Origin of the sequence: Caulobacter sp. CCUG 60055, from assembly GCF_022750545.1 — a bacterium.
GTDB lineage: Bacteria > Pseudomonadota > Alphaproteobacteria > Caulobacterales > Caulobacteraceae > PUIC01.
On sequence record NZ_PUIC01000004.1, the window covers coordinates 109,950 to 165,805 of the forward strand.

Here is a 55,856-nt window from a genome sequence, read left to right on the forward strand (position 1 = left end):
CCCAGGCGCCCTATCAGGGCCCGGACGAGGTGCGCCACGCCCACGCCTATGCGCCGCAGACCAAGGGCGACCCGGCCCGGATCGCCGAGGCGGTCGAGCTGATCGCCCGCGCCAAGCGGCCGATCTTCTACACCGGCGGCGGGATCATAAACGCCGGGCCGCGCGCCAGCGAGCTGCTGCGCGAGTTCGCCGCCCTGACCGGGGCGCCGGTGACCTCGACCCTGATGGGCCTAGGCGCCTTCCCGGCCGCCGATCCGGCCTGGCTGGGCATGGTCGGCATGCACGGCACGTTCGAAGCCAACAACGCCATGCACGACTGCGACGTCATGGTCTGCCTGGGCGCGCGGTTCGACGACCGCGTCACCGGCCGCCTCGACGCCTTCTCGCCGGGCTCGAAGAAGATCCACGTCGACATCGACCCTTCGTCGATCAACAAGAATGTTCGCGTCGAGGTGGGCATAATCGGCGACTGCGCCTCGGTGCTGGAGGACATGCTGGCGGCCTGGAAGGGACGTGGGCATCAGCCGAACCGCGCGGCCCTATCGGTCTGGTGGGGCCAGATCGACGACTGGCGCGCGCGCCAGTGCCTGCGCTACCGCGCCTCGGACGAGGTCATCAAGCCGCAGCAGGCCATCGAACGGCTGTACGCCCTGAGCAAGGACCGCGACGTCTACGTCACCACCGAGGTCGGCCAGCACCAGATGTGGGCCGCCCAGTTCTTCCGCTTCGAGGAGCCGAACCGCTGGATGACTTCGGGCGGCCTGGGCACCATGGGCTACGGCCTGCCGGCGGCCATCGGCGTGCAGCTCGCCCACCCCGACGCCCTGGTCGTCGACATCGCCGGCGAGGCCTCGATCCAGATGTGCATCCAGGAGCTGTCGACGGCGGTCCAGTACGGCCTGCCGGTCAAGATCTTCATCCTGAACAACGAATGGATGGGCATGGTCCGCCAGTGGCAGCAGCTGCTGCACGGCGAGCGCTACAGCCACTCCTATTCCTCCAGCCTGCCCGACTTCGTGAAGCTGGCCGAGGCCTATGGCTGCAAGGGCCTGCGCGCCGAGCGGCCCGAAGAGCTGGACGCCAGGATCCGCGAAATGCTCGACTACGACGGGCCCGTGGTGTTCGACTGCCGCGTCGAGAAGGCCGAGAACTGCCTGCCGATGATCCCGTCGGGCAAGGCCCACAACGAGATGATCCTGGCCGAGGAGGTCGAGGACATCGGTTCGGTGATTGACGAGGCGGGACGGAAGCTGGTTTGACGTCGCCCATGCCCACAGATCAACCCGGCTCCGCCTACGACCTGTCCCACGCGGACCAGACCGAACATCGCGCCACCTACGCCGTGATCGTCGACAACGAGCCCGGCGTGCTGCACCGCGTGGTCGGCCTGTTCTCGGCGCGCGGCTACAACATCGAGAGCCTGACGGTCGCCGAGACCGACGAGCGCCTGCACGCCAGCCGCATCACCGTGGTCACCTCGGGCACCACCGAGATCCTGGCCCAGATCCGCGCCCAGCTGGAGAAGATGGTCTGCGTGCGCGACGTGCACGACGTCGGCCGCGACCCCCTGGGCGTCGAGCGCGAACTGGCCCTGGTCAAGGTGCGCGGCGCCGGCGCCGACCGCGTCGAGGCCCTGCGCGTGGCCGAGATCTTCCGCGCCAAGGTGATCGACACCACGCTCGAGAGCTTCATCTTCGAGGTTTCGGGGGCGCCGTCCAAGATCGACAAGTTCGTCGACCTGATGGAGCCGCTGGGTCTGGTCGAGGTGGCGCGCACCGGGGTGCTGTCGATCGGCCGGGGCGCCGAGCGCCACGTCAAGGGGCTCTGAAGGGGCTCCGGGGCCGCCCGCGATCGCGCGCCGCGCCGCATGGGCGGCGATTTCGCTCCCCTCCCCGCTCCGGTCGGCGCAGTCTGGCCGGCGGGAGCCTTCAACCGGGGAGCTGAAACCATGAAATCGACGCCGCTGGTCCTGACCGCGCTGGCGGCCGGGACGGTCCTGTCCGGCTGCGTGATGATCGACGCCAAGGGGCCCGACCGCGCCGTGGTCTCAATCGACATCCACGACCGTTCCGCCGCCACCGCCGACGCCGTGCGCGAAGCCGACCTCGCCTTCGCCCGCCGGGCCCAGGAGGCCGGCATGGCCCAGGCCTTCCGTGAATACATGGACGCGGAGGACGGTTTGGTCTTCGGCGGCCCCAAGCCGCTGAAAGGGGCCGAGGCGGTCTACCGGGCGTTCGGCGGCGACGCCCCGCCGAAGGTCAGCCTGGAGTGGGCGACGACCAGCGCCTGGGGTTCGCGCGGCGGCGACATGGGCGTGACCACCGGCGACTGGAAGCGCACTCCCGTCGACAAGACCAAGCCGATCATGACCGGCCGCTACGTCACCGTCTGGCGCAAGGACGCCCAGGGCCGCTGGAAGGGCCTGATCGACATCGGCGAGGTCGACGACAAGCCGCAGGCCAACGCCGTCAACCGGCCGTAGGAACGCTCGCCCCGTCATCCCGGACCGCGGGGCGATCCGGGAAACGGCGGCGCGGCCTCAGTCCTCCAGCAGCTTGAGACGGAAGAACAGAGCGCCGATCACCCCGCCGACGGCGGGGGCGACGATGAACAGCCACAGCTGCTGCAGCGCCAGCCCCTGGGCCAGCACCGCCGGGCCGAAGCTGCGCGCCGGGTTGACCGAAACGCCGGTGACCTGGATGCCGACGATGTGGATCACCGCCAGGGTGATGCCGATGGCCAGCCCCGCGAACGCGCCGTTGGCCTTGGGCCCGGTCGAGCCCAGGATGACGATCACGAACAGGGCCGTGGCCACCACCTCGAAGATCACGGCCGGCGTCAGGCCGAAGCCGCCGGGCGAGCCGGCGCCCCAGCCGTTCTGGCCCAGATGGGCGGTTCCGCCGGCGATGGCCGCCAGGATCGCCGCCCCGGCCAGGGCGCCGAGGAACTGGGCCGCCCAGTAGAGCAGCATCTCGGCGGCGGTCATCCGCCCCGCGACGAAAGCCCCCAGGCTCACCGCCGGATTGACGTGGCATCCCGACACCGGGCCGATCCCGTAGGCCATGGCGACGATGGCGAAGCCGAAGGCCAGGGCGATGCCCAGCTGGCCGACGTGGTCGAAGCCGCCCAAGACCGCCGCGCCGCAGCCGAAAAGCACCAAGGTCAGGGTGCCGATGAATTCGGCGATGAACTTCTTCATGGCGTAGTCCCTCTCTGACGATCCCCCACGCGCCGGCCGCCTGGGCGCCGGGCCAGGAATCAACCGACGGTAACTCAGTTCGTCGAGTCGCGTTATCAAGAAAGGCCCCGCTCTTTATCGCGAACCCGAACCGCCCTATATTGAGTTCGTCCGGTCGCACCGGACTATGGAGATAAACGCGCACGCAATAAGCGGACTGGACCCGGGTGCGATTCCCGGCGGCTCCACCAAACCACTTCCGGGTTATCGCCGGGAAGCATGGGGCCGATCAGCATCGACAGACGTGTAAAGGTGTTGCTTTCTCTCGGCCTGACCCACCGTTCCGGGTCTTAATCTAAATGCGAACGATAACTTCGCTGAAGAGTTCGCCCTGGCCGCGTAATGCGGTCCGAGTGATCTCGACCTTAAAGTCCTAGGGGTTCAGATCCCTAGGCGGGGCTCGGGGGCGCCTGGCAACAGAAGCCCCCACTTTCCCCGTCGCGTCCGCACGCTCGCCCCCCGCACCTTCCGCCGCCGCGAAAAATGATCGCGCCCCGCCTCGCGGCGTCTTTGCGGCGACCGCCCCAGAGGCTAACCTCCGCGGGTTTTCTAATCCCAGTGAAAAAGGTCCCGACACTCCGCATGGCACAAGAACAGCCGCCCGAGGACCTGATGCACTACGAGGCCATGGCGCAGGACGCGCTGCGTGGCGTCGTCAAGGCCGCGCTCAAACGCGCCGCCTCCGAGGGGATTCCCGGCGATCACCACTTCTACATCACCTTCCGCACCGGCGCCCCGGGCGTCTCCGGCCCGCCGGAGCTCCTGTCCAAGTATCCGGACGAGATGACCATCGTCCTGCAGCACCAGTACTGGGACCTGACCCCCGGCGACACCTTCTTCTCGGTGCTGCTCAAGTTCGGCGGCCAGCCCAAGAAGCTGTCGGTTCCCTACGCCGCCCTGACCCGCTTCTACGACCCCAGCGTCCAGTTCCTGCTGCAGTTCGACGCCCCCGAGATCGACCTCGAGGAGATCGACGAGGACGACGCGTCCGACGACGAGGCCGCGGCCGCGGCCGCGCCGGCCTCCGGCGGCGGCGATGACCAGCCCAAGGTGGTCTCGCTCGACCAGTTCCGGAAAAAATAGGTGTCCGACATCGCCTCCGACGACGTCCAGGCGCTGACCGACGAGGCCATCCTCGCGCGGTTCCACGCCTCGAAGAGCGCGCCGTCGGGCTCGCGGACCCTCGGCTTTCACATGGTGCGCGTCAGCCAGGCCGACCGCGAGGTCGAGGTGGCTTTCGACGCCCGCGCCGACCTCCTGTGCAACCCGATGGGCCAGATCCAGGGCGGCTACCTGTGCGCCATGCTCGACGAATGCATGTCGGTGGCCGGCATGGTCGCTTCGGGCATGACCAGCGTCATGCCCACCCTGGAGATGAAGACCAGCTTCCTGCGCCCGGCCCTGCCGGGATCGCTGCGCGGCGTCGGCCGCATCGTCAAGTGGGGCAAGACCGTCGCCTTCGCCGAGGGCGAGCTCTACGACCCGGAAGGGCGGCTGCTGGCCAAGGCCAGCGCCACCGCCCTGCCGACCCCGTTCAAGCGGTACAAGTCCTAGGGGCGGCCGATGCGCTGGGGAGCGGCCCTGCTGCTGGCGTTCGCTCTGGTCCTCGTCGCGGGCCGCCCGCAGCCCGCCCGCGCCGCGCCCGGCCCGTTCTCCGACTGGGCGGCGATCATCGTCGCCGGCGACTGGCGGGCGCATTCGGGCAAGCCGTCCGAAGTGTTCGACAACGGCCGCCGCGACCTGGCGCGCGCCTTCGTCAAGGCCGGCTTCTCGCCAGACAACCTGACGCAGTTCTCGGTGCGGCCGGAACGCTATCCCGACACCCGTCCCCAGCACGCCACGCCCCGCCGGATCGCCGAGCAGCTTTTCGACCTCGCCGGCCGCGCCCGCGGCGGCTGCCTGGTCTATTTCACCTCGCACGGCTCGCCTGACGGCGTGGTGGTGAACGACGGCCTGCTCACCCCGGCCGGCGTGGCGCGGCTGGTCGACGACACCTGCGGCGAACGTCCGACGGTGGTGGTGATATCGGCCTGCTTCTCGGGGGTGTTCGTCGAGCCCCTGGCCCGGCCCGACCGCATGATCCTGACCGCCGCCAGGGCCGACCGCGCCTCGTTCGGCTGCGGCGAGCAGGATCGCTACACCTATTTCGACGCCTGCGTGCTGGAGAGCCTGCCCAAGGTCCAGAACTTCGCCGCCCTGGCGCCGGCGGTGCGGGCCTGCGTGGCCAAGCGCGAACATGACCTGGACGCCGACCCGCCGTCCGAACCTCAGGTCTATGTCGGCGCCGAACTGAGGCCGGTCCTGCCGTTCCTGCTCTTCGCCCGGCCCGACCCGCCGGCCGCCGACCGCCGGGCCGGCGGCTAGGAGGGGCGTTGCGCGTCTTCGTCACGGGCGCTTCGGGCTTCGTCGGGGGCGGCGTGGCCCGCGGCCTGGTCGCCGCCGGCGCCGACGTGCTGGCCATGTCGCGCGGCCACGACGCCGACGCCGCCATCGCCCTCGCCGGGGCCGAGCCGGTGCGCTCGTCGCTGGAGCATGTGGTCCCCGCCGATCTCGGCGGCGCCGAGGCCGTGGTCCACTGCGCCGCCTACGTCCAGCCATGGGGCCCGCCGGAGGCCTATTGGCGGGCCAATGTCGAAGGAACCCGCCACATCCTCGACGCCGCCCGCGCCGCCGGCGTCCGCCGCTTCGTCCATATCGGCGCCGAGGCGGCGCTGTTCCACGGCCAGCCGATGTGCGACGTCGACGAAAGCGCGCCCCTGGCCCTGAACTCGCCCTACCCCTACGCCCGCAGCAAGGCCCACGCCGAGCGAATGGTGCTGCAAGCCGACGACCACGCCTTCTCCACCCTGGCCCTGCGGCCGCGCCTGGTCTGGGGACCGGGCGACCGCACCGTGCTGGCGGCCGTTCGCGACATGGCCGAGCGCGGCGCCTTCGCCTGGGTCGACGGCGGCCGGGCCCTGACCTCGACCTGCCACGTCGAGAACCTGGCGCACGGCGTCGCCCTGGCCCTGGAGCGGGGGGCCGAGGGCGAGGCCTATTTCCTCACCGACGGCCCGCCGGTGCGGATGCGGGATTTCCTGACCGCCTATTTGGCCGCCGCCGGGGTCGACCTGTCGCGCGCGCCGTCCATCCCCGGCTGGGCGGCGCGCGGCGCGGCCCTGGCGCTGGAGACCGCCTGGCGGGCGTTGGACCTCAAGGGCGCGCCGCCAGTCACCCGCCTCGCCGCCGCCATGGCCTCGCGCGAATGCACCGTCTCCGACGCCAAGGCCCGGGCCCGCCTGGGCTATCGCCCGGTGCTCAGCCGCGAGGAGGGCCTCGCCAACCTCGCCGACCGGGAGATGCTGGTCCGCTGAGCCCCCAAAGGCGCCGCAACGGCGCCCTCGCGCGGCGAAATGTCCCGCCGCCGCGCCTTCGCGTCGCATTTTCTTCGCGCGAACGACCTCCCCTTCGCCGGAAAACGCTCTAGAAGCAGAATATCGTTGTTCGGGGGAGCGCCGTCGCCATGCGCCTGTTCGTCAAAGCCGCCCTTCCGGCCGTCGCCCTGACGGCCCTGATCGTCGCGGCGGCGCAGGCCCAGGACACAGCCCCGACGCCGCCCGCCGCGCCGCCGGCCGCCCAGCCCGCCACCCCGCCCGCGCCGGCCCCGGCCGGCGAGGCCAATCCCCGCGGGCCGATCCCCTATTCCGCCCTGCGCCCGCACAGGCCCGCCGCGCCCAAGACTGTGGCTGTCACTCCGCCCAGGCCGGCGATCGCCGTCGCGCCCGCCACGCAGGGCTCCGCGCCGCCGCCGGTGGCGCCGGTCCAGCGCCCCTACGCCCGCCTCGCCCCCGGGACCGCCATCCCCGCCGCCGAGCTGGAGGCGTTCGTCGACGGGGCGGTGCGCGACGCCATGGCCGCCGACCACATCGCCGGCGTCACCGTCTCGGTGGTGCAGAACGGCCAGGTGGTCCTTAAGAAAGGCTACGGCTTCGCCAGCGCCTCGCCGGCCCGGGCGGTCGATCCCGACCGCAGCCTGTTCCGCATCGGCTCGATCTCGAAGACCTTCACCTGGATCGCCCTGATGAAGGAGGTCGAGGCCGGACGCATCCGCCTGGAGGCGCCGCTGAACCTCTATCTGCCCGAGCCGCTGCAGGTGAAGGACCAGGGCTTCAAGCGGCCGGTGCAGGTGCGCGACCTGCCGACCCACTCGGCCGGGTTCGAAGATCGGGCCCTGGGCCAGCTGTTCGAGCAGAACCCCGGCCGCGTCAGGCCGCTGAGCGTCTATCTGCGCCAGGAACGCCCCCGCCGCGTGCGCGAGGCGGGCAGCCTGCCCACCTATTCCAATTATGGCGCGGCCCTGGCCGGCGCCGCCGTCGCTTATGTGACCAACAAGCCGTTCGAAACCATCGTCGAGACCGAGATCACCGGCCCGCTGAACATGGGCCGCACCACCTTCCGCGAGCCCTACACCCGCCGCGAGGGCCTGCCCGATCCGATGGCGTCGGCGCTGCGCCCCGACATCGCCGAGGGCTTCCACTGGACCGGCGCCGTCTTCCAGCCGCGCGCCTACGAATACATCAGCCAGATCGCCCCGGCCGGCGCCGCCTCGTCGACCGCCGCCGACATGGCCCGCTACATGATGATGATCCTGGCCGGCGGAACGCTGGACGGCGCGACCGTCTACGGCCCGCAGACCGCCCACGGCTTCCGCGCCACGCTGCAGCGCGCCGCGCCCGGCGTGAACGGCTGGGACGACGGCTTCATGGAGTTCGCCCTGCCTGGCGGCTTCCGCGGCCAGGGCCATGGCGGCGCCACCCTGTCGTTCATGTCGAACATGGTGACGATCCCGGAGCTGAACCTTGGGGTCTTCATCTCGACCAACACCGACACCGGCGGCAAGCTTGTGCGCCGCCTGCCCGAGCAGATCGTCGGCCGCTTCTACGCCGCCCCGGCCGACCTGCCGGGCGGCGGCTCGCAGAGCCTGGCCCAGAACGCGGCGGCCTACGCCGGGACCTATCTGAGCACGCGCCGCGCCTATCATGGCCTGGAGAAGTTCACCGCCCTGTTCCAAAGCGTGGCCCAGGTCAGCGTCACGCCCGACGGCAAGCTGGTCACCCGGTCCGGCGGCGCGGCCCAGACCTGGCTGCTGGAGACCGCCGACGAGCAGTACGCCCGCTTCCAGCAGGCCGACGGCCCGGGGACCCTGGTGTTCCAGATGCGGGACGGCCGCGCCGTGCGCTGGTTCGCTCCCTGGGGCGGCGAGGCGTTCGAGCGGCTGGGCTGGTGGCGGCTGCCCGTCACCCTGTCGCTGCTGGCGGGCCTGACCGCCCTGGCCTCGTTCGGCGCCCTGGGCGGTCTGTTCTCTCGCGGGCGGCGCGACGCGCGCCAGACCAACGTGCAGGCCCGCACCAACCTGATGCAGGTCTCGTCGGCCGTGCTGTGGCTGGTGTCGATGGGCGGTTTCGCGGCCTGGTCCGGCCAGTCGGCCGACGTCGCGGCGGTGTTCTATTCCTGGCCCGGGCCGCTGGTGCTGCTGTCCTCGGCCTGCGCCCTGGTCGCGGCGCTGCTGACGGCGTTCACCGTGCTGCTGTTGCCGGCCATCTGGCGCGGCGGCCGGCGGCTGGACAGCTGGACGATCGGCCGCAAGCTGGGCTTCACCGCCACCACGGCGATCTACGCCGCCTTCTCCGCGGCCTTGCTGATGTGGGGCGTGCTGGAGCCCTGGAGCTAGTCAGAGCCCGGCGGCGATCCGCAGCTCGCCGGTGCGGCGCACGCGGATCGATATCCGTTCGCGCTCGCCCGGCCGCCGCTCGACCAGCAGGCGCGAGACCTGGGCGTCGTCGTGGAAGGCGTAGCCCTTGATGGCGTCGAGCAGGGCCTTGGCCAGGTTGTCGAGATCGAGCCAAGGCGGGTCGCCGACATAGTCCATGGCGATCTCGACCGAGAACTCGCCCCAGGCCGGGCGCGCGCCGCGCCATTCCTTGCGGAAGAACTCGTAGATCAGCGGCTTGTAGTACTTGGCCTGGGTGGTCAGGCCGTCGACGACGATCTCCAGCACGCCGCCGCCCTCGCGCGCGCGCACCTTGCCATGTCCGGTCCAGCTCGTGTCCATGGCGCTCAAATAACCTGTCGGCGCTTTGCAGTCTCGTCGCGCGCCGCTAAACCCAGCCCCAGTTTTTCCGCCGGGACCCGATCATGACCAAGACGCGCACCGAAACCGACACCTTCGGCCCGATCGAAGTGGACGCCAGCCGCTATTGGGGCGCGCAGTGCCAGCGCAGCCTGGGCAACTTCAAGATCGGCTGGGAGAAGCAGCCCAAGCCGGTGGTGCGCGCCCTGGGGATCGTCAAGAAGGCCGCCGCCCAGACCAACACCGCCCTCGGCCGTCTCGACCCCAAGCTGGCGGAGACCATCGAGGCCGCCGCCCAGGAAGTGATCGACGGCAAGCTGGACGACCACTTCCCGCTGGTGGTCTGGCAGACCGGCTCGGGCACCCAGTCGAACATGAACGCCAACGAAGTGATCTCGAACCGCGCCATCGAGATGCTGGGCGGCGAGATGGGCTCCAAGAAGCCCGTCCACCCCAACGACCACGTCAATATGAGCCAGTCGTCAAACGACACCTATCCGACGGCCATGCACGTGGCCGCCGCCGAACAGGTGGTTCACGACCTGATCCCGGCCCTGCAGCACCTGCACGCCGCCCTCGACGCCAAGGCCAAGGCCTGGGCCCACATCATCAAGATCGGCCGCACCCACACCCAGGACGCCACGCCCCTGACCCTGGGCCAGGAGTTCTCGGGCTACGCCCAGCAGGTCGCCAACGGCCTCAAGCGCATCGAGATGACCCTGCCGATGCTGATGGAGCTGGCCCAGGGCGGCACCGCCGTCGGCACCGGCCTGAACGCCCCGGTCGGCTTCGCCGAGCAGGTGGCCGAGCGCATCGCCACCATCACCGGCCTGCCGTTCACCAGCGCGCCGAACAAGTTCGAGGCCCTGGCCGCCCACGACGCCATGGTCTTCACCCACGGCGCGATCAACACCGTGGCCACCAGCCTGTTCAAGATCGCCAACGACATCCGCTTCCTGGGCTCGGGCCCGCGTTCGGGCCTGGGCGAGCTGTCGCTGCCGGAGAACGAGCCCGGCTCGTCGATCATGCCGGGCAAGGTCAACCCGACCCAGTGCGAAGCCCTGACCATGGTCTGCGCCCAGGTGTTCGGCAACCAGACCACCATGACCGTCGCCGGCGCCTCGGGCCACTTCGAGCTGAACGTGTTCAACCCGGTGATGGCCTACAACTTCCTGCAGTCGGTGCGCCTGCTGGCCGACGCGGCGATCAGCTTCACCGACAACTGCGTCGTCGGCATCGAGCCGCGCGAGGACAACATCAAGGCGGCGCTGGAGCGCTCGCTGATGCTGGTCACGGCCCTGGCCCCCAAGATCGGCTACGACGCCGCCGCCAAGATCGCCAAGACCGCCCACAAGAACGGCACCACCCTGCGCGAGGAAGCCGTCGGCGGCGGCTACGTCACCAACGAGGAGTTCGACGAGGTCGTCCGCCCCGAGAACATGATCTCGCCGGGCTGAGCGATCCGCGCTAGGCTGCCCGTTGGAGACACGCCATGGGCAAGGCCGAGCTGAAGATTGAGATCGACGAAGCGCTGCTGGAGCAAGCTCGAGCGGCGCACATCGATCCGGCGACCGTCTTTGAACGGGCGCTGAGGGAGCGGCTGGCGCAACATGCGCCGGTCCAACGCGCCCGCGAATGGGCGGCCGCCAACGCCGAGGCGATCCGGGACCATCAAGACCGGATCGCCGTCCATGGCGTTTTTGGCGACGATCTGCGGACCTGGTGATTGCGTCAGTTTGACGTCTGCGAGAACCCTTCGCCGCGCTCGCGCGCCTATGCGCCGTTCGTCGTGATCCTGCAGTCGCACCTGCTCGACGCAGCGCCGACCTGCGTCGTCGCTCCGCTGCTGAACGCCGAAGGCCGACGAGCCTATACGGAGGTCAGCGCCGAGGTCGTGTTTCAAGAGAAGGCCTATATCGTATCCATCGCCGAACTCGCCGCCATAGAGCGGCGCCTGCTCGACGGGCCGGTCGGAAGCCTGCTCGCCTTCGAGGACGGGATTCGACGCGCGATGGATCGGTTGTTCACCGGCTTCTGATGATCCAGATCGTCCGCGTCATCGACGACCTGCCCGTCGACTTTCCCCGCCTGCGCGCCGAGGCGGCGGCGGAAGGCGTGCGCAACATGGACCTGCTGGCGCGGCAATGGGCCGACGGCGCCAACCGTTTCGACGGCCAAGGCGAGGCGCTGTTCGCGGCCTTTGTCGACGGCGAGCTGGCCGGGGTCGGCGGCGTCTCGGCCGAGACGGGCCTCGCGGCGATGCGCATGCGCCGCCTCTACGTCCGCCCGTCGTTTCGTCGGCGCGGCGTCGCCAGCGCCCTGGCCGCCGCCATGATCCAGCAAGGCCTGCAGGGCGCGCGCCTGCTGACGGTCAACGCCGCGGCGTCCCTCGCCGCGCCGCCGTTCTGGGAGGCGTTGGGCTTTCGCCGTTCAGGACGCGCCGGCGTCACGCACCAGCTTGAAGGCTAGTGCTTGGCGCCCCACTCGGACTTGGCGTCCGCGGTGCTCTTGTTGAGATGCACGCCCTGCTGGTCGACATGGTCCACCCAGCTCAGCGGAATGAAATGATGCCGCAGGCCGGCGCCGAAATCGAACTTGGTCAATTCGATCTCCGAGCCCTTCACGTGGTCGACCCGGCCGACATGATGGCCGTCCGAGCCGACAACTTCCATGTGTTCGCGGATTTCCGAGGCGTTGATCATTGGTCTGGCTCCCTGGGAAGCGGCGAGGCCGCATCGCAGGGACAACCCGCCGCCGGCGGCGAAGGTTTCCCAGCGCCTATTTGTCGACCACCATCTTGCCCACCGGGGCCAGGGCGACGCCGGCGAGCTGGAAGTCCTTCATGGCGAACGGCAGGCCGATGATCGTCACCGCCTCGCACAGGCCGATGACGACGTGGGCGAGCGCCAGGTACCAGCCGCCGAAGATGAACCAGATCACGTTGAGCAGGCAGCCGACCGAGCCCTGGCCCAGGTCGGCGGGGTCGGCCGGGCGATCGACGATCTCCTTGCCGAACGGCCAGAAGGCGAAACCCGCCACCCGCCAGGCGGCCTTGGCGTAGGGCAGGCCGACGATGGTCACGGCGAGCACCAGTCCGCCGAAGAGCCAGGCGAGGCCGGTGGCGAAGCCCCCGAAAATGAACCAGAGGATGTTGAGCAGCAGTCTCATCGGCTCCCCCAAGGATGCTGAGCGGCCGTGAAGGGAATGCCAATCGGGACCGGTTGTCGAGACGGATTTGGCCCGTTGACGAAGAAAAAAGTTGCCATATTGTTCCGTCGCTTCCAGCCCGAAGGAACGGATATGCTGACGCTCTATCACGCGCCCCGCTCGCGCTCGTCGCGGTTCATCTGGTTGCTGGAGGAGACCGGCGCGCCCTACGAGGTCGCCTATGTCGACATCGCCCGGCCCGGCGGCGCGGGCGCCCCCGACCCGGCCAACGTCCACCCCGACAAGAAGGTGCCGGCCCTGGTTCACGACGGGGTTCTGATCACCGAATCGACCGCCATCGCGCTCTACCTGGCCGACGCCTTCCCCGAAAAGGCCCTGGGACCCAAGATCGGCGATCCGCAGCGAGGGCCGTTCGTGACCTGGCTGGCCTATTACGCCGGCGTGCTGGAGCCGGTGATCATGGCCCACTTCCAGGGGCGGACCCAGACCGATCCCCTCGAGAAGCAGGCCTACGAGGCGCTGGACGCCCGCTTCAGGACGGCCCTGGAGGCCGGTCCCTATCTGCTGGGCGAGCAGTTCTCGGCCGCCGACGTCATGTTCGTCAGCCTGCTGCTGTTCGCCCGCAACGCCCTGCCGCCGCACAAGGTCTATGACGACTATGTCGCCCGCCTGACGGCGCGGCCGGCCTTCCAGCGGGCCATGGCCAAGGACTCGCCGCCGGGTTAACCTTTCCCGATGGCCGACCTCATCAACCTCAACAAGGCGCGCAAGGCCAGGACCAAGGCCGACGCCAGGCAAGCGGCGGCCGAGAACCGCGCGCGCCACGGCCGCACCAAGGCCGACAAGTCGTTGGAGGCCGCGCGGTCCGACAAGGCCGCGCGCCTGCTCGACGACGCCAAGCGCGAACCCTGATCCCGCCCGCCCCCCGGGCGGATCGATCGCCGGCCCAAGTCTTAAACCCGCGTTTACCATCCACTGGGTAAATCCTGCCTAGCCGTGGCGCGTGCTTTTCCGCGGCGTCTGTCGCGTTTGGGGGAAGGACGCCCGGGTGGAACAGTTTCTGAGCGCCCTGCAGCGTTTCGGCGTCGGCCGGTTGGCGGCCATCGTCGGCGTGGCGGCGGGCGTGGCGGCCGCCCTGGCCGCCCTGGTCCTCAACGTCGGCCACCAGCCCAAGGCGCTGCTCTACTCGAACCTCGACCTCAAGGAAGCCGCCTCGGTCACCCAGGCGCTGGACCAGGCCGGGGTCAAGTACGAGGTCAAGGGCGACGGCTCGACCATCATGGTCGACCGCGACAAGGTGGCCTCCACCCGCCTGCTGGTGTCGGGCAAGGGCCTGGTGACCTCGGGGTCGCTCGGCTACGAGCTGTTCGACAACGCCAGCGCCCTGGGCCAGACCGATTTCGTCCAGAAGCTGAACCAGCAGCGCGCCCTGGAAGGCGAGCTGGCGCGCACCATCCGTTCGCTGGACGGCGTCACCTTCACCCGCGTCTCGCTGGTGCTGCCGCGCCGGCAGCTGTTCGAGGACGAGGCCGAGCCGCCGTCGGCCTCGGTGACCATCGGCTTCGCCGGCCGCGAGCCGTCGGCCGACCAGGTGCGCGCGGTGCAGAACCTGGTCGCCGCCGCCGTGCCCAACCTCAAGCCCGACCGCGTCACGGTCATCGACCAGCGCGGCAAGACCCTGGCCGGCGGCGGCGACGACAGCTTCGCCGGCAAGGTGGCCGAGGAGCGCCGCGGCCAGGCAGAGGAAGCCATCCGCAAGAAGATCAAGGAGCTGGTCGAGGGCGTCGTCGGCCCGGGCAAGGCCCGCGTGCAGGTCACCGCCGACCTCGACCTGGCCCGCACCACCACCCAGGAGGAGAAGTTCGACCCGGACGGCCAGGTGGTGCGCTCGACCCAGACCACCGAGGAGAAGGCCAAGGAGAACCAGGCCGACCAGAACGGCCAGGTCAGCGCCGCCAACAACATCCCCGGCGGCGCGGCGGGCTCTCCCCCCGGCTCGACCACCTCGGACAGCGGCAAGACCGAGGAGACCACCAATTACGAGATCTCCAAGAAGACCACGACCACCATCGCCGAGCCCGGGGCGGTCAAGCGCCTGACCGTCGCCGTCGCCGTCGACGGCGTCACGGCGGCCGGCAAGGGCGGCAAGCCCGGCCCCTACACCCCCCGCACGGCCCAGGAGATGCAGCAGATCGAGCAACTGGTCCGCTCGGCGGTGGGCATCGACGCCAACCGCGGCGACCAGATCAGCGTGGTCAACGTCCGCTTCACCCGCGACGAGGCGGCCGAGGGCGGGGTGATCGCCAACTCGCCCCTGGCCGGCTTCGACAAGAACGACATCATGCGCGCCGCCGAACTGGCCGTGCTGGCCGTGGTCGCCGGCCTGATCATCTTCTTCGTGGCGCGGCCGCTGCTGAGCTCGGCCGGCGGCGGCGCGGGCGGGCGGCTGGCCCTGGCCGGCCCCGGCGGCGCCCAGACCACCACGCTGCACGCCGCCGCCGTCCCGCAGGCGGGCGCGCAGGGCGGCCAGATCGCGTATGATCCCCAGACCGGCCAGCCCCTGGCCCTGCCTTCGCCCGAGGGCGAGGAACACCGCATCGACATCGCCCGCATCGAGGGTCAGGTTAAGGCGTCGTCCGTCCGGCAGGTGGCCGAGTTCGTCGAGCGCCACCCCGAAGAGTCCGTCTCCATCCTGCGTAGCTGGCTGCACGAGTCCGCATGACCGCCCGCGCCAAGAAAGCCATCGTCGATCCCAGCCGGCTGAGCGGACCGGAAAAGGCCGCCGTCGTCCTCCTCGCCCTGGGCGAGGAGCAGACCGTGCTGTGGGAGGCGCTGGACGACGAGGAGATCAAGGAGATCTCCCAGGCCATGGCCGGCCTGGGCACGGTGTCGGCCGCCGCCGTCGAGGAGCTGCTGGTCGAGTTCGTCTCCGGCATGTCGGCCACCGGCGCGATCATGGGCTCCTACGAGCAGACCCAGCGCCTGCTGGCGGCGTTCCTGCCGCAGGACAAGGTCGACTCCCTGATGGAGGAGATCCGCGGCCCGGCCGGGCGCACCATGTGGGACAAGCTCGGCAACGTGAACGAGGCCGTGCTCGCCAACTATCTGAAGAACGAATATCCGCAGACGGTCGCGGTGGTGCTGTCCAAGATCAAGTCAGACCACGCCGCCCGCGTGCTGGCCGCCCTGCCCGAGGAGTTCGCCCTCGAATGCGTCGCGCGCATGCTGCGCATGGAGCCGGTGCAGCGCGACATCCTCGACAAGATCGAGCAGACCCTGCGCACCGAGTTCATGTCGAACCTGGCCCGCACCTCCAAGCGCGACAGCCACGAGCTGATGGCCGAGATCTTCAACAACTTCGACCGCCAGACCGAGAGCCGCTTCATCGGGGCCCTGGAGGAGCGCAACCGCGAGTCCGCCGAGCGCATCCGCGCGCTGATGTTCGTGTTCGAGGACCTCGGCAAGCTCGACCCCGGCGGCATGCAGACCCTGCTGCGCGCCGTCGACAAGGACCAGCTGGCCCTGGCGCTCAAGGGCGCCTCGGACGCCCTGCGCGAGCTGTTCTTCTCGAACATGTCCGAGCGCGCCGCCAAGATCATGCGCGAGGACATGGAGACCATGGGTCCGGTCCGCCTGCGCGACGTCGACCAGGCCCAGATGGCCGTGGTGCAGATCGCCAAGGACCTCGCCGCCAAGGGCGAGATCGTCCTGGCCGGCGCCGGCGGCGACGACGAGCTGATCTATTGAGGACCGGGGAGCCGCACAGATGACCGACATCCCCCCGCGCAAGTTCGACTTCGACACCGTGTTCGACGGCGGCGGCGGCGTGGCCTACGCCCCGCCCCGGCCCAAGCGGGCCTTCACGCCCGAAGAGGTCGAGCAGATCCGCCAGCAGGCCTATCGGGACGGCGAACGCTCGGTGACCGCCCTGGCCGAGGCCGAGGCCGCCGCCGCCATCCGCGACGCCGCCCAGGCGGCCCACGCCGCCCTCGGCGCGCTGGCCGCCGTGGCGCACGAGCACCGCGTCGCCTCGGCCGAGCTGGCCCTGACCGCCGCCCGCAAGATCGCCGACGCGGCGCTGGAGCGGTTCCCGGACGCGCCGGCGGCCGCCGCGCTGCAGAGCCTGTCCCGCGAGATCGAGGCGACGCCCCGGCTGCTGGTGCGCGCGCCGGCGGGTCTGGAGGAACGACTGCAGGCGGCGCTGGAGCAGGCCGCCCAGGCGGCGGGCTTCCCCGGCCAGATCGTCGTCAAGGCCGACCCTTCCCTGCCGCCGGCGGCCTTCGTGCTCGATTGGGGCGACGGCCGCGCCGCCTTCGACCCCACTGACGCCGCCGCCCGCATCGGCGAGGCCCTGGCGACGGCGCTCGCCGCCGAGGGCCTGCACGCCGAACCCCTGCTGCCCGCATCGGAGGCCTTCTGACCATGTCCGAGGACACCCCCCTCACCCTCGACGAGTTCGAACCCGGCACGGCGCTGGTCTCGGACCTGGGCGACGCCGACGACAAGACCGCGTCGGACCTCGCGCCCGTGTTCGACGTGCCGGTCAACATCTCGGCCGTGCTCGGCCGGGCCACCCTGTCGGTGGCCCAGCTGCTCCAGCTCGGCCAGGGCAGCGTGCTGGAGCTGGACCGCAAGGTCGGCGAGGCCATCGACATCTACGTCAACAACCGCCTGGTGGCGCGGGGCGAGGTCGTCATCGTCGACGAACGCCTGGGCGTGACCATGACCGAAATCGTCAAGGACGGCGACGCGACCGCGTAACGGGCGCGAGCTTACGAGGAGACTAACCCATGCGGCTTCTGGTCGTCGGACGACTGAGCGGACAGCTCTCCAGCGCCGTGCAGATGGCGATGAAGGCGGGCGCCAAGGTGGCCCACGTCGAGACCTGCGAGGCGGCGACCCACGCCCTGCGCGCGGGCCAGGGCGCGGACCTGCTGATGGTCGATTACGAGCTGGACATCGCCAGCCTGATCGCCGCCAACGAGGCCGAGCGCATCCGGGTGCCGGTGGTGGCCTGCGGCGTCGGCGCCGACCCCAAGCGGGCCGGCGACGCCATCCGCGCGGGAGCCAAGGAATTCATCCCCCTGCCGCCGGAGGCCGACCTGATCGCCGCCGTGCTGTCGGCCGTCAGCGACGACGACCGCCCGCTGGTGACGCGCGATCCGGCCATGCAGGCGGTGATGGGCCTGGCCGACCAGGTGGCGGCGTCGGAGGCCTCGATCCTGATCACCGGCGAAAGCGGCGTCGGCAAGGAAGTCATGGCCCGCTACCTGCACGCCAAGTCGCGGCGGGCGACCCGGCCGTTCATCAGCGTCAACTGCGCCGCCATCCCCGAGAACCTGCTGGAAAGCGAGCTGTTCGGCCACGAGAAGGGCGCCTTCACCGGCGCCCTGGCCCGGCGGATCGGCAAGTTCGAGGAAGCCGACGGCGGCACCCTGCTGCTCGACGAAATCTCCGAGATGGACGCCCGCCTGCAGGCCAAGCTGCTGCGCGCCATCCAGGAACGCGAGATCGACCGCGTCGGCGGCGCGCGGCCGGTGCGGGTCGACATCCGCATCCTGGCCACCTCGAACCGCGACCTGGCCCAGGCCGTGCGCGACGGGACCTTCCGCGAGGACCTGCTCTACCGCCTGAACGTGGTCAATCTGCGCCTGCCGCCGCTGCGCGAGCGGCCGGCCGACATCCTGGCCCTGGCCGACCACTTCGTGAAGAAGTACGCCGCCGCCAACGGCGCGCCGGAACGGCCGCTGGCCGAGACCGCGCGCCGGCGGCTGGTCGAACACCGCTGGCCCGGCAATGTGCGCGAGCTGGAGAACGCCATGCACCGGGCGGTGCTGCTGTCCTCGGGCGCCGAGATCGAGGAGTTCGCCATCCGCCTGCCCGACGGCCAGCCGATGGCCGCCGCGCCCGGCGCCGAGCGGTGGGGGGCCGAGGTCGCCCGCAACGCCTCGATGGCGGCCGAGGCGGCGGCGCGCGGCTTCGTCGGCCAGACCGTGGCCCAGGTCGAGCAGCAGCTGATCCTCGACACCCTCAGCCACTGCCTCGGCAACCGCACCCACGCCGCCAACATCCTGGGCATCTCGATCCGCACCCTGCGCAACAAGCTGAAGGAATATTCCGAGGCCGGCGTGGCGGTGCCCGCGCCGCAGGGGCCGGGCGCCAATGCGGCCTGAGCCTTTCCCGGCCCTCGACCGGCGCGGCCTGATCGCCGGCGCCCTCGCCCTGGCGGTCGCCGGCCGCGCCTGGGCGGCGACCGCGGCGGCCGACCTCGCCGCCGCCGAGAAGGCCTGCGGCGGCCGCCTGGGCGTCCACGTCCGCGACACCGGCTCCGGCGCGACGCTGACCCATCGGGACGGCGAACGCTTCCCGATGTGCAGCACCTTCAAGGCGCTGCTGGTCGGGCGGGTGCTGGCCCGGGTCGACCGGGGCGAGATGTCGCTGGCCGCCCGCGTCGCCTACGGCCGCGCCGACCTGCTGCCGGTCTCGCCGATCACCGGCCGGCACGTGGCCGACGGCGGCCTGCCGCTGGCCGACCTCTGCGCCGCCGCCATCCAGTACAGCGACAACGCCGCCGCCAACCTGCTGCTCCGCGAGACCGGCGGCCCCGCCGCCCTGACCGCATGGCTGCGCGCCCAGGGCGACGCGGTCACCCGCCTGGACCGCAACGAACCCAGCCTGAACAGCGCCATCGCCGGCGATCCCCGCGACACCTCGACGCCGGCGGCTATGGCCGCGACCTTCGGGCGGCTGACCCTGGGCGAGACGCTGAAGCCCGCCTCCCGCGAGCGCCTGCGGACCTGGCTCGACGGCAACACCACCGGCGCCGAACGCCTGCGCGCCGGCCTGCCGAATGACTGGATCGTCGGCGACAAGACCGGCTCGAACGGGACCCACACCGCCAACGACGTCGCCCTGATCCGGCCTCCGGGCCGCGCGCCGCTGACCGCCGCCGTGTTCGTGACCGGCGCGAGGTCGCAGGACGCCGCCGTCGCCGCCGTCGCCGAGGTCGGCCGAATCATAGTCCGTTCCCGCTCCGCCTGATGCGCCCGCTTCCCGCCCCCCTCCGGTTCAGGACCCCCTAAGCCCCGCCGATGGTCGACACCGCCCTCGCCAACGCCCTGAACAACCGGCCCAGCCCCAAGCAGGTCTGGGGCTGGCTGGCGCGTGGCGAGGTGGGCATGGCCCTGGGCGTCGTCAGCATCGTCGTGCTGATGATCCTGCCGGTGCCGCCGGTGCTGCTGGACCTGCTGCTGGCCATCTCGATCACCAGCGCCGTGCTGATCCTGATGACCTCGGTGCTGATCAAGAAGCCGCTGGAGTTCTCGGCCTTCCCGACGGTGCTGCTGGTCGCCACCCTCTACCGGCTGGGCCTCAACATCGCCTCCACCCGCCTGATCCTCGGCCACGGCCAGGAGGGCGTCGGCGGCGCGGGCAACATCATCGAGGCCTTCGGCCACCTGATGATGCAGGGCAACTTCATCATCGGGGTGATCCTGTTCGCCATCCTGGTGATCGTGAACTTCGTGGTCATCACCAAGGGCTCGACCCGCATCGCCGAGGTGGCGGCGCGCTTCACCCTGGACTCCATGCCCGGCAAGCAGATGGCCATCGACGCCGACCTGTCGGCCGGCCTGATCGACCAGGACGAGGCCAAGCGCCGCCGCAAGGAGCTGGAGCAGGAATCGACCTTCTTTGGGGCCATGGACGGCGCCTCGAAGTTCGTGCGCGGCGACGCCGTCGCCGGCCTGATCATCACCGGCATCAACATCATCGGCGGCATCCTGATCGGCGTCGTCCAGCACAAGCTGCCGATCGGCCAGGCGGCGTCGACCTACACCATCATGACCATCGGCGAGGGCCTGGTCAGCCAGATCCCCGCCCTGATCATCTCGATCGCCGCCGGCTTCCTGGTCTCCAAGGCCGGCGTCGAGGGCGCCGCCGACAAGGCCCTGACCGCCCAGCTGGCCATGAACCCGGTCGCGCTGGGCATGGTGTCGGCGTCGGCGGGGGTCATCGCCCTGGTGCCGGGCATGCCGATCATCCCGTTCGCGGCCATCTCGATCGGCGCCGGCGCCCTGGCCTGGCGACGGTCGCGAGAACCCAAGGAAGCCGTCGCCGAGGAGGCGCCCGCCCTGCCGGTCGAACAGGAAGAAGAGCCGATCAGCGCCGCCCTGGCCATCGACGACATCAAGATCGAGCTGGGCTACGGCCTGCTGCCGCTGATCAACGACCTCGAAGGCCGCCGCCTGACCGACCAGATCCGCGCCCTGCGCCGCACCCTGGCGGCCGAGTACGGCTTCGTGATGCCCAGCGTGCGCATCCTCGACAACATGCGCCTGCCCACCCAGGGCTACGCCATCCGCATCAAGGAGATGGAGGCCGGCGCCGGCGAGGTGCGGCTGGGCTCGCTGATGGCCATGGACCCGCGCGGCGGTCAGGTCGAGTTGCCGGGGGAGCACGTGCGCGAGCCGGCCTTCGGCCTGCCGGCCACCTGGATCGACGACAACCTGCGCGAGGAAGCCACCTTCCGCGGCTACACCATCGTCGACCCGGCCACGGTGCTGAGCACGCACCTGACCGAGATCCTCAAGGACAACATGGCCGACCTTCTGTCCTACGCCGAGGTGCAGAAGCTGCTGAAGGACCTGCCGGGCGAACAGAAGAAGCTGGTCGACGATCTGGTCCCCTCGATCGTCACCGCCTCGACCCTGCAACGGGTGCTGCAGCACCTGCTCAAGGAGCGGGTGTCGATCCGCGACCTGCCGACCATCCTGGAAGGCGTCGGCGAGAACGCGCCCCACACCGCCAGCGTCACCTTCCTGGTCGAGGGCGTGCGCGCCAAGCTGGCCAAGCAGCTATGCTGGCAGAACCGCGCCGAGGACGGCACCTTGCCGATCATCACCCTGTCGCCGGAATGGGAGCAGGCCTTCGCCGAGGCCCTGGTCGGGCCGGGCGAGGAGAAGCAGCTGGCCATGGCCCCCTCGCGCCTTCAGGACTTCATCCGCAACGTCCGCGACGCCTTCGAGCGGGCGGCCCTGGGCGGCGACGCCGCCGTGCTGCTGACCAGCCCGGGGGTGCGGCCCTATGTCCGCTCGATCATCGAGCGGTTCCGCGGCCAGACGGTGATCATGAGCCAGAACGAGATTCATCCGAAGGCGCGGTTGAAGACCGTGGGCTCGGTGTGAGCGGGATCGGCGGAGATTGCGTCCGCCGCCTCGCCCTGATAGCCAATTCAGCAACTACGCCGCGTTCCGCCGGCCCAGGGGTGACACAGGTATGCGTCCCAGTGTGAAACCGACCAGACGCGTCTCGGCGCGTGAATTCTTTTGGGACCTGCTGACCTTCGACCGGCTGATGACCGGTCCGCTGGTCCACCTGATCTATTGGGCGGGCCTGGGCATCCTGACCATCATGGCCTTCGGCATCCTCGGCACCACGGTGGGCCTGGCCCTGCGCGGCGAGGACTTCTCCGGCGTCCTGCTGGCCGTCGCGGTCGGCGTGGCCGGTTTCCTGGTCATCGGCGCCCTGGTCCTGATGTGGCGGGCCTTCTGCGAGTTCTACGTCGCCATCGTGCGCATCAGCGACGACCTGCGCGCCCTGCGCCAGGCCGCCGACGCCGAAGCCGCCCACCAGACCCGCCTGCACGGCCAGATCTGACGGGCTTCTCCGGCCGGCCCTCTCCTGAGGCAAGCCGGCCGCCGGACCGCCCTCGGGCCGATTCCACTCTCAAAAGAACGACCGCCGCCCGACCGCCTCCCTGAGGCGGCGCGGACGCGCCGGCTTGACGCCCATATATGCACGATCATATATATTTATGGCCATGCATATTAATGCCTTCGAAATGCTCGCCGACCCGACCCGCCGCCTCATCGTCGAGGCGCTGCGCGACGGCGAGCGGCCGGTCAACGACATCGTCCGTCGGGCCGGCATCCATCAGTCCGGCGTCTCGCGCCACCTGCGCCTGCTGCACGACGCCGGCTTCGTCTCGATACGGCCGGAAGGACGCCGCCGGGTCTACGCCCTGCAGCCGGGGCCTTTCCGCGAACTGGAAGCCTGGATCGCCGGCTACCGGCGCCTGTGGGAAGCCCGCCTCGACCGCTTCGGCGCCGCGCTTGAGGAACGACGCAACGACGGCGCCGCCAAAGAGGAGCCAGGACAATGAGCGACGCCAGCCGACCGACCGCCGCGCCCCAGGCCATCGTCGTCGTCGAACGAGTCTACCGCGCCCCGGTCGAGGACCTGTGGGCGTTGTGGACCACCAAGGCGGGGTTTGAATCGTGGTGGGGCCCCGAGGGCTTCCGCGTCGAGGTCCACGCACTGGAGGCGCGCGCCGACGGCGTGCTGGAGTACGACATGATCGCCGACGCCCCCGAGGCGATCGCCGCGATGAAGAGCATGAACCAGCCGCTGTCGCACAACACCCACGGACGGTTCGCCGAGTTCAGGCCCTATGCGCGGCTGACCCTGGTCCACTTGATCGACTTCGTGCCGGGCTCGGGACCGTATGAGAGCCTCATCGAGGTCGATTTCCAGGCACGGGACGACCAGACGCGGATGGTGGTCACCCTCCACCCCCACCTCGATCCGCACTGGACGAGGATGTCGGTCGAAGGCTTCAACAGCCAGATTAGGAAACTCGACAGGCGCTACGGCCAACCGGAGCGATAGCGGCGCGGCGCCGGCCCTAGGCCCACCCAGGCGGCAGAAGCCGCACGGAGGCCAGGGCCGGACCGCCCCTGGGCGACCGGCTCGGGATTCGCGCCACGAGGCGAGCGCCCGGCGGACGCGCCTCGATCATGTCCCAGCCCAGACCGCCCAGCGGCACCTTGACCCGGCCGCTCCACGGCGAGTCCGCCTGGCCGGCCATGACGCCCACGCACAGATAGACGAACCGCGCGTCGGGCGGCCCCTGGACGCAGGGGCCCAGCAGCCGCGGTCGCCCGTCCGGCAGGCCGCCCTCCACTATCGCCTCCAGGTCGAAGACCACCGCCTCGGCCGAACGGCTCGCGGGCGGGACCAGCTCGGCCGCCCCCGCTCGCCCTCGCTGCAGGGCGAGCGCCAGTCCGGGAATGGGGTCGTCGACCAGGATGCGAAGGGGTAGCTCGAACCGCTCGGGCCGCATGACGCGTTTCCTCTTTCAGTCCGCCCGCGCCCGCCGCCGGCGGGTCGCCGGCCGCGTGGTCAGCTTCGCGAAGCGAGACGACGCAGGCCCAGTTCGTCCAGGGCCGCCGTCTCGCGACGCGCCGTCTCCTTGGCCGCCGCCGTCTTGGCGTTCTCGGCCACCTGCTCGTACTTCTTCAACTCCTCGAAGGCCTGGGCCAGGGCGTCGCGGGCCCCCGCCTCCTCCTGGGCCAGAGCGTCGAGCGCCGCCTGGAACGACGCCACCCGCAGCTTCACGCCCTCGCGGAATCCGGCCAGGTACCAGCCGGCCTCGGCGTCGGTGCGGGCGCGCAGGGCCTCGGCCTCGGCCTCGGCCTCGATCAGCGACATCTTGACCTCGACCTGCACGCGCAGGTCGACGATCTCGGCCAGCCGCTTCTGCAGCGTCTCGACCTCGAAGGTCGAGATGCGGATCAGGGATTGGGCCCACTTCATCCGATCGCTCCTTCAGTCAGGATCGCGTGCAGGCGATCGAAGCTCTCGTCCAGCGTGCTGACCTCATCCTTACCCTGCCTGAGGAATTCCTCCAACGCCGGGTTGAGCCGGATGGCCCTGTCCACCTGCGGATCGGCCCCCATGCGATAGGCGCCGATGCGGATCAGCTCCTCCATGTTGGCGTAGGAGGCCAGGGCCTGCCGGGCGACGGTGACGACCTCGCGCTCGTGCGGCAGCTGGCAGCCGGGCATGGTCCGGCTGATCGACTTCAGCACGTTGATGGCCGGGAAACGGCCGCGCTCAGCGATGGCCCGCTCCATGACGATGTGGCCGTCGAGGATGCCGCGCACGGCGTCGGCGATCGGCTCGTTATGGTCGTCGCCGTCGACCAGCACGGTGAACAGGCCGGTGATCGGCCCCGCCGTGGTGCCGTCGGGCCGGATCGGCCCCGGCCCGGCCCGTTCCAAAAGCTTGGGCAGCTCTGTGAACACGGTCGGGGTGTAGCCCTTGGTGGTCGGCGGCTCGCCGGCGGCGAGGCCGATCTCGCGCTGAGCCATGGCGAAGCGGGTCACCGAGTCCATCAGGCACAGGACCTCCTGGTCCTGGTCGCGCAGGTATTCGGCGATGGCCAGGGTCATGAAAGCGGCCTGGCGGCGCTTGAGCGCCGGCTCGTCCGAGGTGGCCACCACCACCACGGCCCGCTTCAGCCCCTCCTCGCCCAGGGTCTCCTCGATGAACTCGCGCACCTCGCGGCCCCGTTCGCCGATCAGGCCGACGACCACGGCGTCGCAGGCCGCCTCGCGCGCCAGCATCGACAGCAGCACCGACTTGCCGACGCCCGAGCCGGCGAACACGCCCAGGCGCTGGCCGCGACAGCAGGTGGTGAAGACGTTCATCGCCCGCACGCCCAGGTCCAGCCGCTCGCCCACCCGGCCGCGGGCGTGGGCCGGCGGCGGCGGGCTGCGCAGCGGATAGGCGGCCGGCCCCTGGGGCAACGGCCCCTTGCCGTCGATCGGCTCGCCGAAGGCGTCGACGATGCGGCCGCGCCAGGCCAGGGTCGGGCGCACCGAGGCGCCCTCGGGCATGATGCGGATCTCGGCGCCGGGGGCGACGCCCTCGACCGGGCCGAACGGCATCAGCAGGGCCCGCGCCTCGCGAAAGCCGACCACCTCCGCGGCCAGGGGCCCGCCGCCCAGCCGGTCGATCTCGGCGCGCGCGCCCACCGCCAGCCGCGTCAGTCCGCCCCGGGCCTCGATCAGGAGCCCGTTCACCGCCGCCACCCGCCCGGAGACGGTCAGCGGGTCGATGCGCTCGACGGCCGCGATCAGATTGCGCAAGCGCTCCCCCCAATGCCCGCCGACACAATCGCCGGTCGCCGTTAACCATGTGTGAAACGCCGGCCACGGACGATCAGGCCGGATGCGCCGGCGAAAAACGCGTGCAGGAACAAGGCGAAACTTGACTCACGGGTCGAACGGAGTCCTGTCACGGCCTCGCGCGGAGCGTTCACAGCCTGTGGAAGAATCCAACGAATCCAATGCGAAATTTGGTTAACCGGGAGTCTTGTCTGCGATTCGCAAATCACCCTAGATTCGCAAACGAAGCGTTCACGATTAACCAAGTTTAAAGCTCCTCGTCGCCAATGTGGCGGGAAGCCTGTGCGGAGCGGTCTTAATCTCCGCCTTTCGACACCGCCTTCGCGCGGGGAGGGACTGATGCGCGTACTGTTGATCGAGGATGACAGCGCCACAGCGCAAAGCATCGAATTGATGCTGAAGTCCGAGGGCTTTAATGTTTACACCACTGATCTTGGTGAAGAGGGCGTCGACCTCGGTAAGATCTATGATTACGATCTGATCCTGCTCGACCTCAATCTGCCCGACATGTCGGGAATGGACGTGCTGCGCACTCTGCGCGTCGCCAAGATCAATACGCCGATCATGATCCTCTCGGGCACGGCCGAGATCGACACCAAGGTGAAGACCTTCACCGGCGGCGCCGACGACTACATGACCAAGCCGTTCCACAAGGACGAACTGGTCGCCCGCATCCACGCCGTGGTCCGCCGCTCCAAGGGCCACGCCCAGTCGGTGATCAAGACCGGCGACATCACCGTCAATCTGGACGCCAAGACGGTCGAGGTGAACGGCATCCGCGTGCACCTGACCGGCAAGGAATACCAGATGCTGGAGCTGCTCTCCCTGCGCAAGGGCACGACCCTGACCAAGGAGATGTTCCTCAACCATCTCTACGGCGGCATGGACGAGCCCGAGCTGAAGATCATCGACGTCTTCATCTGCAAGCTGCGCAAGAAGCTGGCCGCCGCCACGCACGGCAAGCATCACATCGAAACCGTCTGGGGCCGGGGCTACGTGCTGCGCGACCCGCAGGAAGGCCTGGACGCCGCCGTCGCCTGACGCGGGGCGACGCCGCGACGTTTCGAACGCCCGCCCTCGCCGGCGGGCGTTTCGCTTTTGGACGCCCGCCCTTGCCGCCGTCGCCGTTGTCCCCGACAGTTCGGAAAATGCGGGGGAAGGCGTCATGCGGGGCTTCATCGGACTGATCGTGGTGGTCGCGTTCGGCGGCGCGCTCGCCTGGTCGGCGGCGCGCACGCCGCCCCCCGCGCCGGCCTCGTCGCCGGCCACGGCCTTCTCGGCCGAGCGGGCCATGGCCGACGTGCGGCGGATCGCCGCCGCGCCGCGCCCGAACGGCTCGCCCGCCGCCGCCGAGGTTCGCGACTATCTGACCGGCAGGCTGGCCGGCCTCGGCCTGCAGACCTCGATCCAGCGCGAGGAGATCATGACGCCCGGCCGGCGTGGCGGCCCGCCGCGCGCCGTGACGGTCGAGAACGTCGTCGGCGTGCTGCCCGGGCGCTCGCCGCTGGCGCCGGCCCTGCTGGTCATGAGCCACTACGACAGCGTGCCCGGCTCTCCCGGCGCGGCCGACGACGGGGCCGGCGTGGCCTCGGCCCTCGAGATCGTGCGCGCCATCAAGGCCCAGGGCGTTCCCGAGCGGGACGTCATCGTGCTGATGACCGACGGCGAGGAGAAGGGCCTGTGCGGCGCGGTGGCCTTCTTCGGCCGCAGCCCCCTGGCCCGCCGCGTCGGCTTCGTGGTCAACATGGAGGCGCGCGGCGGCGGCGGCCGCGCCGCCATGTTCGAGACCGGCCGGACGTCCGGCGCGGTGATCGGCGCCTTCGCCGCCAGTGCGATCCATCCGAGCAGCAACTCGCTGGCCAGCTACATCTACAGCGTCATGCCCAACGACACCGATTTCAGCGTGTCCAAGGGCCAGGGCCTGCCCGGCCTGAACTACGCCTTCATCGGACGCCCCGGCCAGTATCACACCCCGTCGGCGACGCCGGACGCGCTGGAGCAGGGCGCCTTGCAGAGCCTCGGCGAGCAGGGGCTGGCCGGCGCGCGCATCGCCGCCTTCGCCGACGCCCTGCCGCCGCCCGCCCCGGACCCGGTGTGGTTCGATCTGTTCGGCGGCCCGGTGATCGCCTATCCGGGCTGGGCCGGGTGGCTGATCCTCGCCGCTTCGGCCGGGCTGATCGTCGTCGCCGGCGTCGCCCTCGGCCGGCGGAGCGCCTGGCGCTGGACCGACGCGGCGCGCGGCGCGGGCCTGGCGCTCTACCTGCTCCTGGTCGGGGCCCTCGCCCTGCAGGCCGCGCCGCGCCTGGCCGGGGGCGGGCGCAGCTACGCCTCGTTGCGCCCCCTGCTCGACCGCTTCGACCGCTACGAGGCCGCCCTCGGCTTGATCCTGTTCGGCGTCGCCCTGGCGACGACCTGGGCGTTGAGGAAGGGCCGCGCCCGCCGGCTCGCCGCCCTCGCCCCCTTGCCGCTGCTCGCGCTCGGCATGATCGCCGGGGTTCAATGGCCGATGATCGTCATCGCCGCCCTCGCCGCCGGGCTCGGCCTGGCGGTCTTCGGCGCGCGGCCCGACCGCGACGGCGCCTGGACCGGCGCGCTGGCGCTGGGCTGGCTGCTCGCGGCGGCCAGCCAGATGGCGGCGCCGCAGACCAGCTTCTTCCTGCAATGGCCGGTCCTTGCCGGCGCGGCGGGCCTCGCCGCGCTGGTCCTGCGGCCCGGCGCTCTCGGCCTCGGGATCGCCGGGATCGCCGCCGTCCTCGTCTTCGCCTGGGCCGCCGGGCTCGGCCACTTCGCCGCCCTCGGCGTCGGCGCCGCCACCCCGCAGGCGGTGGCGATCGGCGGCCTGCTGGCGATTTTCGGGGTCTGGCCCTTCCTGTGGCGGGCGTCGGAGGCTAGACCGGCCCCGGCGCTGAGCGCCGCGGCGGCCGTCGCGGGCGCGGCGGCGCTGATTTCGATCCCGTTGATCTGAGCGACCGGCCATGAGCGACTTTCCCGTCACCATCCACCACAACCCGAACTGCGGCACGTCGCGCAACGTCCTGGCCGCCATCCGCGAGGCCGGTCACGAGCCCCGGGTGGTCGAATACCTCAAGACCGGCTGGACGCGTCCGGCGCTGGAGACCCTGCTCGCCAGGATGGGCGCCCGCCCGCGCGACATCCTGCGTCTGCGCGGAACGCCGGCCGAGGAGCTCGGCCTCGCCGATCCGGCCGTCGGCGACGACCGCATTTTCGAGGCGATGGTCGCCCACCCGATCCTGGTCGAGCGCCCGATCGTCGAGACGCCGCTGGGCGTCGCCCTGTGCCGCCCGGCCGACAAAGTCGCCGCCCTGCTCGACCAGGGGATGAACCGGGGCTGAAAATCGCCTCGCCCCGCACACGAAGGCGTGACAATTTCGTCACTTCTGGTAAATTTTGCTTGCACTCGATCCGGAGGCTCGGCCATAGCTCGGCCACCTCAAATCTTAGTCGCAGGCACGCTAAGCCTCTGTATTGCTTAGCCGTCGGCATCGTCAGCGTTTCGGGGGAACGATGCAGTCTTTTGATCCGCGCCGACCGGCGTTCCGAATCACGCCGCGCCTGTTCGTCGCCGTCGCCGGCCTGGCGGCCTTGGCGGCGGGCTGGCGCCTGACGGCCACCGAGGGCCAGAGACACGGCGGGCAGGCGCCCAAGCCGCTGGACGCGGCGGCCTTCGCCGCCCTGCAGAACAAGGCCTTCACCCAGGCCGAGGCCCAGCCCGGCTTCACCCGTCCCGAGAACATCCACGTCGAGGTGCGCTCCGGCGAGACGCTGGAATCGGCCGTGCGGCGCACCGGGATCGCCGCCGACGAGGCCAAGCAGGTGGTCTCGACCCTGGCCCAGGCCTTCGACACCGTGAACATCAAGGCCGGCCTCGCGTTCAACGCCGCCATCGCCCGCCCGCGCGACCAGCGTGGCCCCGTCCGGCTGGTCGGCCTGTCGATGCGCACCGGCCCCGCCACCGCCATCACCGTCTCGCGCACCTTCGACGGCGCGCTGAAGCTGCGGGAGATGGAGGAGAAGATCCGCGAGGAGACCACGGTGGCCCAGGGCGAGCTGGAAGGCTCGCTCTATGAAAGCGCCACCGCCGCCGGCGCCACGCCGCAGCTGACGGCCCAGGTGGTCAAGCTGTTCTCGCACAAGCTCGACTTCAGCCGCGACATCCACAGCGGCGACCAGTTCAAGATGGTGTTCGACCGCAAGGTCACCGAGAGCGGCCGCACCATCGAGACGGGCGAACTGCTCTACGCCGAGATCGGCGCCAAGGGCCAGACCACCCGCTTCTACCGCTTCAAGGGCGGCGACCAGTCCGAAGCCCAGTATTTCGACGAGTTCGGCAAGAACATCCGCGGCTTCCTGCTGCGCACCCCGGTGGACAGCGCCCGCGTCACCTCCGGCTTCGGCATGCGCTTCCATCCGCTGCTCGGCTACAACCGCATGCACAAGGGCGTCGATTTCGGCGTGCCGATCGGCACGCCGGTGTTCGCCGCCGGCGACGGCGTGGTCGAGCAGGCCCAGTGGTCGAGCGGCTATGGCCGGTGGGTGAAGATCAAGCACAACGGCGGCTTCGAGACCGGCTACGGCCACCTGTCCGGCTGGGCCGTCAAGCCGGGCCAGCATGTCCGCCAGGGCCAGGTGATCGCCTATACCGGCAACACCGGCCAGTCGACCGGCCCGCACCTGCACTACGAGGTGATGATCAAAGGCGACAAGGTCGACCCCAAGAGCGCCAAGGTGCCGCAGGGCACGGTGCTGGCCGGCCGCGACCTGGCCGCCTTCAAGGCCGAGAAGACGCGCATCGACACCCTGATCGCCCGCAACGCCTCCGAGGGCGATCGCCTGGCCAAGGCCGACGTGGCCAAGGCGTCCCAGGTCGCCGACCTGCGTCCGAGCCAGGGCATCGGCCGCACCGGCCGCTAGGCGGCCGCCTGGCGGCCCTGGGGCCAAGCTGGAACTTCCCGAGATCCCGCCGGGTCAGCGCCTCGCCGGCGGTTCGCGCGCCTAGGAAAGCGCTGTCAGCCGCCCGGCTCAGGCCGGAGGCGGCGCCGTCGATTCCCGGACGATGAGATCGAAGTCGAGCAGGCGGCTGGCCGGCCCCCCGGCCTCGTCGCGACGACCGGCCTCGCCCGAGATCAGCAGCTCGGCGGCTGCGGCGGCCATCTCCATGATCGGCTGGCGGATGGTGGTCAGCTGCGGCCAGACCACCCGCGCGCCCGGCGTGTCGTCGAACCCCGCCACCGACACGTCCCCCGGGATCGACACGCCCAGGCGGTAGGCCACCGCCGTCACCCCCAGCGCCATGTCGTCGTTGGAGGCGAACACGGCGGTGGGGCGGTCGGGGCCGGCCAGCAGGCTCTCGGCCGCCTCGAAACCCGAGCGGAACGAGAACTGTCCCTGACGGACGTGCTCGGGCCGGAACGCCCGCCCGCCGTCGGCCAGGGCCTGGCGATAGCCCTCGTAGCGCAGGTGCGCCGCCCCGTGGTCGGGAGGGCCGATGATGAAGCCGACGCTCTCGTGCCCCAGGCCGAGCAGGTAGGCGGTCATCTCGTAGGCGGCCCGGCGGTCGTCCATGTGCACGTAGGCGGCGCGGTCCGGAGCCTTGTCGGGCGCGATGCGGACATAGGCCGCGCCGGCGCGGTCGAGGGCGTCGAGGATGGCGACGTTGTCGCACACCGGCGGCGTCAGGATCAGCCCGTCGACATTGAGCGTGTCGAGCATCGGCTCGATCACCGCGCCGACGTCGCCCGCCGCCGAATCGATCGGCTCGACGATCAGGTGGTATCCGGCCTGACGGCACCGGGTCACGGCGCCCATCTGCACGTCGGCGACATAGGCCGGGCTCGGGTTGTCGAACAGCAGCCCGATCAGGTACGAGCGCGAACCGGCCAGGCTGCGGGCCGAGACGTTCGGCCGATAGCGCAGCGCCTCGGCGGCGGCCAGGACCTTGGCGCGGGTCTGCTCGCGCACGTTCGGCTCGAAATTGAGCACCCTGGAGACGGTCTTGATCGACACGCCGGCCTGGCGAGCGACGTCGATAATGGTTGCGGAACTCACAGATCAGCCATCGCGCCTGGGTTGATGATGGTCCTGCCGGGACGAGGCGAGCCTAACGGCCCGCCTCGCAAAGATAAACGCGGCCCTCAACCCCCGGGCGTCGCCGCATCGAGGGGATAGCGCCTGTCGAGCACGCCGCTGCGGGTCAGCAGGCCGTAGGCGCAGATCCACCCATAGCACAGGATCGGCGCGGTCAGGGCCAGCGCCAGGCCGAAATGGTCGGCCAGCGCGCCGGTGATCAGCGGCACGACCGCCCCGCCGACGATGGCCATGCACAGAAGGCCCGAGCCCTGCGGGGTCTCCTCGCCCAGGCCCTCGATGGCCAGGGCGAAGATGGTGGGGAACATGATCGAGTTGAACAGGCCGACGCCGATCAGGGTGGCGGCGGCCACGACGCCCGCGGTGTTGGCCGAGACCGCCGCCATCAGGGCCGCGCCGACGGCGCAGGCGCACAGCACCGCCCCCGGCTTGACGAAGCGCAGGGCCGCCGAGCCGATCAGCCGCCCGACCATGGCCCCGCCCCAGTAGAAGCTGACCAGATGGCCGGCCGAGACCGCGTCGAGGCCCAGAACGCCCTTCTGCATCAGGTAGTTGATCATCAGGCTGCCGATCGACACCTCGGCGCCGACATAGAGGAAGATCGACAGCACCCCGAGCGCCAGGCGCGGACGCCGCAGCAGGGTGAAGGCGGGACGGCTCTGCTCGGCCGGCGCCGGCGCGGCGGCCGAGCGGCGGGCGATCCAGAAGATCACCGCCAGGACGATCAGGCCGGCGGCGATGCCGAGGAACGGCAGCTGCACGGCGTGGGCCTCGGTGCGGCGGAAGACGGCCAGGGCTTCGGCCGAGATCGTCTTCGGGTCGGGCGCGACGGCGACGCCGCCGGCCAGGATCAGCGCCGAGCCGACCCACGGACCGACGAAGGTGCCGAGGGAGTTGAAGAACTGCGCGAAGGTCAGGCGGCTGTGCGACTTGGCCGGATCGCCCAGGGTGGCCATCAGCGGATTGGCGGCGACCTGCAGGATGGTGATGCCCGAGGCCATCACGAACAGCGCGGCCAGGAAACCGGGATAGACCCCCAGCGCGGCGGCCGGCGAGAACAGCAGGCAGCCGACCGCCATGATGCACAGGCCCGCCACCAGGCCGCGGATGTAGCCGATGCGGTTGATCAGCATGCTGGCCGGCGTCGACATCACCAGATAGGCCAGGAAGAAGCAGAACTGGGTGAGCATCACCTCGGCGTAGCTGAGGGCGAACAACCCCTTCAGCTTGGGGATCAGGGTGTCGATCAGCACCGTGGCGAAGCCCCAGGCGAAGAACAGCACCGTCACCAGAGGCGCCATCCAGCCCGCCGACCTGCCCGCGCCCGCGCCGTCGACCGACCGCGAGGCGGCCGCGCCCGAATATTCCATGCCGTTTCCTTCCTTGGCGCTCTGGCCCTGGCGCTTTAGCCACGACGCCTTGGCGCGCTCTTTCAGGTTAGGCTAAAGCTAATGACAACGTTGTCAACCATCGCGGTCAGCCAGCCCGCGCCAGGGCGTGCAGAACCCGCGCCGCGCCGCTCAGCGCCACGTGCGGCCGGGTGATGACCCAGGTGGGGATCGCCTCCAGATAGGGCACGAAACGGCCCTTGGCCTCGAACCGCCGGCGGAACGGTCCCGGCTCCAGGATGTCGATCAGGTGGGCGACGACGCCGCCGGTGATGAACACCCCGCCCTTGGCCCCGTAGGTCAGGGCCAGGTCGCCGGCGACGCAGCCCAGGATGGCGCAGAAGCGGTCGAGGGTGCGCCGGCAGTCCTGGTCCCCGGCCAGGCCGAGGCGGGTGATCTCCGCCGGATCGACGCGCACGTCCTGGCGGCCGTCGACCGCCGCCAGGGCCTCGTGCAGGTTGGCCAGGCCCGGCCCGGAGAGGATGCGCTCCAGCGACACCCGCCCGAACCGCCCGCGCAGGAAGCGCAATACCTCGGTCTCGACGTCGTCGTTGGGGGCGAAGGCGGCGTGGCCGCCCTCGGTCGCCATCGGCGTGGCGCCGTGCTCGTCGCGCGCCAGGGCCGACACGCCGAAACCGGTGCCCGCCCCCAGCACGGCGAGGTTCTGGTTCGGCTCGGGGTTCCGCAGGCCGCCGATCGGGCGGGCGTCGGCCTCGCCCAGGGTCGGCGCGGCGACCGCCAGGGCGGCGAAATCGTTGATCAGCTTGGCCTGGCCGAACCCGAGGGCGCGCAGGTCGCGCTCCGAGAACCGCCAGCTCATATTGGTGAAGGCGATGGCCCCGTCGACCACCGGACCGGCCACCGCCAGGACCACGTGCGTCGGCATGCGCCCAGGCGACCGCTGTTCGAGATAGGCGGCGACGGCGTCGTGGACATTGGGAAAATCGCGGCAGGCGAAGCTCTGCGCCTCGAACACCTGATCGTCCGGCTTGGACAGATCGGTCAGGGCGAATCGGGCGTTGGTGCCGCCGATGTCGCCGACCAGACCCAGTCCGGCGTCCTGGCGCGGGGCGCCGGCGATCGGTTTGCTGACTGCGTGCGCTTGGCTCACGCCGGGTTCTCCCACGCCCCCGACGCCAACGCGGTCGGCAGGGTCGGCGTTCCGTCCCCCCGCCCTTCCCCCGACGACGGGAACGCCCCGGACGGGCGGGCGCGGCGGACTGCGCCGCCGTTACGATGCGAATGTGTGGCCATGATTGTTGAGCGGCCTCCCTGTCCTCCAGCTAGCGCACAATGACAACGTTGTCATCATCCCTGGCCGCGAAAACGCACGCGCCGCCGCTTCGACCTCAGGCCCGGGCGGGACCGAACCGGGCGATCAGGTCGTAGGCGTCGCCCGGGAACAGGTTGCGCACGAAGGTGATCCGCTCGCCGCCGCGCCATGTGCGCCGCTCGACCGCCAGGCAGGCCGCGCGCGGCTCGATGGCCAGCAGGCCGGCCGCGTCCGCGTCGGCGTTGACGGCGTAGATGCGGTGCTCGGCCTCGGTCCACGGAACATGGCTCAGCAGCCAGGCGCCCGGCGAGGTTTCGTCGAAATCGACCCCGGCCGCCTCGGGCACGGCGGAAAGGCCGATCAGCCGCTCCTCCAGCGAGAACGGACGGTCGCTGGCCAGGTGCAGGCCGCGCAGCACCAGCACCTCGCCGTCCTCGGCCAGTTCGACCTCCTCGGGGCGGCGCGGATTGGCCAGCCGCCGCCGGCGCGACAGCAGCCGGAAGCCGTAGGGCTCGCCGCGGCGCTGGATTTCGCCCTGGATGTCGGGGATGTCGAGCACCACCGACTGGATGCGCGGGCGGGCGACGAACGACCCGGCGCGGCGGCGGCGCACCACCAGCCCGACGTCGGCCAGGGCCGAGATCGCCTTGTTCACCGTCATGCGCGAGCAGCCGTACTCGACCATCAGCTCGTGCTCGAACGGGATGCGATGTCCCGGCGCCCAGGCGCCCGACAGGATCCTGGCCTCGATGTCGCCGCGGATGCGCTGGTGCAGAGTTGAGGGCGGCTCCCCGCCCGTGACGTCGCTCTTGGTCAAGCCAGAACCTTCTTCAGCGTCCCCGCGTATCGGCGCGCGATCTCGGAGCGGGCGTGATGGCGTCCTTGGCTGACCACCCGGCGCCCCGCCCGCCAGACCGCGTCGACGGCCCCATGACGCCCCGCGAACACCCAACTGTCGAGCAGGGCGTCGTCGGAACGGCCCGACAGCGACGGATGGTCGCGGTTCAGGCCGACGATGTCGGCCGAGGCGCCGACGCTCAGGCCGCCCGGCGCGCCGAGCGCCCGCGCGCCCCCGGCCGCCGCCGCCCGGTAGAGGTCCGCGCCGGTCGAGCGGCCCGGGCCGTCGGCGGCGACGTTGCGGGCCCGCAAGGTCAGACGCTGGCCGTATTCGAGCAGGCGCAGCTCCTCGGCCGCGTCGATGAGGACGTTGGAGTCGGAGCCGACGCCGAGCGCCCCGCCGGCGGCCTTGTAGGCGAGCAGCGGGAACAGGCCGTCGCCCAGATTGGCCTCGGTGATCGGGCACAGCCCGGCCACGGCGCCGGAGCGCGCCAGGGCCTCGACCTCGCGCTCGATCAGGTGAGTGGCGTGCACCAGGCACCAGCGCCCGTCGACCGGCGCCGCCTCCAGCAGCCATTCCACCGGCCGGCGGCCGGCCCAGGCGAGGCAGTCATCGACCTCCTTGACCTGCTCGGCGATGTGGATGTGGATCGGCCCCGCCCCGGCCAGTTCGACCAGCAGCCCCAGCTCCTCGGGCGTCACCGCGCGCAGGCTGTGCGGCGCCAGGCCCACCACCGCGTCGGGCAGGGCCGCGCAGGCGCGGCGGCTGGCGGCGAGCAAGGCCGCGAAACCGTCGATGTCGTTGACGAACCGCTTCTGGCCGGCGTTGGGCGCCAGGCCGCCGAAGCCGGCGTGGGCGTAGAACGCCGGCAGCAGGGTCAGGCCGACGCCGGTCGCGGCGGCGGCGGCGGCGATGCGGGCGGCCATCTCCGCCGGGTCGGCGTAGCGGCGGCCATAGGGATCGTGGTGCAGGTAGTGGAACTCGCCGACGCGGGTGAAGCCGCTCTCCAGCATCTCGACATAGGCCATGGCGGCGACAGCCTCGACCTCGTCAGGGCCGAGCCGTTCGAGGAAGCGGTACATCACGTCCCGCCAGGTCCAGAAGCTGTCGCCCGCCGGGCCGCGCACCTCGGCCAGGCCGGCCATGCCTCGCTGGAAGGCGTGGCTGTGCAGGTTGGCGAGGCCGGCGACGGCGACGGCGCCGATCTCGTCGCCCGGCTGCGGCGCGACGTCGCACGCCACCTCGCCGATGCGGCCGCCCACGACGCCCACGCGTACGCTCCGGGCCCAACCCGTATCGAGCAGGGCGCTCTCGAACCACAGGGCGGCCCGGGCCGGCGGATCGAAATTCTCGTTGCTGGTCACTGGACAACCCTCATCGCCTGAGCATATGTCTATACATTATAGAGCCGGACGCCAAGCCCGCCCCGGCCGCCCCTGGGAAGGAGATCATGCGCTGCGATCGGATCTGGCGTAACGCCCGTCTGGCCACGCTCGCCCCGGACCGCCCCGGCCTGGGAGAGGTCGAGCATGGCCTGGTCGCCGCCCGCGACGGCCGCATCGTCTTCGCCGGGCCGCAGGCCGACGCCCCCGATCTTGAGGCGCGCGAGACCGTCGATTGCGACGGCCGCTGGATCACGCCCGGCCTGATCGATTGCCATACCCACCTCGTCCATGGCGGCGACCGCGCCCGCGAGTTCGAGCTGCGCCTGGCCGGCGCCTCCTACGAGGAGATCGCCCGCGCCGGCGGCGGCATCGTCTCGACCATGCGGGCCACCCGCGCCGCCAGCGAGGCGGAGCTGGTCGCGGCCGCCCTGCCCCGCCTCGACGCCCTGATCGCCGAGGGGGCGACCACGGTCGAGGTCAAGTCGGGCTATGGCCTGGCCCTCGACCACGAGCTCAAGCAGCTGCGCGCCGCCCGCGCCCTGGCCGGCGCCCGCGACGTCGACATCGTCCCCACCTTCCTGGGCGCTCACGCCCTGCCGCCGGAGTTCGCCGGGAACGCCGACGGCTATATCGACCTCGTCTGCGAGGCGATGATCCCGGCCGTGGCCGAACAGGGCCTCGCCGGCGCCGTCGACGCCTTCTGCGAGGGCATCGGCTTCTCCCTCGACCAGACCCGGCGAGTGTTCGAGGCGGCCAAGCGGCATGGCCTGAAGGTCAAGCTGCACGCCGAACAGCTGTCCAACCTGCACGGCGCGGCCCTGGCGGCCGAGTTCGGAGGCCTGTCGGCCGATCACCTGGAACATCTGGACGAGGCCGGGGTCGCGGCGATGAAGGCGGCGGACACCACGGCGGTGCTGCTGCCCGGCGCCTATTACTTCGTGCGCGAGATCGTGCTTCCGCCGATCGCGGCGCTGCGGGCGGCCGGCGTGCGGATGGCCCTGGCCACCGACTGCAATCCCGGCACCTCGCCGCTGACCTCGCTGCTGCTGACCATGAACATGGCCGCCACCCTGTTCCGCATGACCGTGGACGAGTGCCTGGCCGGGGTCACCCGCGAGGCGGCGCACGCCCTGGGCCGCCAGGACGAGATCGGAACGCTGGAGGCCGGCAAGCGCTGCGATCTGGCGATCTGGAACATCGAACGACCGGCCGAGCTGGTCTATCGCATGGGGTTCAACCCGCTCCATGCCCGCGTATGGAGAGGCAAGTGAATCCGATTGTTCTGCGTCCCGGCGAGGTTTCCCTGGCCGACTGGCGGGCGGTCTATCGCGGCGCGGCCGCGCGGCTCGACGCCTCGGCCGCGCCGCTGATCGCCGAGAGCGCCGCCGCCGTCGAGCGCATCCTGGCCAAGGGCGAGCCGGTCTACGGCATCAACACCGGCTTCGGGAAACTGGCCAGCGTCCGCATCGAGAGCGCCGACCTGGAGCGGCTGCAGCGCAACATCGTGCTGTCGCACGCCGCCGGCGTCGGCGAGCCGATGCCGGTTCCGATCGCCCGGCTGATGATGGCGCTGAAGCTGGCCAGCCTGGCGCAAGGCGCCTCGGGGGTGAAGCCGGCGACGGTCGCCCTGCTGGAGGCGATGCTGGCCAAGGGCCTGACCCCCGTGGTCCCGGCCCAGGGCTCGGTGGGCGCCTCGGGCGACCTCGCGCCGCTGTCGCACATGGCCGCGACCATGATCGGCGTCGGCGAGATCTTCGTCGGCGAGACCCGCCTGCCCGCCGCCGAGGCCCTGGCCCAGGCCGGGCTCGCCCCGCTGACGCTCGGCCCCAAGGAGGGCCTGGCCCTGCTCAACGGCACCCAGTTCTCGACCGCCAACGCCCTGGCCGGCCTGTTCGAGGCCGAGGTGCTGTTCCGTTCGGCCCTGGTGACCGGCGCCCTGTCCACCGAGGCCGCCAAGGGCTCGGACACGCCGTTCGACCACCGCATCCACGCCCTGCGCCGCCACAAGGGCCAGATCGAGACCGCCGACGCCCTGCGCGCCCTGATGGCGGGCTCGGCCATCCGCGCCTCGCACCTGAAGGACGACGAGCGGGTGCAGGACCCCTATTGCCTGCGCTGCCAGCCGCAGGTGATGGGCGCGGCCCTCGACGTGCTGCGCCAGGCCGCCGCGACCCTGGCCACCGAGGCCAACGGCGTTTCGGACAACCCCCTGATCTTCCCGGAGGCCGACGAGGCGCTGTCGGGCGGCAACTTCCACGCCGAGCCGGTGGCCTTCGCCGCCGACATGATCGCCCTGGCGGTGTGCGAGATCGGCTCGCTGTCGGAACGCCGTGTGGCCATGCTGGTCGATCCGGCCCTGTCGGGCCTGCCGGCTTTCCTGACGCCGAAGCCGGGGCTCAATTCCGGCTTCATGATCCCGCAGGTCACCGCCGCCGCCCTGGTGTCGGAGAACAAGCAGAAGGCCTATCCGGCCAGCGTCGATTCCATCCCGACCTCGGCCAACCAGGAAGACCACGTGTCGATGGCCGCCCACGGCGCGCGCCGCCTGCTGGGCATGGTCGACAACGCCACCGCCGTCATCGGCGTCGAGCTGCTGGCCGCCGCCCAGGGCTGCGACTTCCACGCCCCGCTCAAGTCCAGCGCCGCGCTGGAAGCCGTCCGCGCCGCCCTGCGCGCCCGGGTGCCAACGCTCGAGGACGACCGTCACTTCCACCCGGACATGGAGCTGGCCATCGCCCTGGTCCGCTCCGAGGCCGTAGCCAAGGCGGCGGCGGGCGTCGCCCTGCCCGGCGTGACGGAGGCGGCCGCGTGACCGCCCATCCCGCCTGGCTGCAGGTGCGGCGGGGCGAGGCGCCGCTGATCGTCAGCTTCCCGCATGCCGGGACCGACCTGCCCGCCGAGATCGCGCCCAGCCTGGTCTCGCCCTGGCTGGCGCGCAAGGACGCCGACTGGTGGGTCGACCGCCTCTACGACTTCGCGCAGGGCCTGGGCGCGACCACCGTGCGCACGGCGATCTCGCGCACGGCCATCGACGTCAACCGCGACCCGACGGGCGCCTCGCTCTATCCCGGCCAGGCGACCACCGAGCTTTGCCCGACCACCACCTTCGACGGCGAGCCGCTGTACCAGGACGGCCGCGCGCCCGACGAGGCCGAGATCGCCCGCCGGCGGGAGACCTACTTCGCGCCCTATCACGACGCCCTGGCCGAAGAGATCGCCCGGCTGAAGGCCGCGCACGGAACGGTGGTGCTGTACGAGGCCCATTCGATCCGCTCGCTGATCCCGCGCCTGTTCGACGGGCCGCTGCCGAACTTCAACATCGGCACGAACAGCGGCGCGAGCTGCGCCGTCGCGCTGACCGGCGCCATCGACGCCCTGTGCGTCGCCTCGCCGTTCTCCAGCATCGTCGACGGCCGCTTCAAGGGCGGCTGGACCACCCGCCGTTACGGCCGCCCCGAGGACGGCGTCCACGCCGTGCAGATGGAGCTGGCCTGCCGAGGCTACATGGACGACCCGGCCGAGCCGCCGACCGAGGCGAACTGGCCCACGCCCTACGACCCGGCCAGGGCCGCGCCGATGCGCGCCGTCCTGAGCGACATCCTGAAGGCCTGCATCGCCTTCGCCGAAGCAGCTCAAGGCGCGCGCTGATGCGGCGGCGTCTCGTCACGGGCCTCCCTTCCCCCTCGATGGGGGAAGGGCCGGGGATGGGGGTGAGCGCGCGGCGCCATCCGATGGCCTCCGCGCCGCTCGCGCCCTTCCCGAAACACCCTGCCTTCGCCCCCACCCAACCCTCCCCCATCGAGGGGGAGGGCGCTTGAGTCATCGCCCAAACGCCCCAGGACCCGTCATGACCCGTCTCGACAACACCCGCCTGATCCGCGCGCCGCGCGGAACCGACCTGTCCGCCAAGAGCTGGCTGACCGAAGCGCCGCTGCGCATGCTGATGAACAACCTCGACCCGGACGTCGCCGAGCGCCCGGAGGAGCTGGTGGTCTATGGCGGCATCGGCCGGGCCGCCCGCGACTGGGAGAGCTTCGACCGCATCACCGCCGCCCTGCAGCGGCTGGAGGCCGACCAGACCCTGCTGGTGCAGTCGGGCAAGCCGGTGGGCGTGTTCCGCACCCACCCCGACGCCCCGCGCGTGCTGATCGCCAACTCCAACCTGGTGCCGCGCTGGGCGACCTGGGACCACTTCAACGAGCTCGATAAGAAGGGCCTGGCCATGTACGGCCAGATGACCGCCGGCTCGTGGATCTACATCGGCACGCAGGGCATCGTCCAAGGCACCTACGAGACCTTCGCCGAGCTGGGCCGCCAGCACTATGGCGGCGACCTGGCCGGACGCTGGTTCCTGACCGCCGGCCTCGGCGGCATGGGCGGCGCCCAGCCGCTGGCGGCGGTGATGGCCGGCGCCTCGTGCCTGGCGGTCGAATGCCAGGCCTCGCGCATCGAGATGCGCCTGCGCACCGGCTATCTCGACGTCATGGCCAAGGACCTCGACGAGGCCCTCGCCATCATCGAACAGGCCAAGACGGACAAGAAGCCGGTCTCGGTCGGCCTGCTCGGCAACGCCGCCGACGTCTTCCCCGAACTGGTCCGTCGCGGCGTGCGCCCCGACGCCGTCACCGACCAGACCTCGGCCCACGACCCGATCAACGGCTACCTGCCCAAGGGCTGGACCGTCGCCGACTGGGAAGAAAAGCGCGCCAGCGATCCCAAGGCGGTCGAGGCCGCAGCCCGCAAGTCGATGGCCGAGCACGTGCGGGCCATGCTCGACTTCCACAAGATGGGCGTGCCCACCGTCGACTACGGCAACAACATCCGCCAGATGGCCAAGGAAGAGGGCGTCGCCGACGCGTTCGACTTCCCCGGCTTCGTGCCGGCCTATATCCGCCCGCTGTTCTGCCGCGGGATCGGTCCGTTCCGCTGGGCCGCCCTGTCGGGCGATCCGGAGGACATCTACAAGACCGACGCCAAGGTGAAGGAACTGCTTCCCGACAACGCCCACCTGCACAACTGGCTCGACATGGCGGCCAAGAAGATCAAGTTCCAGGGCCTGCCGGCGCGCATCTGCTGGGTCGGCCTGGGCGATCGCCACCGGCTGGGCCTGGCCTTCAACGAAATGGTCGCCAAGGGCGAGCTGAAGGCCCCGGTCGTCATCGGCCGCGACCACCTCGATAGCGGCTCGGTCGCCTCGCCCAACCGCGAGACCGAGGCCATGCGCGACGGCTCGGACGCGGTGTCCGACTGGCCGCTGCTCAACGCCCTGCTCAACACCGCCTCTGGGGCGACCTGGGTGTCGCTGCACCACGGCGGCGGGGTCGGCATGGGCTTCTCGCAGCACTCGGGCATGGTCATCGTCTGCGACGGGACCGAGGACGCCGCCCGCCGGCTCGAACGCGTGCTGTGGAACGACCCGGCCACCGGCGTCATGCGCCACGCCGACGCCGGCTACGACATCGCCCTCGACTGCGCCCGCGAGCACGGTCTCGACCTGCCGGGCATCCTCGGCTGAGCATGACGGCGCGGCTGCTTCCTGCCGGGGGACACAAGGTCACGCCGTGGAAGAACGGCCTCGGCGTCACCGCCGAGGTCGCCGCCTTCCCGCCGGGCGCGGATTTCGAAGCCTTCGACTGGCGCGTCAGCATGGCCCAGGTCGACGCGGGCGGCCCGTTCTCGCGCTTTCCCGGCGTCGACCGCGTGCTGGCGGTGCTGGAGGGACGGCTGGCCCTGCGCGTCCAGGGCCGCCCGTCCCTGGAGCTGAGCCGCCGCTCCGCCCCCGCCGCCTTCCCAGGCGACGTCGACACCGACGCGGCCCTGATCCGCGGCCCGGTGCGCGACCTCAACATCATGACCCGGCGCGGCCGCTGGACGGCCGAACTGGAGCGGCTGGCCCCCGAGGCCCCGACCACGCTCGCCGTCGGCGCGCCGACCGCCCTGCTCCTATGCCAGGCGGCCGAGGCCAGCCTCGGCCTCGACGGCCGCGCCTGGCGGCTGGCGCCGGACGACGCCCTGCTGATCGAACACCGCCCGGACGCCGTCCTGGCCGTCGAGCCGCACGGCGCGGCGACGCTCTACCTGGCGCGGCTGTTCCCGACGGCGCCAGGATAGCCCGGTCAGTTGCCCAGGGTGTAGACGCCGTTGTCGTTCTCGACGCCTTTCCAGGCCAGGCGGATCTGGTTGTTGAAATAGGCGATCCCGGGAGGCTCGGAGCTGCCGACGTTGTGGACGTTGGCCTGGCTTGACCATACCGGCGCGGCCCCGGCGACGTCCCGCGCCAATTGGCTGAACCAGAGGCCCTGGTCGCCATCGACGCCGCGCCAAGCCGCGAAGATCACGGTCGCCCCCGGCGAGGTGAAGTTGGGCGCGGCGTACATCACGGCGAGGCTCGGTCCGCCCGCCGATCCTGGCCGCTCGGTCTTCGGGCCAGCCCCGCCGTTGCCGGGGATGGCCCAGCTGACCTGAACTTGCGGGGCGAAGGCCAGCGAGCCCGGCGGCGCCGTCGTGGTGTAGAGCGACTGGTCGCCCCTGACGCCCCGCCAGAGCAGTCGGGCGCCGCCGTCGATGTCCTGGCAGATCGCGGGCGCCGCCGCCGTGCCGACATTGGGAATACGGGTTTGCCCCTGCCAGCGGCCAGCGCGGAACTGCGAGGCGTAGATGCCCTGATCGTCGTTCACCCCCTTCCACACCATGGTCGGCACGCCGGCGATGATGGCGATGCGCGGCCCATGCGACGATCCGGCGAAACCCAGGCCCTGTTGCGGCGGGTTGTCCCGGGCGAAGAGGTCGGTGCTGGACTTGAAATAGAGCCCCTGGTCGTCGCCGGTTCCCCGCCAGACCATCCAGAGTCGAGTTCCATCATAGGCCAGAGCCGGACCGCCGATGGTGGCGACGTCGCCAAAGCGTTTCTGCGGCGACCAATTGGCGCCGTCGCGTGAGAACGACATCCAGATGTTGCGGTCGTGGCCGGCGCCGCGCCAGGCCATCACCAGCACGCCGCCGCAGACGCACAGGGCCGGCGCCTGCTCCGTTCCGAAGGCCAGCTGCTGTTGAGGCGGCCAGTTGTAGAGCGCCCTGATCGCACCGTAGTCGTCGGAATTGAGGACCTCCTGGGGTCCCGCGAAGGCGTTCATGATCGCATTGCCGGTGGTGGCGTGCAGCAACCCCAGGGCGTGGCCGATTTCGTGGGTGGCGACGTTGAGCAAGCTCTGGTTGGGGCCTGTCGCATTCGCGGAGAAGGCCGCTCCATTGCTGAAGGTGATCGACCGGCCGTCAGGCGTGGTTAGGCCGATCGCCGGCGCGGTCAGCGGCCCGACTTCCAGAGCGATGTCCCCGCCGCTCGCCACCTGGCGGAAGCGAAGCAACGGCGCGGCCTGGGCCCACAATCCGAAGGCGCGCACGAGTACCGGCGTGACGGCCGCAGGCCCGCCGACGCCGACGACCGAGCCGGAATACGACCATGAGAAGTCGAACTTGCCGCGCCATCCGCTCGCCTTCAGGCCATAGGCCTTGGGACCGAGCCCGCCGCCGTTGCGCGGCGGATCGGGCACGCCGCAGCGCCAGCGGCCGCCGGGGGGACGGGTCAAGGCTCCCCTGATGCTCGTATAGGGCTGGCGCGAGCGGGCCTAGTCGCTCGCCGGCCCTTGGGCCAAGGCGGCCGAGCAGCATCCGCACCAGCTGGCGCCGCCGATGAGCAGGTCTCTGCGCTTCATTGTCAGGCTCCGTTGTGCAAGGAGCGGCTGACTGGCGACGCTCCGACGCGAGATCAGAGAACGCGGTGCACTGCCGGCGCAACGTACACGAGTTGCAACCTTAAGGAAACCTTGAGCAATGCTCGTAAGTTGCGCCGGGACCATCCCGCGCGCCGCAGACGTGGGACCTCGGAGGACCACGGAACGCCCCAAGGCCGTCAGCAGGCGGCCGTCAAGCCGCACGGCGCGGCGGCGCTCCATATGGCGCTATGTGGCGCGGTTGTTCCCCGCGCCCTAAGAGGCCGGCGGCCCTATTGTTCGCTGCCGGGTTCCGCCGCCGCACGGCCCATCGAGACGAAGCCGTGCGCCTGGGCCAGGGTGGCCTTGCCCGCCTCGATCCGCGCCAGCGGATTGGGCTGCGGTCCGGCGACCTTGGCGAGGGTGTTGCGGTCGACGTGGCGGAACGGCTCGGCCCGGCCGCGAACCTGCAGCATGGTCGTCGACACGTAGCTCCAGCCGCCGTCGGCGTTGAAACTCACCTCGAGCTCATAGGAATCGGTCCGGAACGCCCATTCCAGGAAGTCCGTTGAACAGATGCCATAGCCGGGACCGCCGCGCTCGGCGCGGACGACCAAGCTGGCGCCGTCCGCCGCCGCGCGGCCGCTGGCCAAGGCCACCTGCCCCCTCGGAATGGCCAGGGTCTGCATGATCAGCCCGGTGGCCGGCTCCCACAGCCAATAGCCGGTCTGGTCGTGGAAGGTGGTGTCCTCGTCCGAGGCGACGATATGGACGTGGTAGCGCAGCCCGTAGAACAGCTGCGGCCCGTTGGCCTGGGGATCGATGGGCTGCATCTCGATGCGTTCGAGATAGTCGCGCCGCTCCGGCCCCTCGGCCTTCGGATTGACGTCGACGCCCTTGCGCCCTTCCCATACGCCGGCCAGCGGCCGCAGCGGCCCCAGATTGGCCAGGGTCTCGGGATCGACGTTCTCCGGTTCGGTGAAGATGTCGTCGGGGAAGGAGATCATCGCGCGTCAACTCCGAAGAGGTCACCAATTGCCTCTATCGACCCGAACTCTCTCGTCAAGGGGCGGCTCGCCGGCACGGCCGAAAACAGCAACGGCGCCCCGCGAGGAGCGCCGCCTTGACGCCGGCGGCCTGACGCCGCCGGAAAGCCGTCGCGGTCAGCCCATCCGGTGCATGCCGCACAGCTTGTTGCCGTCCTGGTCGCGCAGATAGGCCAGATAGAGCTTGCCCAGCCGGCTTTCGCGCACGCCGGGCGGCTCCTCGCACGAGGTCCCGCCATTGGCGAGACCGGCGGCGTGCCAGGCCTCGACCTGTTCGGGCGAACTGCAGGCGAAGCCGATGGTGCCGCCGTTGGCGAAGCAGGCCGGCTCGCCGTTGATCGGCTCCGACACCGCGAACACGCCCGTCTCGGTCCGGTAGAACATGCGATGCCCGTCGACCCAGGACGGCGGCACGCCGAGGGTCGCGAGCACGGCGTCGTAGAACGACTTGGCCCTTTGCAGATCGTTGGTCCCGATCATCACGTGCGAAAACATCCCGCTTCTCCTCCGTTTACCGTCGTTGAACCCCTGGCCCGGCTTTCGGCGCCGGGCTCCGCGAAGGGGTTTAGCGTCGGCGTTCGATCGGCGACAGCGCTTTCGAGGGCGCCCTTGGGTAAGCCGTGAACCCGCGGGCGGTCTCGCGCCCCCAACGAAAAACGGCGCCCCGCGAGGAGCGCCGTTCCGGATTTCGCCATGGACCAGAGCGCGTGCTCAGTCCTTGGCGCGCTCCACGTAGGAGCCGTCTTCGGTCAGGATCACCACCTTGGTGCCGGCGGTGATGTAGGTCGGGACCATGGTGCGCAGGCCGTTGTTGAGCATGGCCGGCTTGTACGAGCCCGAGGCCGTCTGGCCCTTCACCACCGGTTCGGTCTCGGTGATCTCCAGCGTCACGCGGGCCGGCAGGTCCAGGGCGATCGGAACGCCCTCGTGCGTCGACAGCATCACCGACATGCCGTCCTGCAGATAGACCGCCGAGTCGCCGACCATCTCGGCGCTGGCCGTGACCTGGTCGTAGTTCTCGGGGTTCATGAAGTGGAACCCTTCGCCGTCGCTGTACAGGAAGGTGTAGGTGCGGTCGTCGACGAAGGCGCGCTCGACCTGCTCGGTCGTGCGGTAGCGTTCCGACACCTTCACGCCGTCCGAGATGCGGCGCATGTCCAGCTGGGTCACCGGGGTGCCCTTGCCGGGGTGGATGTTCTGGGCGCTCAGGACGACATAGAGCTTGCCGTCGATGTCGACGACCGAGCCCCTGCGGAGCGAGCTGGCTTGGACCTTCACGTCAGTATCGTCCTCAACACCGCGCGTCCCAGGATCGGCCCGCGTGGTCGTGTTAATTGATCGGGTCACGCTCTATAGCAATCCGCGCAAAGATCGCCACCCCTCCCGGCGGCGACAGTCTTTCAGGCCCCGCACGCCGATGTCCTCGAACCCGCCCTCCGCGTCCACCGTCACCGCGTCCTGGCCCGGCCGCGAGCGCCACCAGGATCGCCGCCCGTTCCTGCTGGCCCGGGGCCGCATCGCCCGGGCCTTTCGCGGCTGGTTCGAGGACCAGGGCTTCGTCGAGGTCGAGACCGCGGCCCTGCAGGTCTCGCCCGGCAACGAGGCCCACCTGCACGCCTTCGCCACCGAGGCCCTGACCATCGACGGCCGGCCCTCGCCGCTCTACCTGCACACCTCGCCGGAATTCGCCTGCAAGACCCTGCTGGCGGCGGGCGAGGACAGGATCTTCAGCCTGGGCAAGGTGTGGCGCAATCGCGAGCGCGGGCCGCTGCACCATCCCGAGTTCACCATGCTGGAATGGTACCGGACCGGCGCGCCCTATCAGACCCTGATGGACGACTGCGCGGTCCTGCTGGCCCTGGCGGCCGAGACGGCGGGGACGAAGCGATTCGCCTTTCGCGGGATCGAGCTCGATCCCTTCGCCGCGCCCGAGCGCGTCACCGTGGCCGAGGCGTTCCAGCGCTTCGCCGGCGTCGACCTGCTGGCCAGCGTCGCCCCCGACGGGAGCACCGACCGCGACGCCCTGGCCGCCGCCGCGACCGCCTCCGGCCTGCGCGTGGCGGCCGACGACACCTGGGCCGACGTGTTCAGCCGCATCATCGTCGGCAAGGTCGAGCCGAACCTGGGCCACGGGCGCGCAACCATCCTGTGCGAATACCCGGTCGCCGAGGCCGCCCTGGCCCGGCCCAAGCCCGGCGATCCGCGCGTGGCCGAGCGTTTCGAGCTCTATGCCTGCGGGGTGGAGCTGGCCAACGCCTTCGGCGAGCTGACCGACCCGGCCGAGCAGCGCGGGCGCTTCCAGGCCGAGATGGACGAGAAGGCCCGCATCTACGGCGAGCGCTACCCCATCGACGAGGACTTCCTCGCCGCCCTGGCCCACATGCCGCCCGCCAGCGGCTCGGCCCTCGGTTTCGACCGCCTGGCCATGCTGGCCGCCGGCGCCCGGCGGATCGAGGATGTCCTGTGGTCGACCGTGGCCGAAGGGTGAAGCCTAGTCCGACCTATCCGGCGTCCCGTCCTTCGAGGCCGCGACCAGCTCCAGCACCGCCGGGTCGACGGCCGGCCGCCGCATCAGCTCGATAAGGCCGGCGCGGGTCCTCACGGCGCAGTAGTCGGTCCGGACATGGCCCCGGCCGGCCGCCGCGCGCTGGCGATAGCCCAATAGGCGCCAGGACTCTGCGCCGGCGCCGGCGCAATCGAAGCTGGAGACCTCGAAGCGTTCATGTCGCCCCGTCAGCACCAGATAGCGGCTACCGCCGCGAAACCCGATCTGGAGCGCGAACGCGGCCTGCTCGCGCGGCGGGTCCGTCTGCGGCAGCTCGGCCAGCACCGCCGGCTCGCCGACCGCCGCGTTCAGGCCGGCGCGGGTCCTGGCTTCGCGCAGCACAAACCCGCCGCGAACGAAACTGAGGGGGCGCAGGCGCAGCCACGTGACGCAGTCCGCTCCAGGCTTGGCGGAACAGTCCTTGGGCGTCAGGCGCCAGTCGCCGGTCGGGACGACGCTTTCAAAGGCCGTCCCGTCTTCCTCCGTCACCAACCTGGGCCACACCCCTTCGCCCGCCATGGGCCAGAGAGGCGCGTCTGAGCGGATGGGCGCCGCGCCCGCCCGCTCGCCGCCCGGTGCCAACGCACAGGCGACGACCAGGCCCGCCAGCAACCTTCCGAGCATGTCGTTTCCCCCGGCCGTCCGCCCCACGCCCCATACTGAAACAGCTCCCGGCCGCGGCGAAGGCCGAATTCAGCCGCCGATCTCGGCCGGGTCGAAGGGCGTGGTCTGGTAGATCTCGTTCAGCCAGTTGCCGAACAGCAGGTGGGCGTGGCTGCGCCAGCGGTTGGCCGGCGGGCGGGCGGGGTCGCCGCCCGGGAAGTAGTGGCGCGGCTGCGGCGTCGCCGGGTCGACGGCGCTGTCGCGGGCGTATTCCGCCGCCAGGGTCGCCGCCTCGTATTCCAGGTGGTTGAACATGTGCAGGCCGCGGCGGACGGGGTCTTCCAGCAGGCAGAGACCGGCCTCGTCGGACTCGAGCAGGACCCTCAAGGCCCCGTCCGCCGGCAGGTCCCCGGCGCGCACCTCGGCCCAGCGGGAGACCGGCACGTCGATCTCGTCCGACAATCCGCGCAGATAGGGCGAAGCCGGCGCCCGGCAGCGGTGGGCGAACACGCCCGAGCATTTCTCGGCGAGGGCGTGCTTGGGCACGCCGTGGAAATGCCGCACGGCGGCCAGCGCGCCCCAGCAGACGGTGAACAGCGCGTGGACGTGGGTGCGGGTCCAGTCGAGGATGCGGGTCAGCTCCTCCCAATAGACCACGTCCTCGAACGGCAGGGTCTCGACCGGCGCCCCGGTGACGATGAAGCCGTCGAACTTCTCGTCGCGCACCTCGTCCCAGGCCCGATAGAACGCCGCCATGTGCGCCTGGGGCGTGGTCTTGGGCGTGTGGCTGCTCAGCCGCACCAGGCTGAGCTCGACCTGCAGGGGGCCGGCGCCGAGCAGGCGGGCGAACTGGGTCTCGGCGCTGGGCTTGTCCGGCATCAGGTTGAGCAGGCCGATGCGCAGCGGGCGGATGTCCTGCCGGGCCGCCGTGCTCTCGCGCATGACCACCACGCCCTCGCTCTCGAGCGCCGCGCGGGCGGGCAGGTCGTCCGGAATCCTGATCGGCATGAAACGTCCCTGGGCCGTGATCTCGAACTGACGCGGGACGGAACTGGGATCACCCGTTTGGTTGCCGTCTCGGCCGCATCCTCCCAGCGGGAGCGCCACCTTGCTCGGGAAGCAGGTTGGCGTCGGACGAAGGCCCGACTCTTGATGCAGGGGCTCGTCTAGAGCCAAAGGGCGCGGGCCGCAAGCACGGCGCCTAGGCCCGACTTTCGTCCGCCCTGTGATTTCCCGCCTCCGACGCGCTATAAGCGCGCGCCATGACCGCCGCCGCCACCCTTCGCACGCCCGATGCCCTCGCCCGCGCCGGCCTGGTCGCGCCCGAACGGCTGCCCGCCCTTGAGCGCGTGGCGGCCCGGTACGCCGTCGCCGTCACCCCGGCCGTCGCCGAGCTGATCGACCCGGCCGACCCGGCCGACCCTGTCGCCCGCCAGTTCCTGCCGCAGGAAGCCGAGCTCGACGCCCAGCCGAGCGAACGGCCCGACCCCATCGGCGACGACGCCCACAGCCCCGTGACCGGCATCGTCCACCGCTATCCCGACCGGGTGCTGCTGAAGATCACCCACACCTGCGCCGTCTATTGCCGGTTCTGCTTCCGGCGCGAGATGGTCGGTCCCGGCGGCCTCAAGACCCTGACGCCGGCCGAGCTGGACGCGGCCCTGGCCTATGTCGCCGGCCGCCCGGAGATCTGGGAGGTGATCCTGACCGGCGGCGACCCGCTGGTGCTGTCGCCGCGCCGCCTGCGCGAGGCGATGGAGCGGCTGGCCGCCATCGACCACGTGAAGGTGGTCCGCCTCCATACCCGCGTGCCGGCGGTCGATCCCGAGGCGGTGAGCGACGAACTGGTCGCGGCGCTGAAGTGTCCGGGCAAGGCGGTCTATGTCGCCCTGCACGCCAACCACCCGCGCGAGATGACGCCCAAGGTGCGCGAGGCCTGCGCCCGCATCGTCGACGCCGGCCTGCCGATGTTGAGCCAGACCGTGCTGCTGCGCGGGGTCAACGACGATCCCGAGGTGCTGGGCGCCTTGATGCGGGCCTTCGTCGAGACGCGGATCAAGCCCTACTACCTGCACCAGGGCGACCTCGCCCCCGGCACCGGCCATCTGCGCACCAGCGTCGCCGAGGGCCAGGCTGTGATGCGCGCCCTGCGCGGCCGCTATTCGGGCCTGTGCCAGCCGACCTACGTCCTCGACATCCCCGACGGCCACGGCAAGGTCCCGATCGGCCCGGCCTATCTGGACGAAGGCGTCGCCCAGGTCCGAGACCCGAACGGCGCCGCCCACGCCTATCCGCCGGAAGGCTTTATTCTCAAGGAGTGAGCGAACATTCCAAGGGCGAAACCGTGCACCTTGTCGCCCAACGCCCTCCAGCGCATCGATCGGGGGATCGTCGTGCTCAAAGTATCCTGCGACTTCAATGACCACACCGACAGCGACCTGTACTGGGTGCTCTTCCATGGGGATGCGCCTTTGGAGAAAGTCGCCGAACGCCTTGGCCTAATCGAATGCTCGCGGGTCGTTCTGTTCCAGGACGAGGACGACTTCGAAGTGGAGGCCACGCTGCATTTCGCTTGCAATGAGCCCGACTTCTTCATCGGGAGCCGCGTTTGCGCGAAGCCCGACTGGAGCACGTTGCGTCGGCTTTGAGCGAGCCGCGCCACCCCGGAGCGCGCGCCAATCCCGGAAGCCTCGCAGAGGCTATCCGGGAGCCAGCAGCGGAAGCGGAAGGTTCGCTGGCGGACCTCTATCGCCCGTACTTGTAGAGCGTGTTGAACACGAACTTGTAGGCGCCGTGCGACTGGCCGCGCCACTGCGGCTTGAAGCCGTAGAGAACGACGCGGCCCTGGCCGTACTCGACCTCGACCGCCGCGGCCTTGCCCTGGATCGCCTCGGGGTGCAGCAGGACGCCGCTGCGCAACGGGTTTCCGTCCGCCGCATAGGTCGCCAGCACCGCGCCCTTGAAGCCGGGCTTGGTGGTGAAGGCCGGGCCGTTCTCGAACATCACGATCGGGTCGGCGGGCAGGCCCAGCGTCGCCGTGCGGCTGGCGTCGGTCAGGCGGATCTGCAACAGGGCGCCCGAGCAGAAGAACTGGTCGCTGCGCAGGCCCTTGAGGCTGTCGGTCACCGGCAGGTCGAACAGGCCGATCAGGGTCGAGGCCGTCTGGTTGAAGGCGACCAGGGTCCCGCCCCCGGCGACGAAGTCCTTGAGCGCGGCCAGGCCCTTGTCGCCGACGCCGCCGACATATTGCGGCGGGACCGAGCCGGGCTTGTTCCCCTGCATCAGGCGGCCGCCGCCCCCGTCATCGTCGTCGTCGCCGATGTCGGGCAGCACGATGACGTCGTAGGCGCCGCCCAGGCCTCCGGCCTGGAGATCGGCGTTGCGCAGCGTGGCGGGCGCGTAGCCGTACTGTTCGAGCAGCCAGCGGGTCCACCCCTCGTCGATGTTCGCCATCCACGACCGGTAGAGGCCGACGCGGGCCCTGGCCATCGGCGTGACGGCCGGCTTGACGTCGCCGGCCAGCATCCGCACGCCGCGCGCCCTGGCGATCTGGGCCATGCGGTCGGCCGGCAGGCCGCCGACCACGATCGCCCCCGCCTCGGGCCCGCCAGCGGCGGCGAGCGCGGTCTTGGCGACGCCGGCCTCGCCGCCCGCCGCCAGCACGTCGTTCACCGCCTGGAAGCTGGCGTTGACCTTGTGGCTGAGGACATAGACCGGCCCGCGCCCGCCGACGCCGCCGGCCGCGGGCTCGATCCTGGCCGCCGGCTCCAGCGCGGCGCGCTGGGCGGCGTCGACGGGCTTGGCGACCATGTCGACCCTGACGCCCATCTGCATGGGCAGGGTCCAGCCGGTGACGTCGTAGGGCAGGTCGGCCGGCTTGCCCGCGCCGTCGAGGATGGCGTCGGGATATTTCTGCGGCTCGAACAGCTCCTTGGCCAGGCCGGCGAACGGCTGGTCCATCAGGATCACCCACGAGCCGGCCGGATAGGCCGCGCCGCCCAGGCTCACCGCCGTCCTGGCGCGATGCACGGTCAGGCCGTGGTCGATCATCTTCTGGGCCAGCAGCCCCGCCTCGGGCAGGTCGGCCTGGTCGGCCGGGATCACATAGGCGAACGGCCCCTCGGTCGAATAGAGCCGGATGTTGTCGCGGCCGGCCTGATAGCGGTTGTAGAGCAGGGTGGACCGATAGCGGGCGGCGGTGTCCAGCACGGCCATCGACGCGGTCATCATGTAGTCGACCGAGTCCTTCAGCCGCCACAGCCCGCCCTTCCACGGCGAGGGGTACATGACCTGGGCCTTCAGGTCGCGCATCGGCTTGGGGAAGTCCTCGACCTTGTAGACCTTGGGCGTGGCCGAATCGTGGGCGGTCTCGGTGAAGAACGAGATCGTGTTGCGGAACACGTGGGTGTAGTCGAGGAAGCCCGGGAACCAGTTGTCGAACCGGGCCTCGGCGATGGCCCCCGGCTTTCCCTCGTTCTGGAAGGCGGCCATCATGTCCAGGCCGATCTTGCTGGTCCAGGTCCGCATGTACGGGCTGATGTTGGACGAGATCGGATCGGCGAAGGGCGGCATCCAGATGCGGGCCGGGAACGGCGCGGCCTGGTGCTGCGAGTACCAGATCGCCGGGGCGTAATCCTGTTCGGCGCGGGTGACGACCTGGCTCTCGATCATGTTGAGCATGTAGCCGTCGCGATTGTTGTCGTGGCCGACATACTCCTGGTACAGCCACGGCATCCGGCTGGTCTCGAACGGCGTGCCCAGGTTCTTGCGGTACCAGTCGACGGCCATGTCCTGGCCGTCCGGGTTGAGCGTCGGCCACAGCACCAGGATGACGTTGTCGAGGATGGCGTCGACCTGCGGATCGCCCTTGGCCGACAGCAGCCTGTAGGCCAGGGCGATCGGCAGCTGGTGGTCGGCGACCTCGCTCGAATGCATGCCGCCGTCGATGTGGACGATGACCCTGCCCGTCTCGGCCAGCGCCTTGGCCTCGGCGTCGGTCAGCCCCTCGACCGCGCCCAGCCGATGCGACAGCGCCTTGTATTCCTCGAAGCGGGCCAGGTTGCGCGGCGAGGAGATCACCGCGTACTCCATGACCTTGCCGTGAGTGGACCGGCCCGCCGTCACCATCCGCATCCGGTCGGGCGCGGCGGCGGCCAGCTTGTGGAAATAGCCGACGGCCTCCTCGTAATTGGCCAGGTAGTAGTCGTCGCCGGGATCGTGTCCCAGCACCGAGACCGGGGTCGGAACCTCGGCCGGGGCGGCGAAGGCGGGCGCCGCCGCCAGGACGGCCGTCGCAGCCGCGACGGCGGCCCACAGGCCGCGCGCATTCTGATGTCTGGACATTCGCCCCTTCCTCCCTGCCGCTAGACCTGCCCCGTCCGGGCCGGCCTGGCAATGCGCGAAAGGCTCGGGCGCGGCGCGGCGCCGTCAGATGGGCAGTTGCGCCGTGTTCTTGACCTCCTCCAGCACGGCGTAGGTGCGCGTCTCGCGCACGCCGGGCATGCGCACCAGGATGTCGCCGAGGAAGGTGCGATAGGCGTCCATGTCGCGCACCCGCGCCTTGATCAGGTAGTCGAAGCCGCCGGCGACCATGTGGCACTCCAGGATCTGCGGCGTGCGGCGCACGGCGGCGGCGAACTCGTCGAACACGTCGCCCGTGGTGCGGTCGAGCAGCACCTCGACGAAGATCAACAGCGCGAGATCGACCTTGGCCGGGTCGATCTGGGCGGCGTAGCCTGTGATCAGCCCCCGCTCGCGCAGGCGCCGCACCCGGTCGAAACAGGCGGCCGGGGACAGGTGGCAGGCCTGGGCCAGGGCCTGGTTGGTGATGCGGCCGTCGGCCTGCAGCACGCGCAGCAGGCGGCGGTCGGTGTCGTCAAGAGCAGACATGCGTTCCAATGACCTTTCACCGAATATGCTTCGGCGATCTGAGCCAACAAACAAAGCACATTCGCCATTGGGACGGATAGAGCGGACATAAACACGGCGCGACGCGCGCCTCGCCTGTCAGGAGCCGAACATGGATTGGGACACGCTGGACGACGGCAAGTATCGCGACGAGGCCGAGGCCGTCCGCGACCTCCTGGCCAAGGCGCCGCTGGACCCGATCGACCGCGCCGCCGTGCGCGCCGAGGCCGAGGCCCTGGTCCGCACCGCCCGCCGCTCGGCCCGCCGCCAGGGCGTGGTCGAGAGCTTCCTGCAGGAGTTCTCGCTGGGCACCCGCGAGGGCCTGGCGCTGATGTGCCTGGCCGAAGCCCTGCTGCGCACCCCGGACGAGGAGACCCGCGACCGGCTGATCGCCGAGAAGATCGGCTCGGCCGACTGGGCCGCGCACCTGGGCCAGTCCGACAACCTGTTCGTCAACGCCTCGACCTGGGGCCTGATGCTGACCGGCAAGCTGGTCGACGTCGACGAGGACGCCAAGAACGACCCGCCCGGCTTCGTCCGCAAGCTGGCCAGCCGCATCGGCGAGCCGGTGATCCGCCACGCCGTCGCCCAGGCCATCCGCATCATGGGCGAGCAGTTCGTGCTCGGCCGCGACATCGAGGCGGCCCTCAAGCGGGCCGCCAGCGACGGCTACATGTGCTCGTTCGACATGCTGGGCGAAGGCGCCCGCACCGCCGCCGACGCCGCCCGCTACGAGAAAGCCTACGCCGACGCCATCGAGGTGGTCGGCAAGCTGTCCAAGGGCGCGGGACCGGAAGCCGGCCACGGCGTCTCGGTCAAGCTGTCGGCCCTGTCGCCGCGCTACGAGGCGGTGCAGGAAGCCCGCGTCTGGGAAGAGCTCTATCCGCGCGTCAAGCGCCTGGCCCTGATCGCCGCCCGGCACGACATCAACTTCACCATCGACGCCGAGGAGGCCGACCGGCTGGCCCTGTCGCTGAAGCTGCTCGACCGGCTGTGCCGCGAGGCCGAGCTGGGCGAGTGGAAGGGCCTGGGCCTGGCCGTGCAGGCCTACCAGAAGCGCGGCCCCGAGGTGATCCGCCGCCTGCGCGCCCTGGCCGAGGAGACCGGCCGCCGCCTGATGGTCCGCCTGGTCAAGGGCGCCTACTGGGACAGCGAGATCAAGCGCGCCCAGGTCGCCGGGCGGCCTGACTATCCGGTCTACACCACCAAGCCGGCCACCGACCTGTCGTACCTGGTCTGCGCCGAGGCGATGATCTCGGCCGCGCCGCACATCTACGCCCAGTTCGCCACCCACAACGCCCACACCCTGGCCGCCGTCGGCCGCCTGGCCAAGCGCCAGGGCGTCAAGATCGAGTACCAGCGCCTGCACGGCATGGGCGAGGCGCTCTACCGCGCCGCCGAGGACCTCTATGACGGCGTCACCCTGCGCGCCTACGCCCCCGTGGGCGGCCACGAGGACCTGCTGCCCTATCTGGTCCGCCGCCTGCTGGAGAACGGCGCCAACACCTCGTTCGTCCACGCCCTGCTCGACGAGCGGGTGCCGGCCGAGGACGTGGTGGTCGACCCGATCA

General features: G+C 70.8%; 56 protein-coding genes, 1 other RNA gene, 1 pseudogene and 1 riboswitch (2 of these 59 cut by a window edge). Of the genes and pseudogenes, 38 read left to right on the plus strand and 20 right to left on the minus strand.

Translation table 11 applies throughout. The features are described 5' to 3' along the window. From C5708_RS08485 to C5708_RS08495, 3 genes are all read left to right on the plus strand, one after another. Positions 1-1,259, plus strand: partial view of an acetolactate synthase 3 large subunit gene (locus C5708_RS08485; protein WP_242919930.1) — the 3' portion only. Its footprint begins 544 nt before the window's first position; only the last 1,259 of its 1,803 coding nucleotides appear in the window; its start codon lies beyond the left edge, outside the window; its stop codon occupies positions 1,257-1,259. An 8-nt stretch (positions 1,260-1,267) separates the two neighbouring features. Next, positions 1,268-1,828, plus strand: coding sequence for an acetolactate synthase small subunit (ilvN, locus tag C5708_RS08490; protein ID WP_242919938.1), 561 nt, complete (start codon positions 1,268-1,270; stop codon positions 1,826-1,828). A gap of 120 nt (positions 1,829-1,948) precedes the next feature. Further along, positions 1,949-2,482 (plus strand): DUF4440 domain-containing protein, encoded by a 534-nt coding sequence (locus C5708_RS08495; protein WP_242919940.1) that lies wholly within the window; start codon positions 1,949-1,951, stop codon positions 2,480-2,482. 57 nt (positions 2,483-2,539) lie between these two features. On the opposite strand, the gene C5708_RS08500 is transcribed toward C5708_RS08495, so the two are convergent. Beyond that, positions 2,540-3,199, minus strand: coding sequence for an aquaporin (locus tag C5708_RS08500; protein ID WP_242919949.1), 660 nt, complete (start codon positions 3,197-3,199; stop codon positions 2,540-2,542). A 109-nt stretch (positions 3,200-3,308) separates the two neighbouring features. Between C5708_RS08500 and ssrA the strand changes: the two genes are divergently transcribed. The 6 genes from ssrA (at position 3,309) to C5708_RS08530 (ending at position 8,948) form a co-directional block, all read left to right on the plus strand. Continuing rightward, positions 3,309-3,669: a transfer-messenger RNA gene (gene ssrA / locus C5708_RS08505) on the plus strand. A 151-nt stretch (positions 3,670-3,820) separates the two neighbouring features. Continuing rightward, entirely contained in the window at positions 3,821-4,321 is a 501-nt protein-coding gene (locus C5708_RS08510; protein ID WP_242919951.1) for an SspB family protein, read from the plus strand. Continuing rightward, positions 4,322-4,792 carry a PaaI family thioesterase gene (locus C5708_RS08515; RefSeq protein WP_242919953.1) on the plus strand — a complete coding sequence of 157 codons (471 nt, stop codon included), beginning with the start codon at positions 4,322-4,324 and terminating at the stop codon, positions 4,790-4,792. A gap of 9 nt (positions 4,793-4,801) precedes the next feature. Continuing rightward, complete coding sequence (locus C5708_RS08520) at positions 4,802-5,602, plus strand: C13 family peptidase (protein ID WP_242919955.1); 801 nt, start codon at positions 4,802-4,804, stop codon at positions 5,600-5,602. Positions 5,603-5,610: 8 nt separating this feature from the next. Then, positions 5,611-6,591, plus strand: coding sequence for an NAD-dependent epimerase/dehydratase family protein (locus C5708_RS08525; RefSeq protein WP_242919957.1), 981 nt, complete (start codon positions 5,611-5,613; stop codon positions 6,589-6,591). 149 nt (positions 6,592-6,740) lie between these two features. Then, positions 6,741-8,948: a serine hydrolase gene (locus tag C5708_RS08530; protein WP_242919959.1), complete on the plus strand. Its 2,208-nt coding sequence runs from the start codon at positions 6,741-6,743 to the stop codon at positions 8,946-8,948. Here C5708_RS08530 and C5708_RS08535 read toward each other — a convergent pair whose 3' ends face one another. Next, positions 8,949-9,329: a RusA family crossover junction endodeoxyribonuclease gene (locus tag C5708_RS08535; protein ID WP_242919961.1), complete on the minus strand. Its 381-nt coding sequence runs from the start codon at positions 9,327-9,329 to the stop codon at positions 8,949-8,951. Positions 9,330-9,412: 83 nt separating this feature from the next. Here C5708_RS08535 and fumC point away from each other — a divergent pair, with 83 nt between their 5' ends. Genes fumC through C5708_RS08555 form a run of 4 tightly spaced genes read left to right on the plus strand, consistent with a single transcriptional unit; the run spans position 9,413 to position 11,816 of the window. Next, positions 9,413-10,804, plus strand: coding sequence for a class II fumarate hydratase (gene fumC / locus C5708_RS08540; protein WP_242919963.1), 1,392 nt, complete (start codon positions 9,413-9,415; stop codon positions 10,802-10,804). A 35-nt stretch (positions 10,805-10,839) separates the two neighbouring features. Further along, complete coding sequence (locus C5708_RS08545; RefSeq protein WP_242919965.1) at positions 10,840-11,073, plus strand: type II toxin-antitoxin system CcdA family antitoxin; 234 nt, start codon at positions 10,840-10,842, stop codon at positions 11,071-11,073. Beyond that, on the plus strand, positions 11,074-11,385 hold the full coding sequence (locus C5708_RS08550) for a CcdB family protein (RefSeq protein WP_242919967.1): 312 nt from the start codon (positions 11,074-11,076) through the stop codon (positions 11,383-11,385). Then, on the plus strand, positions 11,385-11,816 hold the full coding sequence (locus C5708_RS08555) for a GNAT family N-acetyltransferase (protein WP_242919969.1): 432 nt from the start codon (positions 11,385-11,387) through the stop codon (positions 11,814-11,816). The genes C5708_RS08550 and C5708_RS08555 overlap by 1 nt, the downstream gene beginning before the upstream one ends. On the opposite strand, the gene C5708_RS08560 is transcribed toward C5708_RS08555, so the two are convergent. Together C5708_RS08560 and C5708_RS08565 are read right to left on the minus strand one after the other, a co-directional pair. Further along, the gene (locus C5708_RS08560; RefSeq protein WP_242919971.1) at positions 11,813-12,049 is read right to left on the minus strand and encodes a DUF2171 domain-containing protein; all 237 of its coding nucleotides are present in this window, start codon (positions 12,047-12,049) and stop codon (positions 11,813-11,815) included. The two genes, C5708_RS08555 and C5708_RS08560, sit on opposite strands and share 4 nt — an antisense overlap. 76 nt (positions 12,050-12,125) lie before the next feature. After that, on the minus strand, positions 12,126-12,515 hold the full coding sequence (locus tag C5708_RS08565; RefSeq protein ID WP_242919973.1) for a YccF domain-containing protein: 390 nt from the start codon (positions 12,513-12,515) through the stop codon (positions 12,126-12,128). A 132-nt stretch (positions 12,516-12,647) separates the two neighbouring features. Between C5708_RS08565 and C5708_RS08570 the strand changes: the two genes are divergently transcribed. The 12 genes from C5708_RS08570 (at position 12,648) to C5708_RS08625 (ending at position 23,183) form a co-directional block, all read left to right on the plus strand. Further along, on the plus strand, positions 12,648-13,241 hold the full coding sequence (locus tag C5708_RS08570) for a glutathione S-transferase family protein (RefSeq protein WP_242919975.1): 594 nt from the start codon (positions 12,648-12,650) through the stop codon (positions 13,239-13,241). 9 nt (positions 13,242-13,250) lie between these two features. Then, positions 13,251-13,427 carry a DUF4169 family protein gene (locus C5708_RS08575; RefSeq protein WP_242919977.1) on the plus strand — a complete coding sequence of 59 codons (177 nt, stop codon included), beginning with the start codon at positions 13,251-13,253 and terminating at the stop codon, positions 13,425-13,427. 136 nt (positions 13,428-13,563) lie between these two features. Continuing rightward, complete coding sequence (fliF, locus tag C5708_RS08580; protein ID WP_242919979.1) at positions 13,564-15,237, plus strand: flagellar basal-body MS-ring/collar protein FliF; 1,674 nt, start codon at positions 13,564-13,566, stop codon at positions 15,235-15,237. After that, a complete protein-coding gene (gene fliG / locus C5708_RS08585; protein WP_242919981.1) occupies positions 15,234-16,262 on the plus strand; it encodes a flagellar motor switch protein FliG in 1,029 nt (342 codons plus the stop codon). The genes fliF and fliG overlap by 4 nt, the downstream gene beginning before the upstream one ends. Positions 16,263-16,281: 19 nt before the next feature. Beyond that, positions 16,282-16,935 (plus strand): flagellar assembly protein FliH, encoded by a 654-nt coding sequence (locus C5708_RS08590; RefSeq protein WP_242919983.1) that lies wholly within the window; start codon positions 16,282-16,284, stop codon positions 16,933-16,935. Between the two features lie 2 nt (positions 16,936-16,937). Then, on the plus strand, positions 16,938-17,276 hold the full coding sequence (gene fliN, locus C5708_RS08595; RefSeq protein ID WP_242919985.1) for a flagellar motor switch protein FliN: 339 nt from the start codon (positions 16,938-16,940) through the stop codon (positions 17,274-17,276). 29 nt (positions 17,277-17,305) lie between these two features. Next, on the plus strand, positions 17,306-18,688 hold the full coding sequence (locus C5708_RS08600) for a sigma-54 dependent transcriptional regulator (protein ID WP_242919987.1): 1,383 nt from the start codon (positions 17,306-17,308) through the stop codon (positions 18,686-18,688). Next, the gene (bla, locus tag C5708_RS08605) at positions 18,678-19,556 is read left to right on the plus strand and encodes a class A beta-lactamase (protein ID WP_242919989.1); all 879 of its coding nucleotides are present in this window, start codon (positions 18,678-18,680) and stop codon (positions 19,554-19,556) included. The genes C5708_RS08600 and bla overlap by 11 nt, the downstream gene beginning before the upstream one ends. Before the next feature lie 50 nt (positions 19,557-19,606). Continuing rightward, positions 19,607-21,700, plus strand: a complete 2,094-nt coding sequence (gene flhA / locus C5708_RS08610) for a flagellar biosynthesis protein FlhA (RefSeq protein WP_242919991.1) — start codon at positions 19,607-19,609, stop codon at positions 21,698-21,700. 91 nt (positions 21,701-21,791) lie between these two features. Continuing rightward, positions 21,792-22,172, plus strand: a complete 381-nt coding sequence (locus C5708_RS08615; RefSeq protein ID WP_242919992.1) for a DUF4282 domain-containing protein — start codon at positions 21,792-21,794, stop codon at positions 22,170-22,172. Between the two features lie 163 nt (positions 22,173-22,335). Further along, complete coding sequence (locus C5708_RS08620; protein WP_242919994.1) at positions 22,336-22,677, plus strand: metalloregulator ArsR/SmtB family transcription factor; 342 nt, start codon at positions 22,336-22,338, stop codon at positions 22,675-22,677. After that, a complete protein-coding gene (locus tag C5708_RS08625) occupies positions 22,674-23,183 on the plus strand; it encodes an SRPBCC domain-containing protein (RefSeq protein ID WP_242919996.1) in 510 nt (169 codons plus the stop codon). The genes C5708_RS08620 and C5708_RS08625 overlap by 4 nt, the downstream gene beginning before the upstream one ends. A 16-nt stretch (positions 23,184-23,199) precedes the next feature. On the opposite strand, the gene C5708_RS08630 is transcribed toward C5708_RS08625, so the two are convergent. The 3 genes from C5708_RS08630 to fliI are packed head-to-tail and all read right to left on the minus strand — an operon-like array spanning position 23,200 to position 25,447. Beyond that, positions 23,200-23,637 carry a DUF5990 family protein gene (locus tag C5708_RS08630; protein ID WP_242919998.1) on the minus strand — a complete coding sequence of 146 codons (438 nt, stop codon included), beginning with the start codon at positions 23,635-23,637 and terminating at the stop codon, positions 23,200-23,202. A gap of 59 nt (positions 23,638-23,696) precedes the next feature. Beyond that, positions 23,697-24,110 (minus strand): flagellar FliJ family protein, encoded by a 414-nt coding sequence (locus tag C5708_RS08635; protein WP_242920000.1) that lies wholly within the window; start codon positions 24,108-24,110, stop codon positions 23,697-23,699. Beyond that, a complete protein-coding gene (gene fliI, locus C5708_RS08640; protein WP_242920002.1) occupies positions 24,107-25,447 on the minus strand; it encodes a flagellar protein export ATPase FliI in 1,341 nt (446 codons plus the stop codon). The genes C5708_RS08635 and fliI overlap by 4 nt, the downstream gene beginning before the upstream one ends. 378 nt (positions 25,448-25,825) lie before the next feature. Here fliI and C5708_RS08645 point away from each other — a divergent pair, with 378 nt between their 5' ends. The 4 genes from C5708_RS08645 to C5708_RS08660 all read left to right on the plus strand — a co-directional run bounded on the left by C5708_RS08645 (position 25,826) and on the right by C5708_RS08660 (position 30,418). Continuing rightward, complete coding sequence (locus C5708_RS08645) at positions 25,826-26,527, plus strand: response regulator transcription factor CtrA (RefSeq protein ID WP_242920004.1); 702 nt, start codon at positions 25,826-25,828, stop codon at positions 26,525-26,527. A 124-nt stretch (positions 26,528-26,651) separates the two neighbouring features. Further along, positions 26,652-28,451: a M20/M25/M40 family metallo-hydrolase gene (locus C5708_RS08650; protein WP_242920006.1), complete on the plus strand. Its 1,800-nt coding sequence runs from the start codon at positions 26,652-26,654 to the stop codon at positions 28,449-28,451. 10 nt (positions 28,452-28,461) lie between these two features. Further along, on the plus strand, positions 28,462-28,839 hold the full coding sequence (arsC, locus tag C5708_RS08655; protein WP_242920008.1) for an arsenate reductase (glutaredoxin): 378 nt from the start codon (positions 28,462-28,464) through the stop codon (positions 28,837-28,839). 172 nt (positions 28,840-29,011) lie between these two features. Further along, positions 29,012-30,418 (plus strand): peptidoglycan DD-metalloendopeptidase family protein, encoded by a 1,407-nt coding sequence (locus C5708_RS08660; protein ID WP_242920010.1) that lies wholly within the window; start codon positions 29,012-29,014, stop codon positions 30,416-30,418. 108 nt (positions 30,419-30,526) lie between these two features. Here C5708_RS08660 and C5708_RS08665 read toward each other — a convergent pair whose 3' ends face one another. The 5 genes from C5708_RS08665 to C5708_RS08685 all read right to left on the minus strand — a co-directional run bounded on the left by C5708_RS08665 (position 30,527) and on the right by C5708_RS08685 (position 36,454). Next, positions 30,527-31,552 (minus strand): LacI family DNA-binding transcriptional regulator, encoded by a 1,026-nt coding sequence (locus C5708_RS08665; protein ID WP_242920012.1) that lies wholly within the window; start codon positions 31,550-31,552, stop codon positions 30,527-30,529. A gap of 86 nt (positions 31,553-31,638) precedes the next feature. Next, complete coding sequence (locus tag C5708_RS08670) at positions 31,639-32,961, minus strand: sugar MFS transporter (RefSeq protein ID WP_242920014.1); 1,323 nt, start codon at positions 32,959-32,961, stop codon at positions 31,639-31,641. Between the two features lie 106 nt (positions 32,962-33,067). Further along, complete coding sequence (glk, locus tag C5708_RS08675; protein WP_242920016.1) at positions 33,068-34,090, minus strand: glucokinase; 1,023 nt, start codon at positions 34,088-34,090, stop codon at positions 33,068-33,070. A 238-nt stretch (positions 34,091-34,328) separates the two neighbouring features. Further along, on the minus strand, positions 34,329-35,069 hold the full coding sequence (hutC, locus tag C5708_RS08680) for a histidine utilization repressor (protein ID WP_242920018.1): 741 nt from the start codon (positions 35,067-35,069) through the stop codon (positions 34,329-34,331). After that, entirely contained in the window at positions 35,066-36,454 is a 1,389-nt protein-coding gene (locus tag C5708_RS08685) for a formimidoylglutamate deiminase (RefSeq protein WP_242920020.1), read from the minus strand. Before C5708_RS08685 ends, hutC begins: the two co-directional genes overlap by 4 nt. 86 nt (positions 36,455-36,540) lie before the next feature. Here C5708_RS08685 and hutI point away from each other — a divergent pair, with 86 nt between their 5' ends. The 5 genes from hutI (at position 36,541) to C5708_RS08710 (ending at position 42,586) form a co-directional block, all read left to right on the plus strand. Further along, positions 36,541-37,746, plus strand: a complete 1,206-nt coding sequence (gene hutI / locus C5708_RS08690) for an imidazolonepropionase (protein ID WP_242920022.1) — start codon at positions 36,541-36,543, stop codon at positions 37,744-37,746. Continuing rightward, entirely contained in the window at positions 37,731-39,287 is a 1,557-nt protein-coding gene (gene hutH / locus C5708_RS08695; RefSeq protein WP_242920024.1) for a histidine ammonia-lyase, read from the plus strand. The genes hutI and hutH overlap by 16 nt, the downstream gene beginning before the upstream one ends. Further along, complete coding sequence (gene hutG / locus C5708_RS08700; protein WP_242920026.1) at positions 39,284-40,123, plus strand: N-formylglutamate deformylase; 840 nt, start codon at positions 39,284-39,286, stop codon at positions 40,121-40,123. Before hutH ends, hutG begins: the two co-directional genes overlap by 4 nt. A 199-nt stretch (positions 40,124-40,322) precedes the next feature. After that, complete coding sequence (gene hutU / locus C5708_RS08705; RefSeq protein WP_242920028.1) at positions 40,323-41,990, plus strand: urocanate hydratase; 1,668 nt, start codon at positions 40,323-40,325, stop codon at positions 41,988-41,990. 2 nt (positions 41,991-41,992) lie between these two features. Continuing rightward, positions 41,993-42,586, plus strand: a complete 594-nt coding sequence (locus tag C5708_RS08710) for a HutD family protein (protein WP_242920030.1) — start codon at positions 41,993-41,995, stop codon at positions 42,584-42,586. A 5-nt stretch (positions 42,587-42,591) separates the two neighbouring features. Here the strand turns inward: C5708_RS08710 and C5708_RS08715 are convergent, their stop codons facing one another. The 4 genes from C5708_RS08715 to efp form a co-directional block, all read right to left on the minus strand. Continuing rightward, entirely contained in the window at positions 42,592-44,061 is a 1,470-nt protein-coding gene (locus C5708_RS08715; protein WP_242920032.1) for a matrixin family metalloprotease, read from the minus strand. Between the two features lie 416 nt (positions 44,062-44,477). Next, a complete protein-coding gene (locus C5708_RS08720) occupies positions 44,478-45,191 on the minus strand; it encodes a heme-binding beta-barrel domain-containing protein (RefSeq protein ID WP_242920034.1) in 714 nt (237 codons plus the stop codon). Positions 45,192-45,347: 156 nt separating this feature from the next. Then, positions 45,348-45,725 (minus strand): VOC family protein, encoded by a 378-nt coding sequence (locus C5708_RS08725; RefSeq protein ID WP_242920036.1) that lies wholly within the window; start codon positions 45,723-45,725, stop codon positions 45,348-45,350. Positions 45,726-45,941: 216 nt separating this feature from the next. Then, positions 45,942-46,508: an elongation factor P gene (gene efp, locus C5708_RS08730; RefSeq protein WP_242920038.1), complete on the minus strand. Its 567-nt coding sequence runs from the start codon at positions 46,506-46,508 to the stop codon at positions 45,942-45,944. 139 nt (positions 46,509-46,647) lie between these two features. Between efp and epmA the strand changes: the two genes are divergently transcribed. Then, positions 46,648-47,718, plus strand: a complete 1,071-nt coding sequence (epmA, locus tag C5708_RS08735) for an EF-P lysine aminoacylase EpmA (protein WP_242920045.1) — start codon at positions 46,648-46,650, stop codon at positions 47,716-47,718. Positions 47,719-47,721: 3 nt separating this feature from the next. Here the strand turns inward: epmA and C5708_RS08740 are convergent, their stop codons facing one another. After that, positions 47,722-48,264 carry a hypothetical protein gene (locus tag C5708_RS08740; RefSeq protein ID WP_242920047.1) on the minus strand — a complete coding sequence of 181 codons (543 nt, stop codon included), beginning with the start codon at positions 48,262-48,264 and terminating at the stop codon, positions 47,722-47,724. Positions 48,265-48,468: 204 nt separating this feature from the next. Beyond that, positions 48,469-49,386 carry a homoserine O-succinyltransferase gene (metA, locus tag C5708_RS08745; RefSeq protein ID WP_242920049.1) on the minus strand — a complete coding sequence of 306 codons (918 nt, stop codon included), beginning with the start codon at positions 49,384-49,386 and terminating at the stop codon, positions 48,469-48,471. A gap of 47 nt (positions 49,387-49,433) precedes the next feature. Then, positions 49,434-49,539: riboswitch (SAM-I-IV-variant riboswitch) on the minus strand. Between the two features lie 101 nt (positions 49,540-49,640). Here metA and C5708_RS08750 point away from each other — a divergent pair. After that, positions 49,641-50,699 (plus strand): lysine-2,3-aminomutase-like protein, encoded by a 1,059-nt coding sequence (locus C5708_RS08750; RefSeq protein ID WP_242920051.1) that lies wholly within the window; start codon positions 49,641-49,643, stop codon positions 50,697-50,699. Between the two features lie 30 nt (positions 50,700-50,729). Continuing rightward, complete coding sequence (locus C5708_RS08755) at positions 50,730-51,026, plus strand: hypothetical protein (RefSeq protein ID WP_242920053.1); 297 nt, start codon at positions 50,730-50,732, stop codon at positions 51,024-51,026. Between the two features lie 97 nt (positions 51,027-51,123). Here C5708_RS08755 and C5708_RS08760 read toward each other — a convergent pair whose 3' ends face one another. Then, the gene (locus C5708_RS08760) at positions 51,124-53,721 is read right to left on the minus strand and encodes a M14 metallopeptidase family protein (protein WP_242920054.1); all 2,598 of its coding nucleotides are present in this window, start codon (positions 53,719-53,721) and stop codon (positions 51,124-51,126) included. A gap of 84 nt (positions 53,722-53,805) precedes the next feature. Continuing rightward, the gene (locus C5708_RS08765) at positions 53,806-54,267 is read right to left on the minus strand and encodes an Lrp/AsnC ligand binding domain-containing protein (protein ID WP_242920056.1); all 462 of its coding nucleotides are present in this window, start codon (positions 54,265-54,267) and stop codon (positions 53,806-53,808) included. A gap of 127 nt (positions 54,268-54,394) precedes the next feature. Here C5708_RS08765 and putA point away from each other — a divergent pair. Beyond that, positions 54,395-55,856: pseudogene (putA, locus tag C5708_RS08770) on the plus strand (bifunctional proline dehydrogenase/L-glutamate gamma-semialdehyde dehydrogenase PutA) (its annotated part continues 1,628 nt past the right edge of the window); the annotation flags it as partial.

Excerpts from the sequence above, each read along its gene's own strand:
- ilvN (WP_242919938.1), top strand. The coding sequence starts at position 1,268 with ATGCCCACAGATCAACCCGGCTCCGCCTACGACCTGTCCCACGCGGAC.
- C5708_RS08495 (WP_242919940.1), top strand. The coding sequence starts at position 1,949 with ATGAAATCGACGCCGCTGGTCCTGACCGCGCTGGCGGCCGGGACGGTC.
- C5708_RS08500 (WP_242919949.1), bottom strand. The coding sequence starts at position 3,199 with ATGAAGAAGTTCATCGCCGAATTCATCGGCACCCTGACCTTGGTGCTT.
- C5708_RS08510 (WP_242919951.1), top strand. The coding sequence starts at position 3,821 with ATGGCACAAGAACAGCCGCCCGAGGACCTGATGCACTACGAGGCCATG.
- C5708_RS08520 (WP_242919955.1), top strand. The coding sequence starts at position 4,802 with ATGCGCTGGGGAGCGGCCCTGCTGCTGGCGTTCGCTCTGGTCCTCGTC.
- C5708_RS08530 (WP_242919959.1), top strand. The coding sequence starts at position 6,741 with ATGCGCCTGTTCGTCAAAGCCGCCCTTCCGGCCGTCGCCCTGACGGCC.
- C5708_RS08535 (WP_242919961.1), bottom strand. The coding sequence starts at position 9,329 with ATGGACACGAGCTGGACCGGACATGGCAAGGTGCGCGCGCGCGAGGGC.
- fumC (WP_242919963.1), top strand. The coding sequence starts at position 9,413 with ATGACCAAGACGCGCACCGAAACCGACACCTTCGGCCCGATCGAAGTG.
- C5708_RS08545 (WP_242919965.1), top strand. The coding sequence starts at position 10,840 with ATGGGCAAGGCCGAGCTGAAGATTGAGATCGACGAAGCGCTGCTGGAG.
- C5708_RS08555 (WP_242919969.1), top strand. The coding sequence starts at position 11,385 with ATGATCCAGATCGTCCGCGTCATCGACGACCTGCCCGTCGACTTTCCC.
- C5708_RS08560 (WP_242919971.1), bottom strand. The coding sequence starts at position 12,049 with ATGATCAACGCCTCGGAAATCCGCGAACACATGGAAGTTGTCGGCTCG.
- C5708_RS08565 (WP_242919973.1), bottom strand. The coding sequence starts at position 12,515 with ATGAGACTGCTGCTCAACATCCTCTGGTTCATTTTCGGGGGCTTCGCC.
- C5708_RS08570 (WP_242919975.1), top strand. The coding sequence starts at position 12,648 with ATGCTGACGCTCTATCACGCGCCCCGCTCGCGCTCGTCGCGGTTCATC.
- C5708_RS08575 (WP_242919977.1), top strand. The coding sequence starts at position 13,251 with ATGGCCGACCTCATCAACCTCAACAAGGCGCGCAAGGCCAGGACCAAG.
- fliG (WP_242919981.1), top strand. The coding sequence starts at position 15,234 with ATGACCGCCCGCGCCAAGAAAGCCATCGTCGATCCCAGCCGGCTGAGC.
- C5708_RS08590 (WP_242919983.1), top strand. The coding sequence starts at position 16,282 with ATGACCGACATCCCCCCGCGCAAGTTCGACTTCGACACCGTGTTCGAC.
- fliN (WP_242919985.1), top strand. The coding sequence starts at position 16,938 with ATGTCCGAGGACACCCCCCTCACCCTCGACGAGTTCGAACCCGGCACG.
- C5708_RS08600 (WP_242919987.1), top strand. The coding sequence starts at position 17,306 with ATGCGGCTTCTGGTCGTCGGACGACTGAGCGGACAGCTCTCCAGCGCC.
- bla (WP_242919989.1), top strand. The coding sequence starts at position 18,678 with ATGCGGCCTGAGCCTTTCCCGGCCCTCGACCGGCGCGGCCTGATCGCC.
- flhA (WP_242919991.1), top strand. The coding sequence starts at position 19,607 with ATGGTCGACACCGCCCTCGCCAACGCCCTGAACAACCGGCCCAGCCCC.
- C5708_RS08615 (WP_242919992.1), top strand. The coding sequence starts at position 21,792 with ATGCGTCCCAGTGTGAAACCGACCAGACGCGTCTCGGCGCGTGAATTC.
- C5708_RS08620 (WP_242919994.1), top strand. The coding sequence starts at position 22,336 with ATGCATATTAATGCCTTCGAAATGCTCGCCGACCCGACCCGCCGCCTC.
- C5708_RS08625 (WP_242919996.1), top strand. The coding sequence starts at position 22,674 with ATGAGCGACGCCAGCCGACCGACCGCCGCGCCCCAGGCCATCGTCGTC.
- C5708_RS08630 (WP_242919998.1), bottom strand. The coding sequence starts at position 23,637 with ATGCGGCCCGAGCGGTTCGAGCTACCCCTTCGCATCCTGGTCGACGAC.
- C5708_RS08635 (WP_242920000.1), bottom strand. The coding sequence starts at position 24,110 with ATGAAGTGGGCCCAATCCCTGATCCGCATCTCGACCTTCGAGGTCGAG.
- C5708_RS08645 (WP_242920004.1), top strand. The coding sequence starts at position 25,826 with ATGCGCGTACTGTTGATCGAGGATGACAGCGCCACAGCGCAAAGCATC.
- C5708_RS08650 (WP_242920006.1), top strand. The coding sequence starts at position 26,652 with ATGCGGGGCTTCATCGGACTGATCGTGGTGGTCGCGTTCGGCGGCGCG.
- arsC (WP_242920008.1), top strand. The coding sequence starts at position 28,462 with ATGAGCGACTTTCCCGTCACCATCCACCACAACCCGAACTGCGGCACG.
- C5708_RS08660 (WP_242920010.1), top strand. The coding sequence starts at position 29,012 with ATGCAGTCTTTTGATCCGCGCCGACCGGCGTTCCGAATCACGCCGCGC.
- C5708_RS08670 (WP_242920014.1), bottom strand. The coding sequence starts at position 32,961 with ATGGAATATTCGGGCGCGGCCGCCTCGCGGTCGGTCGACGGCGCGGGC.
- hutI (WP_242920022.1), top strand. The coding sequence starts at position 36,541 with ATGCGCTGCGATCGGATCTGGCGTAACGCCCGTCTGGCCACGCTCGCC.
- hutH (WP_242920024.1), top strand. The coding sequence starts at position 37,731 with ATGGAGAGGCAAGTGAATCCGATTGTTCTGCGTCCCGGCGAGGTTTCC.
- hutU (WP_242920028.1), top strand. The coding sequence starts at position 40,323 with ATGACCCGTCTCGACAACACCCGCCTGATCCGCGCGCCGCGCGGAACC.
- C5708_RS08710 (WP_242920030.1), top strand. The coding sequence starts at position 41,993 with ATGACGGCGCGGCTGCTTCCTGCCGGGGGACACAAGGTCACGCCGTGG.
- C5708_RS08720 (WP_242920034.1), bottom strand. The coding sequence starts at position 45,191 with ATGATCTCCTTCCCCGACGACATCTTCACCGAACCGGAGAACGTCGAT.
- C5708_RS08725 (WP_242920036.1), bottom strand. The coding sequence starts at position 45,725 with ATGTTTTCGCACGTGATGATCGGGACCAACGATCTGCAAAGGGCCAAG.
- epmA (WP_242920045.1), top strand. The coding sequence starts at position 46,648 with ATGTCCTCGAACCCGCCCTCCGCGTCCACCGTCACCGCGTCCTGGCCC.
- metA (WP_242920049.1), bottom strand. The coding sequence starts at position 49,386 with ATGCCGATCAGGATTCCGGACGACCTGCCCGCCCGCGCGGCGCTCGAG.
- C5708_RS08750 (WP_242920051.1), top strand. The coding sequence starts at position 49,641 with ATGACCGCCGCCGCCACCCTTCGCACGCCCGATGCCCTCGCCCGCGCC.
- C5708_RS08760 (WP_242920054.1), bottom strand. The coding sequence starts at position 53,721 with ATGTCCAGACATCAGAATGCGCGCGGCCTGTGGGCCGCCGTCGCGGCT.
- C5708_RS08765 (WP_242920056.1), bottom strand. The coding sequence starts at position 54,267 with ATGTCTGCTCTTGACGACACCGACCGCCGCCTGCTGCGCGTGCTGCAG.